The organism is Qipengyuania sphaerica (assembly GCF_019711595.1).
Lineage (GTDB): Bacteria > Pseudomonadota > Alphaproteobacteria > Sphingomonadales > Sphingomonadaceae > Qipengyuania > Qipengyuania sphaerica.
In genome coordinates this window covers 57,672-113,773 of the sequence record NZ_JAIGNR010000005.1, presented here as the reverse complement: position 1 = coordinate 113,773, position 56,102 = coordinate 57,672, and the positions used below count along the sequence as shown (strand labels likewise).

Below are 56,102 nucleotides of genomic sequence, written 5' to 3'. Positions count from 1 at the left end.
CGCGTGTGGCTGGCCGGTTGATGCGCCGCGTGCGCGACTTCGCATCCGTTTTGGGCGAACCGGTCGTGACCACCAGGGTCGCCGACGAGGCGTTGACCCGGCTCGAGGTCGACAGCCTCGGCCTCGATGCGATGGACCGCCGCTATCTCACCATGATCGCGACCACCTACAAGGGCGGGCCGGTTGGCGTGGAAACGCTCGCAGCGGGCCTATCCGAACCGCGCGATACGGTGGAAGAGGTGATCGAGCCCTACCTCATCCAGCTCGGCCTGATCGCCCGCACGGCGCGTGGACGAATGCTCAACGATGGCGGATGGCAGCACCTCGGCATCGTCCCGCCGAGCAAGCCGCAAACGGATATGTTCGACAAGTAGGGTGCAAAGGAAAGGGCGACCCCTTGCGGAGCCGCCCTTCATATTTCGAGGAGTTGGAACTCAGGCCGCGGCCAGTTTGCGCAGCACGTAATGGAGGATGCCGCCGTTGCGGTAATATTCCATCTCGTTCGCGGTATCGATGCGGCAGAGCGCGGTGAAGCTGAAGGTCTCGCCGTTCTCGCGGACGACTTCGACTTCGATGTCCTGGCCCGGCGTCAGCTCGGCGAGGCCCTTGATAGTGAAGCTGTCCGAAGCGGTCAGGCCAAGCGACGAGCGGCTTTCGCCATCCTTGAACTGCAGCGGCAGCACACCCATGCCGACGAGGTTCGAACGGTGGATACGTTCGAAGCTTTCGACGATCACGGCGCGGACGCCGAGCAGGATGGTGCCCTTCGCTGCCCAGTCGCGGCTCGATCCGGTGCCGTATTCCTTGCCGGCCACGACCACCAGCGGCGTGCCGTCTGCCTTGTGACGCATTGCTGCGTCGTAGATCGGCATCTGCTCGCCCTTGTAGGTGGTGATGCCGCCTTCGACTCCCGGGACCATCTCGTTCTTGATGCGGATGTTGGCGAAGGTGCCGCGCATCATGACTTCGTGGTTGCCACGGCGCGAGCCGTAGGAGTTGAAGTCCTGCTTCGAGACCTGGTGGCTCTTGAGATACTCACCGGCAGGCGAATCTTCCTTGATCGAACCTGCGGGCGAAATGTGGTCGGTGGTCGTCGAATCGCCGAGGATGGCGAGCGGCTTCGCGCCATTGATGTCGGTCAGCGGCGCAGGCTCCATGCCCATGCCCTCGAAATAGGGCGGGCTGGCGACATAGGTGCTGGTCGGGTTCCAGGTGTAGGTGTCGGATGCCTCGACATTGATCGCCTGCCAGTGCTCGTCGCCCTTGTAGACGTCAGCATAGCGGGTCTCGAACATCTGGCGGTCGATGTTCTTCGTGCGGTGGTCGCGGATTTCCTCGTTGGTCGGCCAGACATCGGCGAGCATCACGTCGTTGCCGTCCTGGTCCTGACCCAGCGGGGTCTCGGTGATGTCCTGCGTCACCGTCCCGAGGATCGAATAGGCGACAACCAGCGGCGGCGAGGCGAGGAAGTTGGCGCGCACGTCGGGCGACACGCGGCCTTCGAAGTTGCGGTTGCCCGAGAGCACCGAAGCGGCGACGATGTCGTTACCGTTGATCGCCTTGCTGATCGGCGGGGCAAGCGGGCCCGAGTTGCCGATGCAAGTGGTGCAGCCATAGCCGACAAGGTCGAAGCCCATGGCGTCGAGATCGTCCTGCAGTCCAGACTTCACGAGGTAGTCGGTAACCACCTGCGATCCCGGCGCGAGGCTGGTCTTCACCCAGGGCTTGGGCGCAAGACCTTTCTCGCGCGCCTTCTGGGCGACGAGACCGGCAGCGATCAGCACGTCGGGGTTGGAAGTGTTGGTGCAGCTCGTGATGGCCGCAATGACGACGTCGCCGTCGCCGACATCGTGGTCCTTGCCTTCCACGTCGACGCGGACCGGCGCGTCCTTCTTGTAGAGCGACTTGAGGTCGGTGTTGAACAGCTCGTCCACCTGCGGCAGCGCAACGCGGTCCTGCGGGCGCTTGGGACCGGCGAGGCTGGGCACAACCTTGCTAATGTCGAGGTCGAGCGTCTTGGTGAATACCGGCTCGTTCTCGGGCGTGAACCACATGCCCTGTTCTTTCGAATAGGCTTCGACCAGCGCGATTGTCTGCTCGTCGCGGCCGGTCAGGCGCATGTATTCGAGCGTCTTGTCATCGATGCCGAAAAAGCCACATGTTGCGCCATATTCGGGCGCCATGTTGGCGATGGTCGCGCGGTCGGCGAGGGTGAGGTTTGCAACGCCTTCGCCGTAGAATTCGACGAAGCGGCCGACCACGCCCACTTCGCGCAGCATCTGCACGCAGGTCAGCACGAGGTCGGTTGCGGTCACGCCTTCGGCCATCGCACCGGTCAGCTTGAAGCCGACCACTTCGGGGATCAGCATCGAGATCGGCTGGCCGAGCATCGCAGCTTCGGCCTCGATCCCGCCGACGCCCCAGCCCAGCACGCCGAGGCCGTTGATCATGGTCGTGTGGCTGTCGGTGCCGACGCAGGTGTCGGGATAGGCGACAAGGTGGCCATCTTCACCTTCGGAAGACCACACGCCCTTGCCGAGGTATTCGAGATTCACCTGGTGGCAGATGCCAGTGCCCGGGGGCACGGCGGTGAAGTTCTTGAAACTTTTCGAGCCCCATTTGAGGAAGTCGTAACGCTCGGCATTGCGGGCGTATTCGAGTTCGACGTTCTTCTCGAAAGCCTTGGGGTGGCCGAACTCGTCGACCATGACCGAGTGGTCGATCACGAGGTTAACCGGAACCTGCGGGTTGATCTTTGCGGTATCGCCGCCGAGCTTCGAAATCGCATCGCGCATGGCGGCAAGGTCGACCACGCAGGGCACGCCGGTGAAGTCCTGCAACAGCACGCGGGCCGGGCGGTACTGGATTTCCTTGCCGGTCGCAGGATTCTTCTGCCAGTCGGCGATTGCCTGCACGTCGTCGGTCGAGACGGTGAACCCGCCGTCCTCAAAGCGCAGCATGTTCTCGAGCAGGACTTTCAGGCTGAACGGAAGTTTCGAAACGTCTCCGATTTTCTCTGCCGCCTTGGCGAAGGAGTAATAGGCGTAATCCTTGCCGTTCACGGTGAGGGTGGAGCGCGTTCCGAACGTGTCCTGGCCGACCTGGGTCATGCGTGCGAAGTCCTTTCTGATTGGAGCCGTCACCAGACCAATGGGCCGGGCGGCGAAATGTGCCGCGCCTGTGCGCTGTAGCGGCCAAAAAATCAAGGGTCGCCGCCTAGGCAAAACGTCTCATCGGGAACCGGCATCAGCCTTCATGGGTTATTAAGGCAAAATCTGGGCAATCGCGCCGCACGGCCAGAACCGCCGAAGCGCGCGGCCCAATGAGGAGTTGTAACCATGAGTGCCTTGCTCGAGGCGACGAACAAGTCGCACCGAACCCTGCGTGTTGCCGTTATTGCCGCTGCCCTTGGCGTGGCAGGTATGTTTACCGCCGCTGCCACTTTCGCCGGAAGCGAAGCGCAGGCCAGCGAAACGGCCCCCGTCGTAGCGTCCGCTGAATAAGCCGGATAACTAGATAGCGCTTTGCACGGGCCGTCGCCTGCGCGTCGCGATCCAAGACCCCAGTACGATAAGCGCTGCGCCGAAGATGGTCGCCGCGCTTACACCTTCACCGAAATAGAACCAGCCGAACAGCGAGGCCCAGAGGAAACCGGTATATTCTATCGGAACCAGCCTTTGCGCCTCTGCTCGCGCATATGCCCATGAAAGGAACAGCGCGGCGCTTACCGCCAGCGCCGCTCCCGCCGTAATTTCGAGCCATGCGCGGCTTTCGGGAATCACAAGCAGAAATGGCGCACCCGCCAGCAGGGTCAGTGCGGCGATGCCGTTCTGGAATGTCGCGACCTCTTGCGGGCTGGCGATCAGCGCCTGCTGGCGCTGGAGGACGAGATTCCAGGCATAGAGGATGGCGGACAGGGTAATCATCACGAGGCCCCAGGCGGCATCTTCGTCCATCTCCTCGCTACCCATCTTGCCGCCGACGATCACCACCACCCCGACAAGGCCTAGAAGGGCTGCGTAGACTGCGCGGCGCTCGATCTTCTCGCCGAGCAGGATGGCTGCGAGGTAGAGCGCAAACAGCGGTGCGATGAAGCTGATGGCGATCGCTTCGGCCAACGGCAGCCGGACGAGCGAGGCGAAGAAAGTCCAACCCATGAAGGCGACCACCACTCCGCGAAGGACATGCACTCGCATCACAGCGCGTGTCGGCAGCCTACCTTGGTGAAACCACCAGATCGGTGCAATCATCGCGAAACCTATCGCGCATCTCAGCAGGTAAGCGCTGTAGGCGCCGACCGCGATGCTGGCGCTTTTCATCACCGCGTCCATCGCCGAAAAGAGGCAGATGCCTATCAGAGTCGCCAAAACCGGCTTGAAGCTGTGATCGCTCGCGCTCATTATCGCTGGCATAGTGCGCCCTGTCGCGGGCGCAACTCGGTTCAGCCATGGTCAAGCCGGGATCGCCGAATATCTGCGAGAGTTAAAGAATAAATGCGCCTCTTAAATGCGGCTGTTTCGACCGCTGGCGAAAATATTGGTGGGCCAAATGACACGTTTTCAGACTTCGACCGGCATCGCGCTTGCTGCGACGCTCCTCGCATCTTCGGCGAGCGCTCAGCAAGCTGCGCCCGAAAGCATTCTGCCGCAGCCAAAGGGGGAAGCAGCCCCGACTGCACAAACGGCGCAGCCAAACCCCGCCCGCACTGTCGACGAAGCCTTTGGCGACATCCAGATGGCCAGCGGCGAGGTGGTGCAGGAAATCCCGTCGCTCGAAGGAGTGTGGACGCTGGCGCAAGCGCAGCAATTGCTCGATTTCATACCCGGAGTGGCGGCCGAGGGTCTTAATCCTTCGGATTACCAGTCCGAAGCGCTCACAGCTGCAATTGCAGCGGGTGAGGGCGAGGAACTGAACGTTCTCGCCAGCAAGGTCTTCGTCTGGCTGGTCGAGGACCTGCGCGATGGCCGTACGCCGATGGAATCGCGCCGCCAGTGGTTCGTTGTCGATCCCGATGCGGACCGTTTGCCGACCTGGAAGCTGCTCGAGGATGCGCTGGCGTCCGGCGAGATTGCCGCCACGCTCACCTCTCTCAACCCGGTTCATCCCGACTATGCCGCGCTCAAGGCCGAACTCGCGACGGCGAGCGATCCGGCCCGCATCAAGCTGATCCGCGCCAACATGGACCGCTGGCGCTGGCTGCCGCAGGATCTCGGCCGGCAGTATCTCGTCACCAATGTGCCCGAGTACATGCTGCGCCTGACGGTCAACAACAAGATCATCGACAAGTATCGCGTCGTGGTCGGGAAGCCCGGCCGCACGGCGACCCCGCAGCTTGCCGAAATGGTCGAGGCGGTTATCTACAACCCGACATGGACCGTCCCGCAGTCGATCGTGGTGGGCGAAGGGCTCGGCAACAAGGTTCTCAATAACCCGACCTGGGCGCGGAATGCGGGATACAAGGCGACCAAGGGCGCGAATGGATGGATTACGGTCGTCCAGCAGCCCGGGCCGCAAAATTCGCTCGGCCTGATGAAGCTCGACATGCCGAACGAGCACGCGATCTTTCTCCACGACACGCCCAGCCGCCACCTGTTCAACCAGGACAATCGCGCGCTCAGCCACGGCTGCATTCGCGTGCAGGGCGCGCGCGAGCTGGCGATGACCATGTCGATGCTCGGCAATGCGAAGAGCAAGGAAGATATTCCCGCGATCCGCGAGGAAGTGTCCGAGATCACCCAGAGCGGGGAATACACGCGATATGCGATGGAGCGGCAGTGGCCGGTCTACATTACCTACTTCACCATGGCGACCGACGTCGACGGGAAGCTGCGCAAGTTCAACGACATCTATGAACGCGATGCGCCGGTGCTGGCCGCTCTCGATGCCCCGCGCGTTTCCGACCGAGCCCGCGAGACGAGCGAGGAAGCCGTCGAGATCGTCGACGACATGCAGACCTGATTTATGGCTAGCCCCGGCTCAATAGACGCCGGGGTTGGTCCGCTCGAAAGTGCCGCCGCCTTCTCGCAGCAGCAGTTCGGTCTGTGTGACTGGCGGCGGTACGCGGCGCCCGTCCTCGTGCAGGCCCAGGCTTTCTGCATAGAGCAGCCGCCCACCGCTCAGGTCCAGAAGAACCTTGTCGAATTGCTCGGGGCCAAGCACGAAGCAGCCGTTCGATCGGCCCAGCCGACCCCATTTCTCCACATGTTCAGGCCTCGCATAGTCGGCCTTGTGCATCACGATCGCGCGGGGCATCGCCATGTCGTTGGTCGGGTCCAGCCCGTCGAGCCGGATTGAGGTGCCGTAGCGGCCGGTATACCAGCTCCGTGTCAAATAGGCGCCGCGACTTGTCGCTTCGCTGCCTTCGATATTCGAAAAGCGCTTGAGCCAGCCGTCATGCTCGCCGTCCGAACCTGTGCCATGCGCGACATGGAAGCTTTCCACATGCTCGTTCACCAAGTCGACGAAGTGGAAGCGCTTCTGCGAGGAATGCAGGCCGAAATCGGCAATCCCGACGATATCCTTTTTCCAAATTACATCGCCGACCCTTTCGAGCTGCTCGCGGGCAATGGCGAACAGTTGCTCCTTGCGGGAGGCAGCAGGCTGGACCTGCGCAAGGGCACGAGTGGCCAGCATCGAGCTGGCACCGAGGGCAATCGTGCCCTTGAGAAGATCGCGCCGTTTCATATCCTGACTAACATATAGGATGAATCTATCGTTCCAGTGAACGGATTTCACCTGGCGTCGTGAATTGCCTTCGCCTGCATGCCCAAGCGCACGATATCGGGCATGTGTTTGCGAGCTGCCTTTTGGAACTTCGCGAAAATGGCGAGCCTCGGGCTGTTTTCGGCGGCGAGCTTGGCAACCGTGGGGCCGGTGAAGTCGAGGCGGGAAGTCGCAAACCAGCGACCAATCGCTTCGTTTTGCGACCACGCGCCCCGGTTCATCATCGTCACCAGATGGGCGTAGGGAAATGTGGAAGGCGTATCGGTGAGTGGCCCCGGCCTTGCCAGCGCGTTGCGCTCGTCATCGTTATCGAAATTGACTTCGAGGAAGGCGGCGAGCGCGGCGCTGAAAACCACAGCCGGAACGTGGAGCGGCTGGAGGAGGATCGTGTCTCCGTCGAATACGGGGCGGTCATCTCGCCCCGCCGTGATCGGAACCGCCCTCGCCGTGCAATCGATGAAGAGGGCCCCTTCGGGCACATCCACTTCGTTGTCCGCGAAGACCAGTTTACCAGGCTCGATCGCGGTCACGCGGCCGTTACGGATGACGTTCTCGATACGGCGGAGGATATCGACTTCGCCCTGCGAAATGGTGGCGAAGTGATACATTTCGGGTTCGACGCTCTCGTCAATGCGCAGGTAATAGCCCTGCTGCCCGAGCATTCCCATCAGTTCGGCACCGTCCTGCGCCTCGCCCGCCGCTTCGAGGATTGCGATCTGCATGCCGACGATCTTTTCGAGGTTCTCCTCGCCCGGCTGGGTATATTCGCGGTTCCAGATCCAGCTCTCGCGCGGGCGAACCCAGCTGATGGCGGCAGGATCGATACCCTGCTGGATGAGCCACACGCCGGTATCCATCGCGGTCTTGCCCGCACCGAGAATGACGTAATGTTTCGGCTGGTCGGTGCCGCGCTGCCAGAGACGGGGCAAATCTCCGGGCGGTACGACCTCTACACCGTCGGCGACGTCGAACTGGCGCTTGTGGGTCGAAGGCACCGAAGTCTGGTAGAATGTCGCATCGACGAGCTTCCGCCGAACCTTGATCCGCGATTCCTTGCCGGAGAACAACGCCCGGACCGTGGCGATGCGGTCACCGTCCATGCCTTCGAATGCCGTCGACGGCAGGTAGGAAACGCGGCCCGTCGGCAACAGCTGCGAATTCATCACGGTTTCGAAATAGGCCAGGACCTCAGCACCGCTGGCCAATGCGCGCAGTCCCTTGTTCGGACCATGGGTGTCGATGTGCTCGTGCGGGAAGGGCAGCGAGTTGACGCCATAGGTCGCGCTCGGCTGGTGTAGCGCGACGAAGCCATAGGCGTCGTTCCAGTGCCCGCCGGGCTTGGCATGCTTGTCTACGAAGGTGATGTGGCAATCGGGGTCCTGCTCGATCAGCGTATCGGCGAAGGACAGTCCAACCGCCCCCGCGCCAACGATGAGATAGTCCGTCTCCATGGCAGTCAAATTCGCCTCCAGATGTCTCGTCCTAGGCGCGACCGATGGATACAGGATAACAGGTCGAAGCCGGATTTACAGGCGCTGTTTCCTGCGCATTTGCCTTGGCGCAGGCGATCATCGAGCGCGCGTGCCGGTCGGCCACTTCGCGCGGGTCCTGTCCGTAACCGCCGCCGAGCGCGCTGGCCACGGGCAGGCCGCGCTTGCGGGCCTCGGCGATCAAGAAGGCATCGCGCCGGTCCAGACCTTCATCGGTGAGTGCTAGCCGACCCAGGCGGTCGTCCGCATGTCCGTCTACCCCTGCCTGGTAGAGGACGAGGTCAGGCGAGAAGAGGTCGAATACTTCGGGCAAATGCCGTTCGAGCGCCTCGAGATAGCCATCGTCGTCGGTGCCGTCGGCGAGCGGGACATCGAGGCTCGAGCGTGCCTTGCGGACCGGGAAATTCTTTTCGGCGTGTATCGAAAGGGTGAAGATATCGTCGCGACCCGCGGTCAGGCTGGCCGTCCCGTCGCCCTGATGGACGTCGAGGTCGACGATCAGGACGCGGCTTGCGTCACCCTCGGTGATCAGGCGGTTGGCGCAGACCGCCAAGTCGTTGAAGACGCAATAACCAGCCCCTGTATCGTGAAGGGCATGGTGGCTGCCCGCAGCCGAATTGGCCGCATATCCATGGCGCTTGGCCAATTGGGCGGCGAGCCACGTGCCCCCGTTTGTATGGGCGACACGCTGGGCAATATGCGGCGTGACGGGAAAGCCGATCCGGCGTTCCTTTTCTCTCGGCACCTCGGCGGAGAAGACTTGCTCGACATAATCCGGGCAGTGAACTGCCTCGAGCCATCGCTGCGGCATGGGCGGGGGGGCGTGCTCGGTGATCGGGTAAGCGCTCTCGCGCAGTGCGACCATCACCGCCATGTACTTATCGAACCGGAAACTACCGCGCGTCGGCGCGGGCGCCATGTAATCCTCGTGATGGACGACGTGGAGCATCTTATCGCCCGTCGAGCGGTCGCCCGTTGAGAGTGGCGCCGGTTGTCTCAGATGCCCTGATTTCAGCTTGGGGTTCGGCACTTGGCCCACGGAGGGCAGCGGTAAGCACACAGACAAGGACCTGCTTGAGCCTCACCGCGACGAAAACGCCGAGCAGGGGCGCGATGATAAACAGTAAGATAGCCTCGACCTCCCTGTGCTGCCGCATCAGGTGAAGGGCCGCGACCAGGGCGGAAAGTGGCGGCAACCCCATAACGGCGAGCGTGGGGAATGTGCCGAGCAGTTTTGCGAATTGCCCCGGCTTGTTGCGCCCCATCCACAGCAGCGTCGCTTCGATTAGCGCGATGATGAAAATTGCCGCAAGCCATACCAGGATGGCTTCCCGCCAATAGACTTCCAGCCCGCGAAGAGTGACCTCGAACAGAGTCTACTCCGCCGCTTCCGCATGCGGGTCGAAGGCCACAGTTTCGCCTGCCTCGATGGCTGCCGCCTTCTCCTCGACCAGCTTGACGATGTGATCGAGCATGTCGTCGCTCTCGATATGGTGGTTCTTCACGCCCGAGAGATAGACCATGTGCTTGCCATTGCCGCCGCCGGTCAGCCCGATATCGGTCTCGCGCGCCTCGCCGGGGCCGTTGACCACACAGCCCAGCACGGAAAGGCTCATCGGGGTCTTGATGTGCTCGAGCCGCTTTTCGAGCGTCTCCACGGTGCGGATCACGTCGAAGCCCTGCCGCGAGCAACTCGGGCAGGAGACCACGCGCACGCCACGGGTGCGCAGGCCGAGTGCCTTGAGCATCTCGAAGCCGACCTTCACCTCCTGCTCGGGCTCGGCCGAAAGCGAAACGCGAATGGTGTCGCCGATACCCGCCCACAGCAGGCTGCCGATGCCGATCGAGGATTTGACCGTCCCGCCGATCAGCCCGCCGGCCTCGGTAATGCCGAGATGCAGCGGGCAGTCCACCGCCTCTGCCAGCCCGTGATAGGCGGCGACCGCGAGGAAGACGTCGCTGGCCTTCACCGCGACCTTGTATTCGTGAAAGTCGTGATCCTGCAGCAGCTTGATATGGTCCAACGCGCTTTCGATCAGCGCTTCGGGGCAGGGCTCGCCGTATTTTTCGAGCAGGTCCTTTTCAAGACTGCCCGCATTGACGCCGATGCGGATCGCGCAGCCATTTGCCTTCGCAGCACGGACAACCTCGGCGACACGCTCGCTCGACCCGATATTTCCCGGATTGATGCGCAGGCAGGCCGCGCCCTTGTCGGCGGCTTCGAGGGCGCGCTTGTAGTGGAAATGGATGTCGGCAACGATCGGGACGTTCGCGGCCCTCGTGATCTTGTCGAAATCGCGCGTCGCTTCCTCGGTCGGGCAGGAGACGCGGATGATGTCGGCGCCCACCTCCTCGCAGCGGCGGATCTGGTCGATCGTCGCCGCCACATCCTCGGTCGGCGTGTTGGTCATGGTCTGGACGCTGATCGGAGCATTGCCCCCGACGGGAACGCTGCCGACCATGATCTGGCGGGACTGACGGCGCTCGATATCGCGCCAGGGACGTGTGGAAGACATGGGCCGCGATATAGGGGAGCGTTGATGAAGGGGCAATGACAGGCGTGGAGGTTTGATGCATGAAGCTTGCATGAGTGAACCGACCGACCACGCCGAAACCCGGACCCCCTTGCTGTTCGGGCGGGTGCTCGACGGGCAGGGCGGCGCGCGCGAGATAGGCTGGGAAGAGGCGCAGGACTGGCAGCCGGGCGCGCCGGGCGAGGTCCTGTGGCTCCACATCTGCCGGACACGCGCCGGTGTGCGGGACTGGCTGGAAGAGCAGTTGCATATTCCCGAGCCGACAGCGGAATTGCTCACCAGCGACCAGACCCGCCCGCGCGCCTTTGCCGAGGGCGAGACCCTGGTAGGCACGCTTCGCGGCATCAACTTCAACCCGGGCGCGGAACCCGAAGACATGATCTCGATGCAGCTGTGGTGCGACGGGCGGCGGCTCATCACCCTGCGGCGCTATCCGCTGCAAACCCCGCGCGAGGTGGTTGCCATGCTCGACCGGGGCGATGGACCGCCCGATGCGGGCGCGACCATTACAATGCTGGCGGAATTGCTGATCGCACGGATGAGCCAGTCGATCGTCGACATGAACCACGTGCTCGACGAGCTCGAAGATATGGACTCCGAGGAACATGCCGAGGACATGCTCAAGCGGATCTCGACCATTCGCCGCAACTGCCTCGGCCTCAAACGGCATATGGCTCCGCAGCACGAGGCGCTGGAGCAGATCAGCAAGGACGCGCCCTACTGGTTCGAAGAGCACGACCGCCGCGAGATCGCCGAGAGTATTGCGCGCCTGCGCCGCTATCTCGACGATATAGACATCAGCAAGGAGAGCGCGCTGGTGCTGCAGGACGAACTGCGCGCCCGCAGCCTCGCCAGCAGCGAGCATGCGACCTACATGCTCACTATCGTGGCCGGTATCTTCCTGCCGCTAAGCTTTCTGACCGGCCTGCTCGGGATCAATGTCGGCGGCATGCCGGGCATGGACGACCCCGATGCCTTCTGGGCCGTGGTCGCCCTTTGCGGCCTGCTGTTCATCGCGCTGATCGTGGTATTCAGGCGCCTGCGCTGGCTTTAGCCGTCATCCCCCGCTTCGCTGCGAGGGGATAAACTCCTCGCGGACCGCCTTTGCGATCAGGTCGAGCGGAATGATGCCCTGGCTCAGCAGGAAGTCGTTGAACGCCTTCTCGTTGAAGTCTGCACCCAGCGCGAGTTCGGTTTCCACGCGCAGGTCGATCAGCTTGCGATAGCCGTAGTAATAGGCGCCTGCCTGGCCGGGAGCGCGGAACTGGTAGCGGTCGAGCTCCTGCTTGGTCATGCCGGGCGAGAACAGCGCTTCCTCGCGCAGGACGCGTTGGGCTTCCTCTCGCGTCATCAGCCCGAGGTTGAGGCTCGGGTCGAGAAAGGCGCGGGCCGCGCGCAGCAGGCGGAACTGCTGGGCGATGAATTGCCCTTCGATCGGCTCGTGCGGCAGCATTTCGGCTTCGGCGTAAAGCGCCCAGCCTTCGACATTCACGCTGTTGAAGGCATAGAGCATGCGCGCAAGGCTCACGCCCTGTTCGACCAGCGCGGCAAACTGCATTTCGTGACCGGGCCGCGCCTCGTGCGCGCTCAGTGTCCAGCTTGCGGCGGGGAAGTTGAAATCGTCATAGACGTCGTCCGCGCTGGCCGTCGGGTTGCCGACGGTCAGGACGAATGTTCCCTGTTCACCCGTGTTGCCGATGAGGCGCGGCGGCCGCATGTGCGGCGCGGGCTGGGCAGCGCTTTCGGCGGCCGAGGCGACACGCATCAGGAGCTCGCTGGTCGGCAGCGAAACGATCTCGTTCTCGCGGATTTTCGCCTCGAGCTGGCGGTTCACATCGCGGTAGAAATCCTCGATCTCCGAATTGTCGATCTTCTGCTGCTTGAGCCGCGTCATGACCGAAGTCATGTCGGTTTCCTCCCAGCCATATTTGGCCGCGATCTGCGGGGCGAGCGCTTCCATCTGCGCGCGGATTTCATAGAAGCCGCGGCGCGCCTGGCTCATCGCCTCGCGCGGGTCCATGTCGATGCCGACATTGCGCAGGTTGAGCGCGTAGAGTTCTTCCGGAAGGCGTGCATCATCGCGCGCAGCGGGCAGCACGACTCTCTCGGTCCATTCGCCATAATCGGCGAATTGCGCGTCCATCGCATCGAGCGCCTCGTCTGCGCCATCGATGTCGTATTTCTCGAACAGCTCGCGAATGCCGGCGGCGAAGGTGGGAAGCTTGCCGACCGATTCCGCGACCTCGACCTTGTAGGGGCCGATCTTGCCATCTCCACGGCTCGCTTCGAAACGCGCCTTGGCTAGCTCGGTATAGGGCTCGTAGCCCGCTTCGACCCCGGTATAGCGGCGGAGAAGCTCGACTGCCGAAGCGCGGCGATTTTCCGCGGTCTGGTCGGAGAGGATGGCGCCGATCGAGTAGAAGATACTCTGCGGCAATTCGGACCATTCGAGCATCATGCGCTCGTTCAATTCGGTCGAAAGAATCGAGCGGTCGAGATTGTCGATCAGGATCGCGAGATCCTGTTTGACCTGCGTGTTCTGCTCGCGCTGCATCGCGGCGGCAAACTCGGCACGCAGTGCCTTGGCGCCTTCGACATAGCGCTCGTTCGTATCGTCGGAGTAATCGAAGGTCAGGCCGTCGTACTGTTCGTAGCCCGCCTGGCTCGCGCCTTCGGGGAAGAAGCCCGCCTGGAAGTCGATCAGCCTCTGCGTGTAGGCGTTGCTGGTCTCGATCCAGTCGGCGGACTGGGTTTCGGCATTCTCCTGGGCATAGGCCGTTGCGGGCAGGATTGACGCAGTGGCAAGCGCAATGGCGGCGGCGAATGACTTCATGAAAATCTCTCCCTCTCTTGGGAAGGAGCGATGCACCTTCACCGCCCGATTGGCAACGGCTTCCCCGACAAAGGGCGATTACCAGCGGACGAGCGGCGGGATGGCAAGCCGCCCGGCAATGCCACCGACCAGCACTGGCGCGACATGCCAGATCCCAAGATGACCGATCGTTTCAATGGGGCAGGTCAGGCCATAGGCGAAGCTACCGATCGCTCCGGCGGCTACCCCGGCATAGGTGCCCGCAGAGGTCAGAGAAACCGGGGCGCCGCGCCTTAGCCAGAAGACCAGCGCTATGGCCGTAACCAGGCCTGCCGTGATGCTCGCGAGGAGGCACGGCACGCCATGCGAATCTTCCATGATCGCGGCGAGGAAATGCGTTGCGCCGAGCATGATAAGGGCCGTTACGGGCAAGAGCGCGACCATTCCGGCGGACCAGCGCGCGCCTTCATGGCCGCTGCCGACCTGGGGCGTCGCCATACGCACGACGGCCAGCGATGAAGCGGCTCCGAGCAGCGCGAGCATGCCGTTTGTCACGAAGAACATCGGCGTGGCCTGCCCTGCAATCATGTGCGTCTGCAGTTCGCCGAATAATGCGACCAGCACGATGGTGACGATCGCTGCGACGGCTACCAGCGCGATGCCTCGGGAACGCCGAATGGGGCGGACCGGCGCGAGGTCGCCGGCGAGCTGGTCGAAGAAGTGATTGGAGACCCGGTTCATTTCAATCGGCCTTTTCTACGAGAGCGGACAGCTTCTTGAGCCCGCGATGGATATTCACTTTGACCAGGCTTTCGCTTTGGCCGGTACGCGCCGAGGCCTCGGCAATGCTGAGCCCTTCGATCTTCACGAGTTCTATGGCTTCGACCTGCTTCTCCGGCAGGTGCACGAAGAGCCGCTCGAGGCTCATGCGTGCCATGACGACCTCTTCCTCGCTGTCCTGCGCAGCATCGTGGTCGCCCAGCTCGTCTTCTGCCGAACGGTAGACCTTGCGCAGATGATCGACCCAGCGGTAGCGAGCAATGGCAGCAAGCCACGGGAAGAATGGGCGTGAAGGGTCCCAGCTGGCGCGCTTGTTATGGACTGCGAGCAGGACTTCCTGCACCAGGTCATCGCGCTGGGCAGGGGGCACGCGCTTGGCGAAGAAACGCTCGAGCCAGAGCTGCGCCTCGGCCAGCAACACGCGATAAACCGCGCGGTCGCCATTTTGCGCCGCGGCCATCATTCGCGCCATGCTGGCTTCATCTGCAATCAAGGCATAGCTCCCGCAACAGCTTCTGCGGGCGAGTTCGCCGATAGGCCCCTTTCAGTTACAGGCCGGGAATTACCCGTAGTCAAATTGCTGGCCGACCATCTCCTCGCTCATCGCCCACAGCCGGTCGGCATTGTCCTTGTCGACCGCATAACTGCGAACACCGCCTCCGGTGTCGTGATCGTCCTGGTTGGCAACATGGCAGTCCTCGCAATAGAGGCCGCCCGCTCCTTCGAGCTCGTCCGCGGTGGCTACCCAGCAAGTGGTCGCCGCACCCTGCGGGATGGTCTTGAAGGGTTGTGGCTGCTCGCCCCGTTCCTCGGCAGCTTTCTCGATCCGCGCCATCAGGTTCTGGACGTCTTCCTCGCTCATATGGCGACCGAGGTTGGTGTGAATACCGCCCGGATGCAGCGCGTAGGCGTGGATGCCCTTGTCGGCGAGGCGCTGTTCGAGGCCGACCGCAAACAGCACATTGGCCGTCTTCGACTGGCCGTAGCTGGTCCATTTCTCGTAATCCCGGCGTTCGAAATTCGGATCGTCGAAATCGACCGGCGCGATGTGATGACCGCGGCTGGATAGGTTGACGATGCGCGGGTGATCACCCTTCTCGACCAGCGGCATCAGCAGGTTCGTCAGCAGGAAATGCCCGAGGTGGTTGGTGCCGAACTGCATCTCGAAACCGTCTGCGGTCTTCGCCTCGTCGCAGGCCATGACGCCCGCATTGTTGATGAGCAGGTCCATCTTGTCGAACCGTTCGTTCGCTTCTGCCCCGGCCTTTCGGATGCTGTCCAGCGAGGCGAGATCGCACACAAGGGTATCGACTTTGGCGCCCGTCTCCTCGGCAATTGCATCGGCGGCGGCCGAGAGTTTGGTGGCGTCGCGTCCGGACAGGATGATGTGCGCGCCCTTGGCCGCCATGGCGCGAGCGGTTTCCTGTCCGAGCCCGGAATAGCCGCCGGTCACCAGCGCGGTTCGGCCCGACAGATCCTTGTCCGCAAGAACCTCGTCCGCCGTGCTCGAAAATCCGAAATCGCTCATGTCTCGCCTCTCTCTCAGTTCCTTGGGAAAGGCGTAGCACAAAGAAAAAGGGGTGCGAGACCTTTCGTCCCGCACCCCCGCCAGACACCTCTCTCCCCGGTGTCCCCTTATGCCTCGATCACGCGCCGGGCGGCAGCGGATCGTCGCTCTTGGGTGCTGCAGCCCTGCGTGCGCGCGGCGTGGGCGCAGCCGGAGCCGAGCCACCCGACAGGTCGCTATCCATCTGGTCGAGCTTGCGCGCCGCCCAGTCGCGGCCGCCAAGACCAAAGGCCAGCGCGCCGGCCACCGCTACGCCGCCGATGAGGATCGTCAGCGCATTTGCAGGGATCATCCCGCCGATGCCGGTGAACTGCAGGCCCATGAAGACGAACAGTATGATCGTCGCCCAACGCACGATGGTCCCTGCCGTCGAACTGCCCGCATCGCCCGAAATCAGGCGGGCCAGCAGGTTCGCGATGAGGAAGCCGAAGGCAATGACGACGGCCCCGAAGATCACGCGTCCGCCCAGCTCGAGCAGCTGGTCGAGGATTGCGGTCAGTTCGGGGAAGCCGAGAATACGCGTGGCGGCAATCGCGAAGAACAGGATGATTGCCACTTGCGCGATACGGGCGATGATGCCGCTCGCTGTCGTCCCTTCGGCGACCAGTCCGCTTTCAGCCAAGGCCCGGTCGACGCCGAGGCCCGGCAGGATCTCCTTGGCGATTTGCACCACGAACTTGCTGATCAGGTAACCGATGCCGAGCAGGATCGCCGCCGCGATGATGTTCGGTATGGCCGCAAAGATCATCCGCAACATGTCGGAGGCCGGTTCGCTGATCGACTGGATCTCCAGCTGCTCCAGCGCGGCGATGGCAACCGGAATAGCGATCAGGACATAGGCGATCGTGCCGATCGTCTTGCTGATCGCGGTATTGCCGGTGACGTTGTCGACACCCCCGCGATTGGCCCATTTGTCGAAATCGACCGTCTGCAGGAAGGTGACAACCAGATCGCGCACGATCCGCGCCACCATCATGCCGATGAAGAAGATCAGGCCGGCCCACAGCAGGTTGGGCAGGAAGTCGACGACATTCTCGAGCAGGCTGTCGATGGGGCCGGCGACCCCGCCCAATTCGAGGATGTTGAGGATGATGAGCAGGCCGAACAGCCAGATCAGCAAGCTGACGATCTTGCCGAGCGATTCACCCAGCGTCGAACCGCTGCCTGTCCCACGACGGAAAAAATCTATGTTGTTCACGATATTGGCGAAGGCCCATTTCGCGGCCCTTGCTGCAAGCCAAGTCACAATCAATGCGCCGAGCGCGTAAAGAAGCTTCTCGCCCAGTTCCAAGGCAAGCTGCTCGTCGAAGCGATATCTGTCGAAAATCATGAAACCTCTCTCCCAATGGTTTCCGTAGCGTCAGGGCTATCATCGGTGTCGGATATCTCCAAAAGGGGTGTCGGGGATTGAGTGGATAACTTTTGTTGCTATCCCGTCGTAATGAGAGGATTTTTCGCAAAGATCGCATGTGGCCAGGCCGCAATTCTGGCTCTTTGGGGAAGCCCGCTGGCGGCGCAGGAAGAGGGGAAGTGGGCCATCGCGATCCATGGCGGGGCAGGGACCATCGCCCGCGAAAATCTCACCCTTGAGCAGGAGGCGGAGTTGCGCGAGTCGCTGCAAGCCGCGCTCGATGCGGGGGCGAAAGTGCTGGCGAATGGCGGAGAGGCCCTCGACGCGGTAGAGGCGGCGATCCTGCTGCTCGAGGACGATCCGCGCTTCAACGCGGGACGCGGCGCGGTCTTCACCTGGGACGAAACGCATGAACTCGACGCCTCGATCATGGACGGGCGCGACCGCAATGCGGGGGCAGTGGCCGGGGTCACAAACGTCCGTAATCCGATACTGGCCGCCCGTGCAGTCATGACCGAAAGCCCGCATGTGATGCTGGCGGGTGAGGGCGCCGAGATCTTCGCCGCCGAGCAGGGCCTGGAAATCGTGCCCAACGAGTATTTCGATACCGATTTCCGGCGCGAGGCGCTTGAACGGCTCAAAGCGGAGCAAGTTTCGGCGCTCGATGTCGACATCAAGTTCGGGACTGTGGGTGCGGTGGTGCTCGACCGGCACGGCAACCTTGCGGCCGGTACCTCGACCGGCGGGATGACCGGCAAGCGCTGGAACCGCATTGGCGACAGTCCGGTAATCGGCGCAGGTACCTATGCCGACAACCGCAGCTGCGCGGTCTCGGCCACCGGCTGGGGCGAGTATTTCATCCGTGTCGGCGTGGCGCATGAAATATGCACGCGCCTAAGGGGCCAGAAAGAGCTGTCGGCATCGTTTCGCGAGATGCAGAAAATGCCGCAGGCAGTCGCCGAAGCGCTTTTCGACGGGGAACGCGCGCTGCAAAAGACCGCCGATGACGTCATGGCCGAGGTGAAACAGCTCGGCGGAGATGGGGGCGTAATCCTCGTTACCCCGGACGGCCACGCGCTTTTCAGTTTCAACACCTCCGGAATGTATCGCGGACGCGCAAGCAGCGAAGGCATGAGCGAAGTCGCGATCTACGGCGACGAATAATCCGTCTTAATTCGCCGGGCCCTCACCAGCTATATTCCAACCGCCCCCAAGCAGCGAAGCGATAGGGCAAACAAAAAGGGGACCGGATTTCTCCGGCCCCCTCTCGGTGTTCCAGCCCGGGGGCTGAACCCTGATTACATGCCCGAACCCGGGCCGTAGGTAACTTCCACGCGGCGGTTTTGCAGTTCGCGAACACCGTCTGCGGTCGGAACGCGAAGCTGCGTTTCGCCGAAGGCTTCGCTTGCGATGCGGCCCCCCGGGACACCGCGAGCGGTGAGGTAGTCGCGGACCGAGTCGTTACGACGCTGGGCGAGGCCCATGTTGTACTGTGCCGAACCCGAGGTGTCGGTGTGGCCAGCGAGCATGACCGAAGCCGTGCCGCAGTTGGCGTAAGCCGAAACCGCGTTGTCGAGGATCGTTGCCGCTTCCGGAGTGATCGTCGATTCGTCCCAGTTGAAGAAGACGATGTACGGGCCCTGCTGGCAAACCGGAGCCGGCGGAGGCGGCGGCGGAGGCGGCGGGGGCGGAGGAGGAGGCGGCGGGGGCGGCGGCGGCGGCGGCGGCGGAGGTGTCACACCACCGAAGTTGAATGCCAGAGTGCCCATGATCGAATGCGAAGCCCATTTCGTCTCGATGCCGACACCGCCGTCGTTGACGAGCTGGTATTTCGGAACGTTGAAATAACGATACCGCAGGCCGACATCGATCGTATCGGTCAACGGAGCGCGCACACCCGCGAGGGCCTGCCAGGAGAATTCCCATTCGCTTTCGTCGAAAACCGAGTTGTCGAGCAGCCGCACGTCGTGCTTGACCCGGCTGGGCCCGGCACCACCGCCGACATAACCGGAAATGCCATCATCCGGGCCGAAGTCCAGCAAGGCGTTGCCCATTACGCTGAGTGCGCTTGAAGTACCCGAACCGAAGCTGGTTACCGAGTCGACCAGACCAAAGGTGGTCGCGTCGTGGCCGAATTCGCGGTAGCTGCCCTCGATCTCGATACGAAACGCACCAAAGTCGTGACCGGCAAGAGCGAAGCCGTCAAAACCTTCGTCGGGATCGATGAAGATTTCGCTGACGTCCGGATCACCCGTTTCGACATCGAAATTTTCGGCCAGAGCCGGACCGAAGCCGAGCTCTACATAGGTCTGGCCGTCCCGCGCGAACGCCGGAGTTGCGATTGCGGTCGAGCAGAGCGCCAAACCGATAATTGTCTTTTTCATAATATCCCTCACTTGTGGCGATTGGGCCTGAAAGGTCATCCGTCGGGCAGGGCGAGCGGGTCGCGCCTGTCCCCAACAGAACCTTAATGCCCTTTATGCAGGAAGCTGCCAGCGGTTCCCTGAATTTCGAAAAAAACGGTTCAGGGCAAATCATTAGCGACATTTTGGCAACATCTGCTCCCGCCCGTATGGCCTTTCCTCCGACCACCACAGAGGTGACGCAGCTTTCGAATTCGGCTGTAACTCAGCCGCGTTTTCGCGCCTGGCCGTAGCTTCCGAGCAGCCGCACCGAATTCGTCTGGAACTCGAGTTCTTCAAGTGCGGCATCGACCCGCGCGTTTCCGGGGGCACCCTCGATATCGGCATAGAAACCGGTTGCCGCGAAACTCGCGCCTTTCTGGTAACTTTCGAGCTTGGTCATGTTGACGCCATTGGTCGCAAAGCAACCGAGCGCCTTGTACAGGGCGGCAGGCACGTTCTTCACCTCGAAGATCAGGGTGCTCATGGCCGTCTCGGCTTCGATCGATGCAGGCTCACGCGGTTCCCTGGCCAGCACAACGAAGCGGGTCGTGTTGTCATGCGCATCCTCGACCGCTTCCTCGATGATGTCGAGGCCGTAGAGATCGGCCGCCATTGCCGGTGCAATTGCGCAAAATGTGGGGTCCTTCAGCTCGGCGACATAGGCTGCAGCCCCTGCCGTATCCGCATGGGCGAGGGCGACGATCCCGCGTTCCTGCAGGTAGTGCCGCGATTGGCCGAGCGCCTGCGGATGGCTGTAAGCGGCCTGGAACGGCCCGGGGCCGGTCGCCATCAAAGCATGCGAAATACGCATAAAGTGTTCGGCCACGATATGAAGGCCGCTTTCTGGCAGCAGGAAGTGGATATCGGAGACACGGCCATGCTGGCTGTTCTCGATCGGGATCATCGCACAGCCCGCACGCCCCTGGCTCACCGCGTCAAGCGCATCCTCAAACCCGATGAAGGGCAAGGGGAGGCCATCGGGATCGAACTGCATGGCCGCCTGGTGCGAATTCGAACCGGGCGCGCCGCCGAAAGCGATGGCACGAGCGGGATCGGCGGCGGCGGCCTGCCGCATCGTGTCGACCATTTCGATCGCTGGTTTGGCGAATGTGCGCATAGGTTCGCCCTGTTAGCGGCCATTTCCCCCGCTGCAAGCGCAATGGGTCTTGCGAGACCCTTGCGCGAGCGCCCGCTCGGCACTAGAGCGGCGCCCAACCACCAGACCACCACGGATTCTCGCAGGCTTTCACGCAATGGACGATCGTTTCAATACCGCTTCCGGCTGGGTTCTTTTCTCCGGCATCGTCGCGCTCGGCGCATCGATTGCATCGGGCATGTATTTTCACGCCGACAGTAACGAGGCGCTGCCCGAGGGCGAGGCCGGCTACTGGGTCAAGGGCGAGGAAACTGCATCCGGAGACACCGGTCCCGATCTCGGCACCCTGCTTGCCAGCGCCGATGTGGCGGCTGGCGAGAAGGTCTTCGCCAAGTGTCAGGCCTGCCACACGATCAACCAGGGCGGCGCAAACGGCATCGGCCCGAACCTTTACGGCATCATGGGTAAGCCGATCGGAAAGCATGTCGCAGGCTTCGCCTATTCGAGCGCGCTCTCCGACCATGGCGGCGACTGGTCCTGGGAAAACATGGATGCCTGGCTCGCAAGCCCCAAGGGTTTCGCCAGCGGTACGAAGATGAGCTTCGCCGGCCTTTCGAAGCCGGAAGACCGCGCGAATATCATGGAGTATCTCGCTGCCAACGGCGGTGCGCCCGCGAAACCTGCACCTGCGGCTCCCGAGGCGGAAGAGGCTGAAGAAGGTGTCAGCGTCGAAGGCGAAGAGCCGACCGAAGCCGAAGCCGCTGGTGCCTTGGGTGCCGACGAGCCGGTCGCTTCGGCCAATGCTGCAAGCGATAACGAGGGCGCGACCAAGGTCGACTGACCCCTCTGCCCATTGGTACCGAAAGACCCCGCCCTCGTGCGGGGTTTTTTGTGCCCGGTGTCAGCCTTTGAAGCCTTGAGCGATCACATACCACTCGCTCGATCCCTTGCGGCTTGCGGGGGGCTTGGCATGTTTGACCGTCTTGAAATGCTTCTTGAGCAAGTCGAGCAGGTCCTTGTCGGTTCCTCCTGCCAGCACCTTGGCGAGGAAGGTCCCGCCCTTCTCGAGGTTCTCGACCGCAAACCATGCGCCTGCCTCGACAAGGCCCATCGTGCGCAGGTGGTCGGTCTGCTTATGACCGACTGTGTTGGCGGCCATGTCGCTCATCACCAGGTCGGCCTTCCCGCCCAGCGCCTCTTCTAGCACGCGCGGCGCTTCCTCATCCATGAAATCCATCTGGAAGATCTCGACACCCTCGATCGGTTCGACCTCGAGCAGGTCGATGCCGACGACATGCGCCTTGGGTACGAGCTTGCGCGCCACCTGCGCCCAGCCACCCGGCGCGATGCCGAGATCGACGATGCGTTTCGAGCCTTTCAGGATCCCGAATTTCTCGTCCATTTCGATAAGCTTGTAGGCGGCCCGGCTGCGATACCCCTCGGCCTTGGCCTGCTTCACGTAAGGATCGTTGAGCTGGCGCTGCAGCCAGCGCGTCGAGGATTCCGAGCGCTTCCTTGCAGTGCGGACGCGCGTGTCCTTGTCCTTGCCCGACCGGCTCATACGTCCTGCTCCCTCATTCTCTGTAGCGCGGCGCGACTGCGCTCGCCGTCGGCATCGGCCGCCATCAGGCTGCGCAGTATTCCCTCGCGGATGCCGCGGTCTGCCACGCCGAGCGTTTCGGAGGGCCAGATATCGAGAATGCTTTCGAGGATCGCGCAGCCCGCCACGACGAGGTTGGCGCGGTCGTCGCCGATGCAGGGCAGCTGGCGCCGCTCGGGACCGCTCATATGGGAGAGCTTGACCGAGATGTCGCGCATCGCCTTGGATGGCAGGATCAGTCCGTCGACCGCCTGCCGATCGTATTGCGGCAATTCGAGGTGCAGGCTGGCGAGCGTCGTCACTGTGCCGCTGGTGCCCAAAAGGCGGATCGGATGCGGACCCTTCGTGAATTCGCGCACACGCTCTGCAAAAGGCTTGAAGCTGTCGACCACGGTCTTTCGCATGCGGCGATAACGGTCGAGCCGCAATTCCTCGCTGTCGTCCGACCCGGTGACCGTGTCGGTCAGGGAGACCACGCCCCAGGGAACGCTCATCCAGTCGAGGATGCGCGGAACGGCTCCGCTCGGTTCCACAAGGACCAGTTCCGTAGACCCCCCGCCGATATCGAAGATGACCGCGGGCCCTTCGCCGTCCTCGAGCAGGATGTGGCAACCAAGCACGGCAAGGCGCGCTTCTTCCTGCGCGGAGATGATATCGAGCACGATGCCGGTCTCTTCGCGCACACGTTCGATGAATTTCGGCCCGTTGGCGGCGCGGCGGCACGCCTCGGTGGCGACCGAACGGGCGAGATGGACATGCCGGCGGCGCAATTTTTCGGCGCAAACGTGCAGCGCGGCAAGGGTTCGTTCCATCGCCTCGTCGGAGAGCCGACCGCTTGCGGCAAGACCTTCGCCAAGGCGCACGACGCGGCTGAAGGCATCGATTACGGTGAAGTTCTCGCCAGATGGCCGTGCGATGAGCAACCGGCAATTGTTCGTGCCGAGATCCAGCGCGGCGTAGGCCTGCCGTTTTCCGCGCACGAAATGTGGCGACGCTTTCGCCTGTGCTTCGGAGGGTTTTGCCATGCGCGGCTCCGCATCGCGCGCATGCGTCCCGTTCTTCTTCGGGCGCTTGTCGGGCCGGGAGGGGCGCTTGTAGCGGAAATCGGCTACCTTGCCGGACGTGCCGCCCCGTTTCTTCCCATGCCCCCGTCTCATGTCCGGCGGATTACGTTCCGCCATGGGGAAATCTTTCGTTATTCCTCCCGCGCAAAACCACCTCGCGCGGGGACCTGGCAGCGATGCTAGCGATTGGGGCGCAATCGGGCAAGCAGATGGTGGCGCACAAGGGTTGACCAAAGCGATGCACGAAACTAGATGCGCGGCCTCTCTTGCGGCTGCGAGGCGATTCTGCCCGGCGCGCGATGAGCGATGATGCCCCGTCGTCTAATGGTAAGACTACGGACTCTGACTCCGTCAATTGAGGTTCGAATCCTCACGGGGCATCCACTTTTTCCCACAATTTTCGTCGCTTAGTGTCCGAAAAGCAGCTTTCTCACTGTCGAAATGCGTGCGCTTTGCAGTGACAAGGCAGCATCGTGGTGTAATATCGCGGTTAATGGTTCAGGACAGAAGTCGCAAAACGCGTGACAAGGTGTTGCAGGCCGCACGCGAACTCATCATCGAACATGGGCACGAGCAGGTCACGCTGAAGGACATCTGCGAGCGCTCCGGTGTGTCCAACGGTAGCGTGTTCCACCATTTCGGTTCGAAAGAGGGGATCATCCGCGAATTGTTCGCGGAAGAACGCGGTGCCTACCTGCATGCTGTCCAGCAGGCCATCATGGCCTATGAAGGCGATCCCTGCGAGGCATTCGGAGCCGGAACGAAGGCGGCGATGCATTACCAGGCCAAGCATCCTGTACGTTACGAGCGCCTGATTGCCGAATTTTCCGACAGCGAATGGCTGCGCCAGAATGTCGACGTGTGGCTTTCGGTTGCATCGGAAGAAGAACAGCCGGTGATCGAATGGGCCGCCAAGCATTTCGCCAGCGGCGAATTGCCGATCATGCCGCCCGCCTTCTACCAGGCTGCCTCCATGGGGCCGACCGAACTGCTGTCGCGCGCGCATCGCCAGGGCAGGCTCGCGGTCGAGATCGAGGCGCTGGGCGACGAGCTGGCCGAGTTCGTCAGCTCAGGTCTTAAGGGCCTGCGCGAAAAGCAGCGCAAGAAGTAGACTTCCGTCGCGAGGAACAGCTTGGGAGTTGCATCGAGCGGCTCTAGCGGCGATCATTTACTGGCCCGCCAAGCCAGCATGGAGCCTGCAATCCGACCCTGCCTGTCCATTTTTGCACGGCTTCCTGTGCCAGGCAGGGTCAAGACGCGGCTGATTCCGGCGCTCGGTGAAGAAGGAGCGGCTCGCCTATATGCACGCTTGCTGGCACAAACGATCGACGTGGCGCGAGAAAGCGGGCTGGACTTCGAACTGCGCGTGACCGGCGGGGAAATCGCCGCATTCCACGACCTTTTCGGTGACGACATCAAGGTGGTCGACCAGGGCGAAGGCGACCTTGGCGATAAGATGGCCCGTGTCCCGCCGCCCGCTCTCCTGATCGGCAGTGATTGCCCCGGCGTCACGGCGCCTTTGCTGCGGGCTGCGGCGGGTGCTCTGGATGACCGCCGCGTCGTGCTCGGTCCCGCCAATGATGGGGGTTATTACCTGATCGGGTTCCGCGAGCCCGTGCCCTTCCTGTTCGAGGACATGGAATGGAGTACGCCCAAGGTCCTGCCGGAAACGCTTGCCCGGCTGGCGCAGCGCGGGTGGGGTCCGGCGATCCTGCCCGAACTGGCCGATATCGACACGCCCGAAGACCTCGCGCAGTGGCCCGAATTCGAATGAGCGTTACGCTGCTCGTGCCGACGCTGGACGAGGAGAAGGCGCTGCCCCATCTCGTCAGGGCTTTCGAGAAGCTCGATCCGCGGCCGCTTGAAATCCTTTTGGTCGACGGCGGCAGCTGTGATCAAACTACGAGGATCGCACGCGATGCCGGGTGGCGGGTCCTCGACGGCGAGAAGGGCAGGGCACTCCAGATCAATCTCGGGGTTAAGGAAGCATCCGGCGATCTCGTCTGCGTGGTGCACGCCGATACCGTGCCTCCCGCCGACATGGTGCAGGTCATTGAGGACACGCTGGCAGATCCGTCGGTGGCGCTTGCCAGCTTCACGCCCGTCATCCGCGGTCCTGAAAAGACGCGCTGGGGCACGACGCTGCATAACTGGGCGAAGACCTGGTACGCGCCGCTGATTACCCGGCCGCACCTGTTCCTTCGCGGAGTGCGGTTGCTGTTTGGCGATCATGCCATGTTCTTCCGCCGAGAAGATTTCCTCGCCGTCGGCGGATGCACACCGGGCGATGCAGTGATGGAGGAGGCCGATCTGTGCGTAAAATTCGCGCGGCTCGGCCGGGTCAGGATGGTCGCGCGGCGGGTCTATACATCGGACCGGCGGATCGCGGCCTGGGGCCCGCTCAAGGCGAACTGGATCTATTTCAAGGTCGGCATCTTGTGGGCAGTCGGTTTGAGACACCGGATGGCGCGGAATTATCCCGACGTGCGCTAGGCTTCCGGCAGAAAACCGGATGCGATGCAATAATCGATGAGCCGCCGGATGTAACTCTGCCCGGTTGGCGGACAGCCGCGCCCCGAGATCGCGCGGAACTCGGCGTCGGAAAAATGCGGATCGCGCTGGAAGTAGCTCGCATAGAGGCCTGCCACGCGCTTGTAGAGGCGGCGTTCCAGTGGGGGCAGCGCCGCAGGGTCGAAGTCTTCGGGTGCGACCAGTTCGGGGCGGTGGAACTGCGGATAGGCGCCGATCGCGTCGGCGAATTGCTCGACCGGCAGCGGCTGGCCCGAGACGAGGTGGAAGGTCCCTCCCGCCGCATCCTCCATCCGCTCGACCAGCGTGACGAGGCCCTGCACCACATGATCCAGCGGAACGAAATCCAACGTCCCGTCGGCGCGCGCGGGCATATGGCGCACGCGTCCCTCGGCGATCAGCTTGAACGCGGCATAGGTCGTGTCGAACTGACGGATCGCGCCCCTTTCATATTCTCCGACCACGATAGAGGGTCGCGCGATCGCCCAGCGTAGGGAACTGGCGCGCACCAATCCTTCGCCTGTCGCCTTGCTGGCTTCGTAGCCATTGGCGAAGCCTGCCTGGGGCGGCGGCTTGTTTTCGCGGATGATGCCGTCGGTGTCGCCGCAGACATAGGCGGTGGAGACGTGGAGGAAATCCATCCCGCCCGCCTCGGCGAGGGCTAACGCGTTGGATACGCCGCCTACGTTCACAGCACGATAGTCTTCTTCGGCGAGATCGAAGCGGACGGTTGCGGCGCAGTGGATCAGGGCATCGTGGCTCGCTGCGACCTGTGCAAACCGGTCCTCGCTCCAGCCGAACATTTCTAGCGAAACGTCGCCCACAATTGGTTCAACCGCCACGCGGCTGCCATCATTGGCGAGAACATCGGGGTTGCGATGGACGAGCGCAGTGACCTCGTGCCCAGCTGCCACCAGTTTGGCGCAGGTCTCGCCGCCCAGCAGGCCGGCCGCTCCGGTGACCAGAATTCTCAAAGCGATGCGGCCAGTGCCATGTAACCGGGAGGTCCGTTCGGGCGAAGGGGGAGGCGGTGTTTGCGAGTTTCTTCGCATCTTCCGCAAATTCGGTTACGGAGCAAGCGATGAAATTCACCCATGACGTAATCGTGATCGGCGGGGGCGCTGCCGGGCTCACCGCTGCCGGAGGCTGCGCGCTGTTCGGGCTGGACGTGGCGCTGGTCGAGGCGCGCAAGATGGGAGGCGAGTGTCTCAACGACGGGTGCGTGCCATCGAAGGCGCTCATCGCTGCCGCAAAGCGCGCGGCGGAGGCGAACGAGACGGAGCGCTTCGGCATCACGCTTTCGCCGCCGCAGGTCGAGTGGGCGGGCGTTCACAAGCACATCCACGATGCCATTGCCGCCATCGCCCCCCACGATAGCGAAGAGCGCTTCGAGGAGATGGGCTGCGAGGTCTTTCGCGACTGGGCGCAGGTGACCGGCCCGCAATCGGTCGAGGTGGGCTGGCGCACGCTGACAGCGCCGCGCATCGTGATCGCGACAGGTTCGAAAGCCGCTGTGCCGCCGATCGATGGGTTGGCCGACACGCCCTATCTCACCAACGAGAACCTGTTCGATCTCGACGTGCTGCCCGATCACCTCGTGATCGTCGGCGGCGGCGTGATCGGGATGGAAATGGCGCAGGCCTTCCGCCGTCTTGGCAGCGCGGTCACCGTGGTCGAGCCGGGCGAGCTGATGGGGCGCGACGATCCCGATAGCGTCGCGGTCGTGCGCGAGGTGCTCGAAGGCGAGGGCGTGCGCTTCGTGAAGGGTCTGGCCAGGAAGGTCGAGGGCTCGGCGGGTGCCATCACTCTGCACACCGATGATGAGGCCATTTCAGGCTCGCACCTTCTCATCGCGACCGGCCGCAAGGCGAATTGCACCGGCTTCGGGCTGGAAGAAGTGGGCGTCGAGATGGGCAGGAACGGCATCGTAGTCGACGATCGCCGCCGCACGTCGGTCAAGGGCATCTACGCCATCGGCGACTGCCGCGACGGGCCACGCCTCACGCACGTCTCGGGCTATGAAGGCTCGAACGTGGCGCTCGAAATCACGCTCGGCCTGCCTGCCAAGGTCGACTGGTCGGCGCTGCCCTGGTGCACTTATACCGACCCCGAGGTCGCGCAGATCGGCATGACCGAGGCCGAAGCGCGGGAGAAGCATGGCGACAAGGTCACCGTGGTCAAGGAGACCTTCCACGACAACGAACGCTCGCTCGCGGAAAGCGCCGACAAGGGCCACATGAAGCTGGTTCTCAAAGGCAAGAAGGTCCTGGGCGCCAGCATCGTCGGCAAGAATGCGGGCGAACTGCTGCTGCCCTTCGCGCAGTCGATAACCGGGAAGAGCAGCACCTTCGCACTGGGGTCGGCGATCATTGCCTATCCCACCCGCAGCGAGATCTCGAAAGCCGTTGCCTTCAAGGCGTGGGAGCCGACAGTCTTTGGCAAGGTCCCCAAATGGTGGGCGCAGACACTCGCAAAACTGCGCCGGAAGCTGTCTTGAGCGAAGCGCGCATTAAATCGCGCAACGCGCCTGCCGGACCTTCGCCATTCGCGGTCGAGGCGGCGCCTCTGCCGCGCGAGAAGTTCAGCGATCCGCTGGTCACCGCCAAAGGCGAGGAGCGCGCTAGCGTTCCGCTGACCAAGCTCGACACGCTGTGGCTCAACACCGGCACGCTCTGCAATCTCGCCTGTGCGACCTGCTACATCGAGAGCAGCCCGACCAATGATGCGCTGGTCTATCTCTCGGCCAAGGACGCTGCGCGCTTCCTCGACGAGGCGAAGCGGCTCGACACGCGCGAGATCGGCTTTACCGGCGGCGAGCCCTTCATGAACCCTGACTTCATGATGATGCTCGGCGACACGCTTTCGCGCGGGTTCGAGGCGCTGGTGCTGACCAATGCGATGAAACCCATGCGGCGGCACGAGGCAGGCCTGCTTGCGCTTCGCGAAGCGCATGGCGACCGCCTGACCCTGCGCGTCAGCCTCGATCACCATACACAAGAGGTCCACGAGGCCGAGCGGGGCCCGAGAAGCTGGGAGCCCGCAATGGAAGGGCTGCGCTGGCTATCGGAGAATGGCTTCTCGATCGCGGTTGCGGGCCGGTTGCTTCCCGATGAAGGAGAGCAGGCCGCGCGAAGCTGCTATGCCGAGTTGTTCGCGAACGAAGGCATTGCCATCGACGCGCATGACCCTGCGCGGCTGGTGCTCTTCCCCGAAATGGACGCGGACAAGGACATCGCCGAAATCACGACCGACTGCTGGGGCATCCTCGGCAAGTCGCCCAGCGATGTGATGTGCGCCACCAGCCGCATGGTCGTTCACCGCAAGGGCGAGCCAGCCCCGCGCGTGGTCGCCTGCACGCTCATCCCTTATGATGAGGGCTTCGATCTGGGCGAGACGCTGACCGAAGCCGCTGGCGACGTTCCGCTCAACCACCCGCATTGCGCGCGCTTCTGCGTGCTGGGCGGGGCGAGTTGCTCGGCCTAGGACCGATTGCGCCGGGAGCCCGTTGGAAGGGCATGTTCGTCGATAACACGCTGCTCGATCTCGCTATTCGCGGGCTGGTCCTTTCGCTCATCGGGCTCGCCTGGGTGACGCTGCTTATCCGCGTGGTCGGCCTGCGGTCGCTCTCGAAGATGACCAATTTCGATTTCGTGATGACCGTCGCGCTCGGCTCGGTGCTGGCGGCTGCCGTGACGGCGGACAAGTGGACCGTCTTCGGCCAATGCCTGTTCGCGATGACCGGGCTGTTCGTGGTCCAGTGGCTGGTCGCCCGCGTGCGCAAGGATTCGGATGCCTTCGAGCATGCGATCCAGAACGAGCCCGTCTTCCTCATGCGTGACGGCGAATTTTGCGACGACGCGCTAAAGTCCACCCGCGTTGCGCGCAGCGACGTGATCGCAAAGCTGCGCGAGGCCAATGTGCTTTCGCTATCCGAAGTGCGCGCGGTGGTGCTGGAGACGACCGGCGATGTCTCTGTGCTTCACGGCGACAGACTCGACGAGAAGATCGTCGACAATGTACGACAGGATTAGCCCTTCCGGCCGTCGAGCCATTTCGCAAAAGCCACGCCGCCGGTGATCAGGAACGGCACCAGCACAATGCTCAGCATCACCTTCGCCAGCACTTGGCCGATCAGCAAATTGCCGATCGGGAACTGGCCATAGAAGGCAAGCGTGATGAAGATGACCGAATCGATTGCCTGGCTGAGGGCCGAGGCAATGGCCCCGCGCATCATCAGCGAAAGCGTACCGGTGTTCTCATCGCTTCCGCGCAGGCGCGAGAAAATCCATACATTTAGCAGCAGCGAGACGATATAGGCCGCCGGACCTGCGGCCCAGACGCGCCAGATCGTCGCATGGACCTGTTCGAATGCGGCCAGATCTGCCGGGCGGCCCTCGACCATTTCGGGCGAGGCGGGCAGGTTGAGGACGAGTTGCATCAACAAGGCGGAGATCAGCAGCGGCAGGAAGCCCCACCACACGATGCGATTGGCCAGTTTCTCTCCGTAAAGCTGCGCGATCGTGCTCGAGATGACCACCAGCAACAGGAAGGCAAAAATGCCCGCCTCGACCGCGAGGTCGGTCGGGTAAAGCTGCACCTGCTTGAACGCGAGCACGCCGGCCAGCACCGTCATCCCGCCATAGACCAGCGTGTAGACGAACAGGCCCAGAGGCGTGGAGGCTGCCTTGATGCGGATATCGCCGGTGGTTTCGGTCATGCTGGGGCAGGTACTCTCTTAACGGGTGACAGCCGAAGCTGGAATTGCGACGCTCAATTGACTATGCGGGCGCGCCGCGCAAGACGTGAGCCTGTTTTCATCCGCAACTAGTCGCTTCGCCAAAGGGGTCGGCATGCCGCCAGTAGTGATCAATATCCTCGGGATCGTCGTGATCCTTGCCATCGCCTTCCTGCTGTCGACCGGCAAGAAGCGGATCAAGCTGCGCGTTGTGGGCGCGGCCTTCGCGCTCCAGGCCGTGATGGCGCTCATCGTGCTGCGGACCCCGTGGGGCGTGCAGCTAATCCAGGGCATGTCCAACGGCGTCATTGCGTTGCTCGACTTCTCGAAGGTCGGGATCGAGGCCGTGTTCGGACCCATGGGCTCCAACCCCTTCACCAATACTTTCGTGATCGCGGCGCTGCCGGTGATCGTCTTCTTCGCCGCTATCGTTTCCATCCTCTATCACTGGGGTATCATGCAGCGGCTGGTGCGCTGGGTCGGCGGCGCGATCGGCTGGATTACCGGTATCTCCAAGGTCGAGGCGCTCGGCAGTGCGGCCAATATCTTCGTCGGCCAGTCGGAAAGCCCGCTGGTGGTGCGCCCCTACCTCGCCGCGCTGACGCCGAGCCGGTTGTTCACGCTGATGGCTGTGGGCATGGCGGGTGTCGCGGGCACGATCCTTGCCGCCTACGCCAGCTTCATCGGTTCGGAAGCCGTCCCCTTCCTGCTTGCGGCAGCCTTCATGTCTGCGCCCGGCGGGATCCTGATGGCCAAGATCATCATGCCCGACGACGAAAGCGACCTTGCCCGCGATGCTGCCGAACTTGCAGGGACCGAGGAAGAAATCACGCTCCCCGATGCGCGGATCAGCGCAGAAGGTCCTGCCGCCCTGACCGAAAGCGGGAAGCCGCACGAAGTCGAAGTCGCCGAAACCTTCGAGGAAGGTCACAAGCCCGCCAATGTCATCGAGGCAGCCGCGCAAGGTACGCAGACCGGCGTCAAGCTGGCCGTGGCCGTAGGTGCCATGGTGATGGTCTTCGTCGCCCTGGTCGCGCTCGCCAACGGTATCCTTGGCGGGGTTGGCGGATTGCTCGGCTATCCCGATGTCACCTTCCAGCAGCTGCTCGGCTATGTCTTTGCGCCGGTGATGTTCCTGATCGGCATTCCGTGGGAACAGGCCCAGTTCGCGGGCGGCCTGTTCGGCACCAAGATCGTGCTCAACGAATTCGTCGCCTTCATCGACCTCGGCGCGATGGAGCCCGGCACGCTTTCCGATCGCAGCCGCGCGATCGCCACATTCGCGCTGTGCGGCTTTGCCAATTTCAGCTCCATCGCGATCCAGATGGCCGTGACGGGCGGCCTTGCGCCAAATCAAAGACCGGTGATTGCAAAGCTGGGTATACGCGCGCTTGCCGCCGGTAGCCTCGCCAACCTGATGAGCGCAGCGCTGGCGGGACTCTTCCTTCCGTATTAAAGGGCGCACCCATTATGACCGATTCGAACACCGATATCGCGGTTGTGTCGCTGGCACAGCCGCTCGAAAGCATTGCCGAAGACCTTGGCCGCAGTTTCCAGGAATACGGCTTTGCCGTAATCCGCGATCACGGGATCCCGCAGGATCTGATCGACCGCGCGGAAGCCTTGTCGAAGGAATTCTTTGCGCTGCCCGACGAGGTGAAGAAGGCCTATCACATCCCCGGCGGCGGCGGTGCGCGCGGCTATACGCCATTCGGAACCGAGAAGGCCAAGGACGCCAATGTCCATGACCTCAAGGAATTCTGGCACGTCGGTCGTGAACTGCCCGAAGGCCATCCGCTTGCCGAATATATGGCCGACAACGTCTGGCCCGATGAAGTTGGCGACTTCCGCGAGACCTTCACCGAGCTTTATGCTGCCTTCGAAGAGGCCGGAGCCCGCGTGCTGGAGGCGATTGCCATCCATCTCGGCCTGCCGCGCGAATTCTTTGCCGCCACGGTCGAGGACGGCAATTCGGTCATGCGCCTGCTGCGCTATCCGCCGCTCGAAGGCGCGGAAGCCGAAGGCGCGATCCGTGCCGCCGCGCATGGGGACATCAACACCATCACCCTGCTGCTCGGCGCGGAGGAGGCTGGCCTCGAACTGCTCACCAAGCAGGATAAATGGAAGGCAGTCGATGTGCCCGAAGGCGCGCTCGTCATCAATGTCGGCGACATGCTCGACCGGTTGACCAACGGGAAGCTGCGCTCGACCACGCACCGCGTGGTCAATCCGCGCGGCGAAGCGGCATACCGGGCGCGCTATTCGATGCCCTTCTTCCTGCACTTCCGCCCGGACTACGTGATCGAGACGCTTCCGAGCTGCATCGACCCGGAAAACCCGGCCGACCACCCCGAGCCGATCTCGAGCCACGACTTCCTGATGCAGCGCCTGCGCGAGATCAATCTCGCGTAAGGCACGGCTCGTCTGACCGCATTTGCACGGCGGAGAGAATCTTTTTCCGCCGTGTGTGGTTTTTGCAACATCGCTAAGTCCGCGGAAACCCGTGGTTTTTCAGTCTCAAGTGACTCGCCGTCCACACCGAGCGGGTGCGTGTCTTGACTCTGTCACAAAAGGATAGCTTTGCCGAAACATCGCCAGCCTAGCGGGGCGGCGCATTTCCAGTGCTATCCATATTTCCAATCTGATGAGACGAAGGGGTCTTCTCCGATGAAGTTCAAGTATCTCCTGGCTGCCAGCGCAGTCAGCCTTACCGCCGGCGCCGCCATGGTCGCCGCTCCGGCAGCCGCGCAGCAGATCACTTCGGCGATCCAGGGCACCGTGCAGGACGAAAACGGCACCGCGCTTGCCGGCGCAGAAGTGGTTGTCACCGACACCCGCACCGGCGCTTCGCGCACCGTGACGACCGGCGCCGATGGTGGCTTCAACGCAACCAACCTCACGGTTGGCGGCCCCTACACCGTTGCCGTGAACGCCCCCGGCTTCGAAGGCCAGACGCTCAATGACGTCAACACGAGCCTTCAGGGTGCGACCGACCTGACCTTCACCCTCACCAGCGGTACCGGCGTGATCGTCGTCACCGGTGCGCGCGTGCAGACCTCGCAGATCGCCACGGGTCCGGGCCAGAGCTTCGGTCTCGAAGTTCTCGAATCGGCACCGACCTTCGATCGCGACATCCGCGACATCATCCGTATCGACCCGCGCGTCAGCCTCGACCGCGACGACACCGGTGCCGGCGTCGACCGCATTTCGTGCCTTGGCGGTAACGATCGTTCGAACGCCTTCACCATCGACGGCATCAACCAGGGCGACGTTTACGGTCTCAACGACACCGGCTTCGCCTCGCGTAGCTCGGCTCCGGTCCCCTATGACGCCATCCGCGAAACGCAGGTAGCCTTCGCACCCTTCGACGTCGATTACGGCAACTTCACCGGCTGCGCGATCAACGCGGTTACCAAGTCGGGTTCGAACGAATACCACTTCGGCGGCTTCTTCGAATATTCGAACCAGGACCTTCGCGGCGACAAGGCTGGCGGCGTTATCGCCGGCGACATCGAGCCGCTCAAGCGCTGGGGCGGCTATGTCAGCGGCCCGATCATCAAGGATCGCCTGTTCCTGTTCGGTGCCTACGAGCACCAGGAAGCCGGCTTCCCGCAGGAATACGGCCCCCTGAACGGTGGTTTCGGTGACGAAATCGGCGCCGTCTCGGTCGAGCAGTTCAACGAGATTTCGCAGGTCCTGAGCTCGGTCTACGGCATCGAAACCGGTCCGATCGTTTATGTCCGCCCGTATGAAAACGATCGCTACTTCGTTCGTGCCGATCTCCAGATCAACGACGACCACCGCCTCGAAGCAACGTACCAGCGTCTGGAAGAATCGACGCTGCAGTCGGACGACTTCAGCCAGTTCGGCAGCTTCCGCGGCGCAGTTGTGGGTGCCAATACCTTCAACGAAAGCGGCACGATCTCCGACTACTACTCGGCACGCCTCTATTCGCAGTGGAACGACCGCTTCTCGACCGAACTGCGCTACTCGCGTTCGCAGATCCAGGACCTCCAGGGTCCGCTCGGCGGCGGTGAAGCCCAGGATGCCAACCCGATCCCGCGCATTGTCGTCGGTATCGACAACGGTGCAGATGCGGGCTCGAACCGTTACGGCGCTGTCCAGGCCGGCCCCGGCTTCTCGCGTTCGGCCAACGACCTCAAGACGGACATCGACCAGTTCCGTGCAGCCGCGATCCTTGATGCGGGTGCTCACCGCTTCAAGGCCGGTGTCGAGTGGAACCACGCCAACCTGTTCAACCTGTTCGTCCAGAACGCGACCGGTCAGCTGGTTTTCACCAACATCGACGATCTGCGTGAAGGCATCCTTTCGGACGGCTTCAGCACCTTCACCGCTCCGTTCAACGTCGCGGCCGGCAATGCTGTTGGCGCCTATGGCAACTTCTCGGCCACCGGCGACGTCAACGACGCAGCCGCAGCCTTCTCGCGCGACATCTACTCGGCCTTTATCCAGGACGAATGGATGGTCAGCGATCGGTTCGACGTTACGCTTGGCCTGCGCATCGACTTCTACGATGGCGACGAGCCGGCACATAACCCGAACTTCTTCGATCGTTACGGCTTCAGCAACGCAGTCGGCTTCAGTGCACTCGATCCGATCGTGATGCCGCGTGCTTCGTTCGCCTACGATCTCGGCGACCTCGCCGTGTTCTCGCGTGCGGAACTGCGTGGCGGCGTCGGCATCTTCTCGGGCGGCGACCCGCTGGTCTGGTTCGGCAATGCCTTCCAGAACGACGGTCGTGGCTTTGCCGAAGGCAACACCAACTCCGACGCATGTCCGGCGGGTCCGATCGACGTCGTCGAAGGTGGCGTTTTCACCGGCGTTCCGGACTGCTTCCGCCAGGATGGCATCGCGCGCGCTGCTGCAGGCCTTGGCGACACCCAGTCGATCGATCCGAACATCGAAGTGCCCAGCGTGCTGCGTGCCAACCTCGGCTTCTCGAGCGGCCTCGATTTCGCCCCCTCGGGCTTCTTCAGCAACTGGTCGATCAACCTCGATTACATCTATTCGAAGTACAGCAATCCCTACACGATCGTCGATCTTTCGCAGATCCCCGATATCGATGAGGGCCTGAACGGCTTCGCTATCGACGGTCGACCGATCTACGCTGCCATCGATCCGACCCAGGATGGATGCGACGCAAGGCTCGTGGGCGTATACCCGCCGACCTACACGGGCGTGACGGGCGATTGTTTCGGCACCCGCCGCGACAACGAGCTGATGCTGACCAACTCGGCAGGTTACGAGAGCCAGATCGCCTCTGCGATCCTCGCGAAGAACTTCGACGGTGGCCTGTTCACCGAAGGCGGTTCGGTCAACTTCAGCCTCGGCTATGCCTTCACGGACGCCAACGACCGTCGTAACATGTTCAACTCCACCGCGGGTTCGAACTACGACCGTACGGCGGCTTTCGACCGGCAGGCTCCGGCAGAATCGCGCGGCTTCTTTGCAAGCCGTCACAACATCACGGCACGTACCTCGTTCCGTGAAGAGTTCTTCGAAGACCTGACCACCCGTCTCGGCGTGACCTTCGTCGCCCGTTCGGGTCGTCCGTACTCGATCACCTTCTCCGAAGACGGCGTGTTCAACGACTCGACCTCGGGCGAAGACAACGTTCTGGCCTACATCCCGAACGGCTTCGACGATCCGAACATTTCGCCCCTGTCCGACGAGGATGCGGTCGAAGCGTTCACCAGCTGGGCAGCGTCGCAGGATTGTGTGCGCGACTACATCGGCAGCTCGATCAAGCGTAACACCTGCGAAGTCGAATGGTATTACGACATGGACGTTTCGTTCAGCCAGGAACTGCCCGGACCGGGCCGTTTCTTCGGCCGCTCGGACGATCGCCTGACGCTGTTCGCTTCGATGGACAACTTCCTGAACTTCCTCGACAGCGACTGGAACGTCCAGCGCCGCCGTGACTTCTCGGGTCTCCAGAACGTGGCTTACAGCGATGGTGTCGACGATCAGGGTCGTTACATCATCGAGAGCTTCCGCGGTGCCGACGAGATTGCCGGCGACTCCTTCGTCAATGTGAGCTCCTCGCTCTGGCGTCTGAAGGTCGGTATCAGCTACGACTTCTAAGTCGGGGCTCGATCAACCAAACAGGAAAGGGCGGTCCTTCGGGGCCGCCCTTTTCGTTTGCGCTTGGCCCGCGCGCCAGGCGCAGCGCTCACGCGGCTTCGAGCAATTCCTTAGCAAGCTTCCTGCGCACGTCGCTCTCTACCCCGGCGCGCAAGGCCCGCTCCAGCGCGGCCGCCTTCCTGCCGAGCTCATCTTCACCGAATATGCCTGCGGTGCCGGCCAGCTTGTGCACGGTGCGCGCCAGCTTTTCGATCCGCACGCCTTCGAAAGCGTCTTCGCGAACGGCTTTGGAGACGGCGTCGATCGCCTCGCTCCGCCGCGTGCTCCAGCGCTCGAGCATTTCGGGGGAGTGGCACTGCGAACGAGGCGGAGCCGTTTCGGCTGCCACCATCTCTTCATCGACGATCTCGACCGGCAGCCAGCGCGCCAGTGCCTCGGCCAGTTCCTCGAACACCAGCGGCTTGGCGAGATGCGCCTGCATGCCGGCATCGAAAGCCGCGGCGATATCTTCGGGATAGGCATTGGCCGTCAGCGCGACAATCGGCAGCGCGGACTGGTCTACGCCCGCACCGCGGATCATCCGCGTCGCCGAATAGCCATCGCAGCCGGGCATCTGCACATCCATCAGCACGAGGTCGAAGGGCGTATCGGTATCCGCCGCATCGAGCGCCGAGGAGACGGCCTCGAGACCGTCGCGCGCAATCGTGACCTGCTGGCCGAGCTGTTCAAGCATGGCTACGACCAGCATGCGATTGACATCGTGATCTTCGGCCAGAAGCACGCGCGCCTTGCTTCGCAGGACCGGAGCCGGAGTGGCGGGGCCCTTGGCGGTCCCCGGCGCTGCGTTCGTCTCGGGAATGTCCAGCGGGATACGCAAGGTAAAGCGTGAACCCACGCCGGGCATCGAATCGACGACCAGGGTGCCGCCGAGCAGCTCGGCAAGCTGGCGCGATATGCTGAGGCCCAGTCCGGTGCCGCCGAACCGGCGCGTCGTACTGGCTTCTTCCTGGATGAAGGGATCGAAGATCTGCTCGATGCGCGAGGGCGCAATGCCGATCCCGCTGTCCTCTACGGCAATCGCGAGCGTTTCGCCTTCGCGCTGTACCGTGACCTCCACCTGCCCGCGTTCGGTGAACTTCACCGCATTGGCGATCAGGTTGAGCAGGATCTGACGCAGCCGGAGCGGGTCGCTGATGGCGCGCTGCGGCAGGCCTTGCTCGCAAGACAGTTTGAGCCTGATCCCCTTGCGTTCGGCGTTGGTCAGATGGAGGCTGACGCAATCTTCCGCCAGCTCGCGCAGGTCGAACTCCTCCATCGAAAGGACCAGTTGGCCCGATTCGATCTTGGAGATGTCGAGGATGTCGTTGAGGAGCATCATCATCGAGCGGCCCGAACGCACGATGAGTTCGGCATAGCGCGAGGATTCCTCGTCCAGTTCCCGCTGGCGGAGCAGGTCGGCAAATCCGAGCACGCCGTTCATCGGGGTGCGGATCTCATGGCTCATATTGGCAAGGAACTGCGCCTTGGCGCGCGCGGCATTCTCGGCATGGCGCATGGCGCGCTTGAGCTGCCGTTCGAGCTCGACGCGGAGCGTGATGTCGCGCGCCGAGACGACAATGCCTTCGCGCTGTCCGCCGTCCGCCGCATAGGCGATGGCGCAATCGGCCTCGATATAGACGGGCTTGCCTTCTCCGTCGTCCAGCAGGCGTCGGTAGGTGAAACGCTCCGTCTCCGTCCTACCCGAAAGGAGCCGTTCCTGTACCGCAGCGATCTCTTCGCGCGAGTCGGGGTGGGAGCGCTGTGCGGTGGTCGAGCCGACGAAGGTCGAGGGCGGCGCGCCGAGGACCTTTCCGACCGAGGGCGAGGCATAGGTGCAGCGCCCCTCGAGATCATAGCGCAGGATCGCATCGGTGATGTTGTGCGTCAGCAGGTCGAGCTGTTCCTTGCTGTGCGCGATCTCGTCGAGATACCGTTGGCGTGTCGACAGCATGGCGGCGACGGGCATTCCAACCACCATCGCAGATGCCAGGAATGCCTCGAGTATCAGCAGTTCGGCATCCGTCTGGAGCGACGCGAGTATGATCGGTCCGGATCCCATGCGCGTGCAGATCAGGGCAATCACCGCTACTTTCAGAACAGAGAAGGCGGTGCCGAGGGTTCCCAAGCGGAAGGCGTGGGCGACCACGATCGGGGGGATGAGGAACAGGAGCGGATAGGAATTCTGCGTGAAGATGAGCAGGGTCAGCGTCGTGCCGCCGAAAGTGAGGAGGACCCACTCGAAAGCCTCGCGCGTCGTCGGCCAGCGGGCATTGGCGACCGCGTCCCAGAACACCAGCGCGCTGGGGGCAATGATCAGCATCGCAAGCCCGTCGGAAATGGCCCAGCGAACAATACTCTGCGTCGGTACGGGCGTAATCGATGCGAGCGAAGCCGTGGCGACCAGCGACGAGGCGACCGGTGCCACGAGCCCTGCTGCCAGCATGAAGCGCGTGAGGTCATGCGTGTCCGCCATATCGGGCCGCGGGCCGCACCAGTGCCGCACGAGGCTCACGGCAATCCAGACCTCGACCAGATTCGCCAGCGAAAGGATTGCTGCGGTGACAGGCGTGTCGCCGATAACCAGATTGCTTGCAAAATTGCCGGCCAGGGCGGCGAGCAGGACCAGCCCCTCGTTGGGAATACGCAGGCGAAGGAGAGCGGCAACCATGAAGGCATTAGGCAACCAGACGACGGCCACCCGACCGTCTGCCCGGGTCAGATCGGCGCTCAGATAAGCCAGCGACCCGAAGCCGATCAACGCCCCCAGTGCGTAGAGCCAGGGCGCGACGAAAGCTCGCGCTCTTGCGATATTGCCTTCATCGTGGATCGGCACACTCGCCATACAACAGGTCTCCAGCCATCAGGCGTCCATGCGGTGTGCCCGGAACGCCGCTCCGCGTCCTCCGTTGGTCCCGATATGTCCGAACCTGCGACCAGCTTCAGCACGACCAAGCGGCGACCCAACCCCTGGCTTATCGCTGTCATACTGTTGATTCACTTGGGAATCTTCTACGTATTGGCACGTATGCTCGTGCCGAATGCGGTGAGCAGCGTAGAGCGCTCGGTTGTCTCCGCCTTTACGGTGACAGTGACTGCGCCGCCGGAAGAAGCACCGGTGGTCGAACCCGAGCCGGATGAAGGGGCACAGGGCGATCCCGGCAAGGAAGCGGTTCCGCAGCCGGTTACCGCTCCCACTCCCAAGCGGCAGGTGAAGCAGGACAAGCCGGTGCCGCGCGCGTCGTCGACCGGTGCGGCTACGACATCTGGTGCGACGCAGGCAGGCGACGGCACGGGTGCCGCGGGCAGCGGCACGGGCACAGGTGCGGGCAGGGCAGGCGGAGGCCAGGGCGGGGTAGCGGCGACCAAGCCCGTGCTCACCCAATCGATCACGGATTCGCGCTCCTTCCCGGTTCCCCCCGGCGGGCGCGAGGCGCGGATCGGCAAGTCGGTGATCGTGAAGCTGATGGTCTCGGCACAGGGCCGCGTGACCTCATGCAGCGTCTATCGCGCCAGCCCCTTCCCGGAAACCGATGCCAAGGTGTGCGAATTGTCCTACCAGCAGGTCCGCTTCGAACCGGCACGCGATGCGCAGGGCAACCCGGTTGCCGCGCCCTTCTATTACCAGCAGCGTTTCTTCAACTAGAAGGCGGGCAGCGGCCTATTCACTGCCGAGCTTGCCGAGAATGCCGACCAGTTCATCTTTGCCGTAAGGCTTGGTCAAAAGCCCGCTGGCACCGATTTCCTCCAGCCGGTCGGCCATTTCTCCATATCCGGTCGCAAGCCAGAAAGGCACGCCCATCTCGACAAGTTTCTCTGCTACGCGCTCGCTGCTTTCCTTGCCGAGATTGTAGTCGAGAATGGCAAGTTCGGGTGTCTGCTTGGAGAGCAGGTCGAGGGCGCCGGCCACCGAGCTTTCGACGAACACCTTGTTCACGCCCAGCTCGTGCAGGCAATCCTCCGTATCGAGCGCGATGATCATGCTGTCTTCGACCAGCAGGACCGTTTCGGGGAGACGGTCCAGTCCGTTGCTTGCCATCACCTCTTCCTTCGAGCTCTTCGATGCGGCGCCTGTGACCCCGGTCCATTCAATGAAGCGCGAGGGAATGCGGAACGACGCTTCAAGGCCTGCAAGTTTGTATTCGACCTTTGCTTCGCCGCCGAGTTCGAAAGGAACAGAGCGTTCGATAATGGTGGAGCCGAAACCGCGCCGGGTAGGAGGCTTCACAGGCGGACCGCCGCTTTCCTTCCAGTCGAGCTGGAGCGAGCCGTCGGCATTTTTCGTGACCTTGATATCGAGCTGGCCCGAATTGTCCGCCAGGGACCCGTATTTGGCGGAATTGGTGATCATCTCGTGGATGACCAGCGCCATGACGGTGTAGGCTTCCGGCGCAATCAGAGCTTCCGGACCGGTGAGATTCAGCCGTTCCTGACTGTCGGTCAGGTAGGCATGCGCTTCGGTCTCGACCAGATCCCGCAGCGGTGCGGCCGACCAGTTGCCCTTGGTGATATTGTCATGGGCCGCGGCGAGCGAGGCAATGCGTCCGCCGACGATATCGGAGAATTCCTCGATCGAGGACGCCTCGCGCTTCGACTGGCTGATCAAGCCGCGGATTAGGTTGAGGATATTGCGCACGCGGTGGTTCAGCTCGGCGATCAGCAGTTCCTGCTGCGCCTGCGCCTTCGCGCGTTCCTGCACGGCCTCGTCGGTCAGGCGCAGGATGATCTCGAGCAGGGTTACACGCAGCCCTTCGGCCACCTGCAATTCGCCCTGCGTCCAAGGGGCGGCCTTGCCTTCGACCGATTCCTGCCATGCTTCGAAGCTCTTGCGCGGGGTGAGCCGCGCGCCATTCGGGCCGTATTCGACCGGTTTTTCCGGATTGCCTGCCCACAGGACGGTCTGCGTCAGCCCTTTGCGCCACAGCACCAGATAATCACGCGGCGTGCGGGAAACGGGGATCACCATCGCGCCGACTGCGCGGTCTGTAAAGCGTTCGGCCTTGGGGACAAGCGTTGCCAGGGCGTCGGTCGCGAGGATCTTGCTGGTCGCAGCGCTGTTCAGGCTGGGGACGACGGCGCGGAATTCTTCCTCGTTCGGCGCAGACCCGCTTGAATCGTAGATGTCTTCGACGAAGACGCTTGCCCCGTCGTGCGGAATGACCTGCTGGATGACCGGCGTGATCGTTGGCAGGCTGTCCGAAAGCGAAGTGCCTGCTGCGATATCTCGCATCAGGCGGTTGTGCACTTGGCGGCCTGCTTCGCGCAGCTCGTCGCGTTCGCGGTAAAGCGCCCGCTCAAGCATCATCGAGAAGAGTTCGGAAAACAGCTCCGCCGATGTGCGCTGCGAATAGGGCAGGATTTTCGCGCTGTAATGGTGGCAGGCGAACAGGCCCCAGAGCTTGCCCTCGATGATGATCGAGATCGACAGCGAGGCGCCGACGCCCATGTTCTGCAGATATTCGATATGGATCGGCGAAACCGAACGGAGCGTGCTCATCGAAAGGTCGACCGGGTCGCCCTCGGTCGTCTGGCCGGGTTCGATCGGGACAGGCGTCGCATTGACATCACTGATGATGCGGAAGCGGTTGCGCTTGTAGAGTTCGCGAGCCTGCGCCGGGATGTCCGACTTGGGGTAACGCAGCGTGAGGAAGGCTTCGAGATCGTCGCGCTTCGCTTCCGCCACGACTTCACCCGACAGGTCTTCATGGAAGCGATAGACCATGACCCGGTCGATATCGAGAGAAGCACGCAACTGGCGCGCAGCCTCCTGCAGCAACCTGCCCGTATCGTCGATCTTTTCCAGCCTGGCCATGATCGGGCGTAGCAGGCCGATCTGGCGGCTGACGTCGCCTTCGACATGGGGTTCGAGTTCGATGATCGTATAGGCGCCGGTCGAATGCAGCGCGCAGTCGAACAGCTGCCCCTTGCCCATCAGGTCGAGCCCGAAGAGGCGCTCGACCTGGTCGGGATCGACCAGTGCGGCAACCGCGCTGCGCAGGCGTTCGAAGGCTTTGTCAGCGAAAACCTGCGAAAGGCGCGCGCCGACCTCCACCTGCTCTTCGATGCCGAGCATGTCTTCGAGATTGGCCGAGCGCTGGCCGACGAACCAGTCGGCATTCACCGCAATCAATGCGCCAAAGGCTTGGATATGACCGAGCTGGTGGATCGGCTCGCGATCGCAATTGGAAAGGTCGACCTGGGGATCCTGCCGATTCATGCCGCTTCCTCCAGTCCTTGAATTGCGAAGGCCTGCTCGAAGCGCGCGAAGGCGGCCCTGGCACCGCGTATCGCTGCCTCGACCTGCTCTTGCCCGTGAGGGCGCGACAGCACTTCGAGGAGCTTGCCGAAATAGCGGCCCAAACCCTTGTCTGCGAGGAAGGCTACCGGTCCGTCCAGATCGCGTTTGCGGCGCTGCGCGAGCATTGCGCGATTGCCGAGCGAAGAGCCCGCGAGCACCCAGGCTGCGCCAAGTGCTTCATCGGGGGAGTTGATCGCGAACTCGCCGGAAACTCGCGGTGGCTCGCAGCCCAGATCCTGCAGGTCCTGCGCGATAAGATGCGCTTGGCCGGGCAAGTCAGGGAGGTCCGCCGGGCGGACCTTGCCGAGCGCCGCTTCTATTTCGCGGCGTGCGACATACTGCGCCGAAAGAAACGCGCTGTAATCATCGTCGGAGGCCATCGGCAGATGACCAACGCAGCGGTCGAGACGCGCGTGGATATCTCCCGTGGCCTGCCTCAGTTGCTCTCTCAATTCGCGGACCCCCGTCCTTGTTTTCCGTTTCGCAAAGGCCCGCGAGCATGTCCTCCCCAAGACACCACACGCTTTTGCTGCGTTCCTAAGCGCGCAGAATGGAGAAAAGTTCCAGCCAATATAAAGAATTGCCGGTGAAAAATCTGGCCGGGGGGAGACCTATTTTTGCTCGAGCAGCTTCTGGCCCTTCTTGCGGATGGCCCCGGCAACGATCGGCTCAACGAAGGACAGCGCCGGCGGCAGGTCGATTTCGAAGACCACCTGCGTATCCTCGATCAACACCTGGGCACGGGTGACGTTGCCCATCGCCTTGATATCCAAGGCCATGCAGTCCTCGTTCGGCCAGCTCGTGGTGACGTCTGCCATCCCGCCCGGGATCGCGTCGCCGATCTCGTGGCTGCGTGCATGAAGGCGGCGGCGCACCTCCTCCTTGCCGAGATTATGCTGGAGGGGAACGCGCATCAGTCCTTATGCTCCAATTGGGGGCTGGTTTCGGCCCCGCTGCCGAACTTGTAGTCGAGATAGCGATGCTTGATCGCGAGGTCGTCGAGCGAGCCTTCGGCCAGCTGGCGGGTAATGGAATCGATCTCGCCGCTGATCTTGCCGAGGCTCTCGGTAAGTTGCTGGTCGGGTGTCGACCCGGCGCGCTCTTCGCTCCGCATATGCGCTGGGATCCGGCGATAGCTTTCGATCATCTCGGGCAGCTGTTCGCCGACGAGGCTGCGCACTTCGCGCGCCTTGGGATGGTTCTGGTCGACCCCTTCGAGCTGCAGGCCGAGCGCGTCGAGCTGTACGCCCATGTCGTTGACGATGCGCGCGGCCGGAGGGGGCAGGGAAGGGGCCTGGCTTTCAAGCCACAGCTCGGTGCGGCCTACCATCTGCTGGACATTGCCCTTGTTGATGTCTGCCCGCGCGGGAACCTTGACCTTCTGCGAGAGCACGCCGCCGAACAGCAGGACCATCACGAGGAAGGTGATCATGACGCCCCAGAAACCGATGCCGTTGAGGATCGCCCCGGCAACACCTGCCGCGATCAGGATGCCGACGAAGCCGATCGCCAGCTGGACCAGCTTCTTCGTCAGATGCTTGGACTTGAGGCTGGCGGAGCCTGCACCGATCGATCCCGCGCGGCGATGACGCCCGCCGGAACGGTTGTCGTCACGCACGCGGCGTGCGTCCTCGATTATCCGGTCGCTATCGCGGGTGAGTTCGCCCAAGGTCCTAGCCCTCGATGCTCAACAGGCCGCTTTCGGCAACCTGCTTCTGCGCCTGTGCCTGCCCTTCGGCGCGGGCGATATAGCCTTTCGACTTCTCGACTTCGTCGGACAGGACCGTGACGGTCTGCTTCATGCTTTCGAGCGCGCGGACCTTGAAGTCGTCGACCTCGTCCATCGTATCGTAGATATTCTGGAAGGCCCGCTGCAGCGTTTCCAAGGGGATCGTGCTGGCGGCGGCCTGCTCGTGGATCTTGCCGGTCTGCTCGCGCAGCATGGTGCTGGTGGAATCGATGATGCCCGACGTCGTCTCGTTGAGCGCGGTGATCTGGCCGAGCACGAGGCGCTGGTTGGTCATGGCCTCGGCGACGGTTACCGCCGTACGCAGCGCACCGACAGTGGTGGTGCTGGCGCGGTCCACACCCTTTACCAGCTCGACATTGTTCTTCTTGACCAGGTCGAGCGCGAGGTAGCCCTGCACGCTCACTGCCATCTGGGTGAGCAGGTCCTGCGTGCGCTGGCGGACATAGAAAAGCGCCGTCTCGCGCACCGCCTTGGCCTTGGCCGGATCGGTCGCGTCGAGTTCGGCGGCCTTTTCCTCCAGCTTGGCGTCGAGCGTGTTGGAGATGTGGATCATCTGCTCGAGGTTGCCCATCGCTTCCCACAGCTTCTGCCGTTCGACGTCGATCGCGGCATTGTCCATGATCAGCTCGTCCTTGCCGCTCGACAGGTTGAGCAGGATCGACTGGATATGCGTCTGCGCGCTCTGGTAGCTGCGGAAATAATTCGTCAGCTTGTTGCCGAAGGGAATGATGCCGAGGAACTTGCGCGTGCCCGAAAGCTTGCCGCGCTTGCCCGGATCGAGATCTTCGACGACGCGGCGCAGTTCGGCAAGGTTCGCGCCCACGCCTTCGTCCTTGTCCATCGCGCGCACCGGACGGTCGAGGAAGCGGTTGGACATGCCGGCCGCCGCCATGATTTCCTTGCGGCCCATGTTGGTCAGCTGGTCGACCTTCTTGCCGAATTCCGGCGAATTCGCATCCTGCGCGATCAGGTCGGCGACGAAGCTGTCGACCTTTGTTTCGAGCTTGCTCTTGACCTCTTCGGAGACCGGAACGAGGCCCGCAGCCTTCTCTGCCGAGATTGCCGGAACGGGATCGGGCGGGGTGAGGTCGAACTCGGGCGGAGCCGCCGTCGTGGTGGGAGCCGTTTTGGGCGCGCTGGCGGTGTCTGCCTGCGGTTTTGCATCACTCATGACGGGCGAAATCCTCCGTGTGAATCCTGTATCTGTATTAGGTAGCTAAGACGCGATCTTCAAGGCTCTCCGGAAGCTTCGCTTAAATGATTCGGAAATAAAGGTTTTTTGTGTTAGCAGAGTCGCAACGCGATGGGTCGCGTCAACGCGGACGGGGAATTCTGGTGTCCAGCGGATTTATGACACAATTGGCGGATGAATCGCAGGTCGTCCTCGCGGCGATCCTCGATCAGTCGCAGGATTGTATCCAGCTGCTCAGCCCGACCAGCGAACTCGAATATATGAATGCCCATGCGCGAGAGGCGCTTGAGGTCGATGATTTCGAGACTGTCGCCGGCAAGCCCTGGGTCGAATTCTGGCCCGATGACGCGCACAAGAAAGTGAAAACGGCATTCGACAAAGCGGTTCGCGGACAGCGTAGCCGGTTCGAAGCCTTCTGTCCGACCACGTCGGGCCACTCGCATTGGTGGGACGTAAGCGTCGCACCGGTCATGGATTCGTCTGGCGAGTTGGCCCATGTCCTCGTCACCATGCGCGACGTGACGGATTACATGAACCGTCGGCTCAGCGACCAGTTGCGCCGCGAGGAAGCCGAACGTGATGCGGATCTCGCAGAAAGCGTTGCCCGCGAGATGCGGCACCGGCTCAAGAACCAGTTGGCGGTCGTTGGCTCGGTTGCGAAACTGCTGGCGCGCCACACCGATACGGCGAAGGAATTGGTCGGCAAGCTCGAACAGAAGCTGCTCGCACTTGCCCGCGCACAGGATTTGCTCACCGTCCACCGCGATGAGCCGGTCACTGCGTTCGAAGCTCTTCGGCAAGTGCTCGGCGCAAGCGGCGCGGGGGATGCGATCGAATTGCTATCCATACCCGACGTACGCCTGGGCGACGATGCTGTGCAGCAACTGGCGCTGATCCTCGGCGAGTTGCAAACCAATGCGCTCAAATATGGTGCGCTTAGCAACGACAAGGGCAAGATCACCCTTTCGGGCCTGATGAAGGGCCGTTCTCTGTGCCTTCACTGGCACGAAGACATTGGCAAACCGCTTCCGCAACCCGAAAAACTTGGTTCGGGAATGCTGCTGGTCGAGAGGATCGGCTCGACCGGCGATGCACCGGCGAGTGTCGAATGGCACAAGAACGGGCCGTCGATCCGTTTCTATCTGCGCACGCTGGACTGACGGGAACAAACTTTAGGCCGCGACGGCCTCCGCCAGACTCTCGAGAATAAGATCGTTGGTGGCCGGCTTTTCCAAACAAAGCAATTTCTTGAACTCCGGCGGGAAGTCTCGCAGCGTGCATTCGGCACTTATGAAAATGACCGGCACTCCGAGTTGGCGAAGCTCGCCCGCCAATGGCCAGACCATTTCGTTTCCGAGATTGATGTCGAGCAACGCCGCATCGAGCGGCCCCTCGCGTGCAAGTTTGAGTCCGGAAGCAAGGTCGAAAGCCGGGCCCACGCTGTGAACTCCGACATCGGCCAGCAAGTCTTTTAAGTCATAGGCGAGGAGAGGGTTGTCCTCCACGATCAGAACCCGTTTCCCAGGCAGTTTCTTCATCATGGCAATAACGCGAAATAATTGGGCGACCCGCGTAGCATGATGACCAAACGTCAAGAAAATCGCGGAGTTCCGCCATTCTCGGACGAATTGAGCGGATTCCCGCGACGAATGGCGAAGGCGCTGATTTTGCTAAATGTTATAGTTGCCCCGCAGAAACAGTCCGCGCGTCAGGCAGCCATCTCCAACTCGATCGGCTGGATTTCGCCCGACAGGTAAAGCCGCTTTGCCTTGGCGCGGCTGAGCTTGCCCGAGCTGGTGCGCGGCAAGGTGCGCGGCGGTACGAGTTCGACCACACAGCTCATTCCGGTCACCCCGCGGACCTTGTCGGCGATCTGTTCGCGTAGCTTGATCCGCTCTTCGGGCTCGGAAACGCGGCAGTGGACGAGTACGGCAGGAGCCTCCTCGCCATCGGGCGTGTCGATCGAGAAGGCGGCGATGTCGCCGTGATTGAAGCCGGGCAGCTGCTCGACCGCCCATTCGATATCCTGCGGCCAGAGGTTCTTGCCGTTGATGATGATCATGTCCTTCGCCCGGCCGACGATGAACAGGTAGCCATCGGCGAGATAGCCCATGTCGCCCGTATCGAGCCAGCCGTCTACCAGGCAATCGCTGGTGGCTTCCTCGTTACGGAAATAGGAGTGCATCACGCTCTTGCCGCGGCACCAGACCTTGCCGATCTGGTGGTCGCCGCGAATGTCGCCGTTCTCGCCGCGGATTTCCACTTCCATGCCCGGGAGCGCCTTGCCGCAGTTGACGATGGCGCGGTAGCGGGCAGGTTTCGACAGGTCGCGCGGACGGCCCGAAAGGCGCTCTTCCTCGACCAGTTCGACACGGATGCCTTCGCCCGGGGGCATGACGGTGACCGCCAGCGTCGCTTCGGCGAGGCCGTAGCTGGGGGTGAAGGCCGATGCCTTGAATCCCGCTTCGGCAAAGGCGTTGACGAAATTCTGCATCACGTCGGGGCGGATCATGTCCGCGCCATTGCCCGCAGTGCGCCAGCGCGAGAGGTCGAAGCGTTCCGACACATGGCTCTGGCTGGAAATGCGGCGTGCGCAAATATCGTAGCCGAAAGTCGGCGAATAGCTGAGCGTGTTGCCCTGGTTGCGGCTGATGAGGTCGAGCCATGCGAGTGGGCGACGCGCGAAATGTTCGGTCTTGATGTAATCGACCGAAGCCTGGTTCGCGATCGGCGAGAGGAAGCAGCCGACGAGGCCCATGTCATGGTACCACGGCAGCCAGCTGACCACGCGGTCGTTTTCACCGAGGTCCACGCCTGTGGAATGGCCGAAAAGGTTATGCAGCAGCGCCTCGTGGGTCACCGCGACGCCGGTCGGGAAGCGGGTCGAGCCGCTGGAATATTGCAGATAGCTGATATCGTCGGGGCTGGCTTCGGGAAGCTCGCACTGCGGCCCATCGCGCTGCGCAAAAACATCCCAGCTTTCGCCGTCGCAGCCCTGGTTGTCGGCCGCGGCCTTGGCCATCTCGGCGATGTCGGGCGGATAGATGAGGATCTTCGGATCGCTGCTGGCCAGCTGGACCTTGAGCTGGTCGATATAGCTGTCCTTGCCGCCGAAAGTGGTCGGCAGCGGCAGCGGCACGGGCCACGCGCCGGCATAGATGCAGGCGCAGAACAATGCGGCGAACTCGGGGCTGGTTTCGGCGACCAGCGCGACGCGGTCATCCTTCCCGATGCCATAGGCCTTCATGACATAGGCCAGCTTCAGCGCATCCTCGCGCATTTCGGAGAAAGGATAGGCGCGTTCGAGATTGCCGCGCATGTCGTGAAAATTGAGGCCCTTTTCGCTCTTGGCGGCGTAATCGATGGCCTCGTTGAAGGTCGCGAAATCGCTCCTGCGGCGTGGCAGGCTGCAATCATTCGGCGTCGGCGTCAAAACGGCGTCGGTCATATTTATCTTGTGAACCTTTTGAAAACAGTGCCTTGTAGGCGACCCTCAAGCGAATTTAGGCTGCCCTCCCAATGGCAGCTCGTCTTCAATCTTTCCCATTCGTCAAGGTTTGTGGCACGAATATGGCCGATGGCTGATGGTCATGCAACAGGAAGGCGCACTCGTCGCACGCCCAAACCGCTCGACCGCACGCGGCTGAACGACCTCGCGCTGCATTATGTCGCGCGGTTCGCGACCTCGTCCGGCAAGCTCGAATTCTACCTGAAACGCAAGCTGCGCGAACGCGGCTGGGATGGCGAAGGGGAGCCCGATATCGGCGGTCTGGTCCAGCGCTTTGCCGAGAAGAATTACGTCGATGACGAGGCTTATGCCCGCATGAAGACAGGCGGCCTGCTCGCGCGGGGCTATGGCGCGCGCCGGGTCGAGGAGAAGCTGCGCGCCGATGGGCTTGGGGAGGGCGTGCGTGCTGCCAATGCGCCGGACGAGGCGGAGGCGCGCGAGGCGCTGTTCGCCTACGTGAGGCGGCGGCGCTTCGGCCCCTTCAGGATTGCGCCCGTGGGCGAGGGTCCCGAAGCGGCACACAAGGCCCGCGAAAAGCAGCTTGCCGCAATCCTGCGCGCGGGCCATTCCTTCGATCACGCCCGCCGCGCGGTCGAGGCAAATAGCGAAAGGGAGCTGGAAGAATGGGTCGCAGAAGCTCTGGATTGATTGCGGCACTCGCCGCGCTGGCCTTGGCAGGCTGCGACGCCCAATCCGCTCCAACATCGGAATCCGGTCTTGAGACGACGCAGGTTACCGTGGTTTCGAAGAGCGGCTCGCACGTCCTCGATGCCGAAGTCGCCGATACGAAAGAGGCGCAGGCGAAGGGCCTCGAAGGTCGCGACGGCCTGGGGCCGAACGAGGCAATGCTGTTTCCCAATAGCGAGCAGACCGCACAGGTTTTCTGGACCAAGGATTCGACCTTTCCGGTCGACATCGTCTTCATCGGTGTCGATGGCCGGGTCTCCAACATCGTCGCCATGGCCGAGCCCAATTCGCCCAAGCAGTATTTCTCGGTCGGATCGAGCAGCGCCACGCTGGAGATGGCCGGCGGGCGCGCGGCCGAGCTCGGGATCGAGCCGGGCGACCAGGTGAGTTGGTAGGCGCGCAACAGGTGCTTGGCGCGCGCGCACGAATCCGCTAGGCGCGCCGCCATGAGTCTTCTCGGCAAAATCTTCACATGGTGGGACGGTGCGACCATCGGGACGCACCTCTGGAGCTGGCGCAACGGCGAACAGGTCGGCACCGATGCACAGGGCAATGCCTATTTCCGCTCCAAGCCCAAGAAAGGCCAGCGCGAACGCCGCTGGGTGATCTACGAAGGCGTCAACGATGCGAGCCGCGTGCCGAGCGAATGGCACGGCTGGCTGCACGGAGCCTTCGACGACGTGCCCGAGAGCAATCTTCCGCCCGCTCGCATCTGGGAAGCCGACTATACGCCCAACGCAACGGGCACCGGCACCGCCTACCGCCCTCAGGGTGCGCTGGAGCGGGGCGGCAAGCGCGCTGCTGCGGTGGGCGATTACGAAGCCTGGTCGCCGGACGCCTGACGATGAGCCGGGCGGTCGCGCTGCTGTTTCCACTGGCGATGCTGGCCGCCTGTTCGGACGATCCGCCCGCGCCCGAAGCGGTCGAGACCGAAATTCCCGAAGAGCTGCAGGATGTCGAACTGCCCGAGGTGGTTGCCGAAGACGCAGGGATCGGCACACCGATGGAAGAGCGCGTCGCCACGATCGGCCTTTTGAACAAGCGCAACAATCTCAGCCAGGACCTCGAGCTGAAGCCTGGCGAACAGCAACGCGTCGGCGATGTCATCGTCCGCCTGCGTGCCTGCGAGCGGACCGCACCGTGGGAATTTGAAAAGGACGAGGGCGCCTTCGTCCAGGTCCTCGTGCGCGAGCGCGGGAGCGAAAGCGATTTCCGCCGCGTTTTCTCGGGCTGGCTGTTCAAGAACAAGCCCTCGATCAACGTGGTCGAGCACCCGATCTACGACGTCTGGGTCAAATCCTGCGCGATGGAATTCCCGGGCGAAGAGTGAGCATTGGCTGCGGCCACTGCTTGCGGGATGGTCGCTGACGGCTGGCCTTGAGCCGCGAACAGTTTCTCCAGATAGGCCGCCTGCGGCATCGCCACCGCGCCCATGCTGGCGAGGTGTTCGGTCATGAACTGGCAGTCGAGCAGCACGTAGCCCGCATTGCGCATCGCGGCGACCAGCCATGCGAGCGCGACCTTGCTGGCATTGGTGGCGCGGCTGAACATGCTTTCGCCGCAGAAAACGCGGTCGAAGGCCACGCCGTAGAGCCCGCCGACCAGTTCCTCGCCGAGCCAGACCTCGATCGAATGCGCATGCCCTGCGCGATGCAGCGCGATGTAGCTCGCCTCGATCTGGTGGCTGATCCAGCTTTCGGCCAGTTCCTCGCGCGGCTGGGCGCAGGCGGCGATGACGCTCGCGAAATCTTCGTCGCAGCTGACGCGGAAGCGATCCTGCCTGATGACCTTCCGCAAGGATTTCGAGACGTGCAGCCCGCCCAGCGGGATGATCGCCCGCTCGCGCGGCTCCACCCAATAGACCTCGCGGTCGTTGCGGTGATCGGCCATGGGAAAGACCCCGCTGCGATAGGCGCGCAGCAGCAGCTCGACCGGGATCGTATCTGGCACGGGGGCATGCATGGCGCGCATCCTATCAGTTTGCGCAATCAGGCGCGATACGCCGCTTGCCATTCTGCCCCGCCCATACTAATGCGCCGCTTCCTAGCTGCAGGGGTGTAGCTCAGCTGGTAGAGCATCGGTCTCCAAAACCGAGGGCCACGGGTTCGAATCCTGTCACCCCTGCCATTTTCTCCTTACCGACTTGTCGCTGACGCATGGCCGCTCTATCGCGCGTGCCATGACAGAAGAAGAAAAGAAAAAGCGCGATCTCAAGGATCGCAAGTTCTACCCGGCCGAAAAAGAGGCCGAATTCGAAAAGAAGGGCCTTGAGGTCCACACGCCGCAAACGGCGCATCCTTCCTACAAGTTGGCGTTCCAGGACAAGGAATTCCTCCTGCGCGAGGAATTGCGTCCGGTGCGTTTCCAGCTCGAGCTGCTGAAGCCCGAAATGATCCTCGACGAGGCCGGGGTGGGTTCCACCATGGTGATGTACGGCAGCGCGCGAATTCCCCCGCCCGAAGCCGCCGAAGAGGCGCTGGCGGGTGCGAAGGACCTGCCTGACGAGGATCGCAAGGTCGTAGAAAGCCTTGTCGCCAAGAGCAAATATTACGGCGAGGCGCGCAAGCTGGCGCGCATGGTCACCGAGAAATCGATCATCGAGGATGGCAAGCGCCAGTTCGTGGTGTGCTCGGGCGGCGGCCCTTCGATCATGGAAGCGGCCAATCGCGGCGCGAGCGATGCGGGCGGCGAGAGCATCGGGCTCAACATCATCCTGCCGCACGAGCAGGCTCCCAACCAGTATGTGACGCCCTACCTCAGCCTCAACTTCCACTATTTCGCGCTGCGCAAGATGCACTTCCTGCTGCGCGCCAAGGCAGTGGCGGTGTTCCCCGGCGGTTTCGGTACGTTCGACGAATTCTTCGAGCTGCTCACGCTGATCCAGACGGGCAAGATGAAGCCCATGCCGATCCTGCTGTTCGGCAAGGACTTCTGGACCCGCGTGATCAACTTCGAGGCGATTGCCGAGGAAGGCACGATCTCGAAGAAGGATCTCGACCTGTTCCGCTGGGTCGAGACCGCCGACGAAGCCTGGGAAAAGATCGCCGGCTTCTACGACCTCGACCGCTAGTCTTCGAACAGCTTCCTGACGGCGTGATGGCCGAGCGGGCCGCTGCCTTCGCCAAAACCCGGTGCCTGCTCGATGGCGGCCCGGGTAAAGGCGCGGGCGATGCGGATCGCGTGGGTCAAAGGCTGGCCATGCGCGAGCATGGTGGCAAGCGCCGCGGATAGCGTGCAGCCGGTGCCATGCGTGTGGCGCGTTTCGATCCGCTGGTGGCCGAAACTGGCGATCTTGCCGCTGGAAGAGACCACGTAGTCGATTACCTGGTCGCCTTCGCCATGGCCGCCCTTGGCGAGCACGATGGTGTCCTGAGCATCGGCCAGCTCGGTCGCTGCATCGAAGACATCCTCTTCGGCGATTTCATCCCGCCCGGTGAGCGCGGCGAGTTCGGGCAGGTTCGGTGTGACGATCGTGGCGATCTGCATCAGCGCGGCGAAGGCTCCGATGGTGGCCTCGTCCGCCAGCACCGAGCCGCTGGTCGCGACCATGACCGGATCGAAGACGATTGCGCCTGGAAAGGTATCGAGCCGCTCGGCCAGTCGCATGGCGATCTCGGGCGAGCCGAGCATGCCGATCTTGATGGCGTCTGCCCCGATGTCGGTGAGGCAGCTTTCGACCTGGTCCATCACGAGATCGGGATGCATGGTTTCGATCCCCTGCACCCCGCACGTGTTCTGCGCGGTGACGGCAGTGATGGCAGTCATCGCATAGCCGCCGAGCATCGTGATGGTCTTTATGTCGGCCTGTATACCCGCGCCGCCCGACGAATCGGATCCGGCGACGGACAGTATGCGGGGGGCGGTCAAAGGCCTTCTCCGTCGGTCATATTGCGAATGCGCTGGTCGTAGGTATCGGGCTCCGGGCCTTTCAGCTTGCGGATCACGAGGGGCAGCCAGACCACGACAAACAGCACCATGAGATAAAGCGGGACAGCTGCCCGCGTGAATTCGCCGCTGCGCACGATCACGTCAGACGCCCCGCCCCGGCAATAGAGCGAACGGCCAGTCTCCGGATAAGGCGCAGCGTCCAGCACAAGACTGGCACCCTCCTCGCAGAGCCTCGGCTCGAGCGCGGGGAAGGTGAGCGGAAGGGCGAAGATCATGATGAGCGGCGCGATGACCGCCCCGAGGAATAAGGTCAGCACGGTGATGCCGAGAATGGATCGCAAGGCGCCTTGCATCGACCGCTCAGCCCTTGAACTTGCGCTCTGTACTCGGCGGGAATTTCTCCTGCAGCTTCTTCGCGCGGGTCGGGCGGTCCATCAGCTCGCCGCTGCAATTGGGGCAGAGATCGTCGAGATCGTCGGCGCAATCGGCGCAATAAGTGCATTCGAAGCTGCAGATGAAGGCGCCGGGGTTCTCGGCCGGAAGGTCCATGCCGCAGCGTTCGCAATCGGGGCGCATTTCGAGCATCAGGCAGCATCCCTTACGGCATCGCAAATCCGGTCGACCACGGCTTCGACCTGCGCGGCATCGTCGCCTTCGGCCATGACGCGGATCACCGGTTCGGTGCCCGAGGGACGGATGACGAGGCGGCCCTTGCCTTCGAGTTCTTTCTCCGCATCGGCGATGACCGATTTCACGCTGTCCGCTTCCAGCGGCTTGCCGCCCGAATAGCGCACGTTCTTGAGCAGCTGCGGCACGGGGTCGAAGACGTGGAGCAATTCGCTCGCCGGCTTGCCCGAGCGCACGAGGCTGGCGAGCACGCGCAGTGCGGCCACCGTGCCATCGCCCGTGGTGCCGTGGTCGGTCAGGATCATGTGGCCCGACTGCTCGCCGCCGACATTGAAGCCGCCTTCGCGCATGCGTTCGAGCACGTAGCGGTCACCGACCTTGGTGCGCTCGAGCGTCAGGCCGATGCCCTCAAGATAGCGTTCGAGGCCGAGATTGCTCATCACGGTCGCCACGACGCCGCCGCCAGTGAGGTCCCCGCGATCCTTCAGCCGCGAGGCGATAAGGCCCATGATCTGGTCGCCATCGACCGTCTCGCCCTTCTCGTCGATCACGATCAGCCGGTCGGCGTCGCCATCGAGCGCGATGCCGATATGCGCGCCTTCTTCCAGCACGCGCGCCTTGATCGCGGCGAGCGAGGTCGAGCCGACATCGCGGTTGATATTGGTGCCATTGGGTTCGACCCCCATGGCGATCACTTCCGCGCCCAGTTCCCAGATCGCCGAAGGCGCAACCTTGTAGGCCGCACCATTCGCGCAATCGACCACCACCTTGAGCCCGTCGAAGCGGATGTCGCTTGCCACCGACTGCTTGACCGCATGGATATAGCGCCCGCTGGCATCGTCGATCCGGCGCGCGCGGCCGATTCGCTCGGGGCTGACAAGCAGCGGCTCCTGCCCCATCAGCGTCTCGATGGCGAGTTCGGCATCGTCGGAAAGTTTGTAGCCATCGGGGCCGAACAGCTTGATGCCGTTATCCTCGAACGGATTGTGGCTCGCTGAAATCATCACGCCGAGATCGGCGCGCATCTCGCGCGTGAGGAGGGCGATGGCCGGGGTGGGCAGGGGACCTGTCATGGTCACATCCATGCCCACGCTGGTGAAGCCCGCCACCAGCGCGCTTTCGACCATATAGCCCGAAAGCCGCGTGTCCTTGCCAATCACCACGCGGTGCTTGTGTCCGCCGCGCAGGAAGTGCGTGCCCGCCGCCTGGCCGACTTTCATCGCGATTTCGGCCGTCATCACGCCCTCGTTGGTGCGTCCGCGAATGCCGTCGGTGCCGAAGAACTTGCGCGCCATCTATATCTTTCCCGTTATCCCTCCGCCCCC

Annotated in this window: 52 protein-coding genes and 2 tRNA genes (1 of these 54 only partly in view); 24 read left to right on the top strand and 30 right to left on the bottom strand. The window is 62.9% G+C overall.

All coding sequences use genetic code 11. The features are described 5' to 3' along the window. On the top strand, positions 1 to 374 hold the end of the coding sequence (ruvB, locus tag K3178_RS13875) for a Holliday junction branch migration DNA helicase RuvB (protein WP_221572009.1). The gene continues 652 nt to the left of window position 1, outside the view; the window shows 374 of its 1,026 coding nt (coding positions 653-1,026); its start codon lies beyond the left edge, outside the window; it ends in the stop codon at positions 372 to 374. Positions 375 to 434: 60 nt separating this feature from the next. On the opposite strand, the gene acnA is transcribed toward ruvB, so the two are convergent. Further along, positions 435 to 3,110, bottom strand: coding sequence for an aconitate hydratase AcnA (gene acnA / locus K3178_RS13870; protein ID WP_221572008.1), 2,676 nt, complete (start codon positions 3,108 to 3,110; stop codon positions 435 to 437). A 228-nt stretch (positions 3,111 to 3,338) separates the two neighbouring features. Here acnA and K3178_RS13865 point away from each other — a divergent pair, with 228 nt between their 5' ends. After that, complete coding sequence (locus K3178_RS13865; protein ID WP_221572007.1) at positions 3,339 to 3,503, top strand: hypothetical protein; 165 nt, start codon at positions 3,339 to 3,341, stop codon at positions 3,501 to 3,503. A gap of 9 nt (positions 3,504 to 3,512) precedes the next feature. Here K3178_RS13865 and K3178_RS13860 read toward each other — a convergent pair whose 3' ends face one another. Further along, on the bottom strand, positions 3,513 to 4,400 hold the full coding sequence (locus K3178_RS13860; RefSeq protein ID WP_247713817.1) for a DMT family transporter: 888 nt from the start codon (positions 4,398 to 4,400) through the stop codon (positions 3,513 to 3,515). Between the two features lie 148 nt (positions 4,401 to 4,548). On the opposite strand from K3178_RS13860, the gene K3178_RS13855 reads away from it, so the two are divergent. Then, the gene (locus K3178_RS13855; RefSeq protein WP_221572005.1) at positions 4,549 to 5,958 is read left to right on the top strand and encodes a L,D-transpeptidase family protein; all 1,410 of its coding nucleotides are present in this window, start codon (positions 4,549 to 4,551) and stop codon (positions 5,956 to 5,958) included. A gap of 18 nt (positions 5,959 to 5,976) precedes the next feature. On the opposite strand, the gene K3178_RS13850 is transcribed toward K3178_RS13855, so the two are convergent. The 4 genes from K3178_RS13850 to ispG all read right to left on the bottom strand — a co-directional run bounded on the left by K3178_RS13850 (position 5,977) and on the right by ispG (position 10,729). Then, a complete protein-coding gene (locus K3178_RS13850) occupies positions 5,977 to 6,684 on the bottom strand; it encodes a murein L,D-transpeptidase catalytic domain family protein (RefSeq protein ID WP_221572004.1) in 708 nt (235 codons plus the stop codon). Between the two features lie 47 nt (positions 6,685 to 6,731). Next, positions 6,732 to 8,174, bottom strand: a complete 1,443-nt coding sequence (locus tag K3178_RS13845; RefSeq protein WP_221572003.1) for an NAD(P)-binding protein — start codon at positions 8,172 to 8,174, stop codon at positions 6,732 to 6,734. 31 nt (positions 8,175 to 8,205) lie between these two features. After that, positions 8,206 to 9,162, bottom strand: coding sequence for a histone deacetylase family protein (locus K3178_RS13840; RefSeq protein ID WP_247713816.1), 957 nt, complete (start codon positions 9,160 to 9,162; stop codon positions 8,206 to 8,208). Positions 9,163 to 9,589: 427 nt separating this feature from the next. Further along, positions 9,590 to 10,729: a flavodoxin-dependent (E)-4-hydroxy-3-methylbut-2-enyl-diphosphate synthase gene (ispG, locus tag K3178_RS13835; RefSeq protein ID WP_221572002.1), complete on the bottom strand. Its 1,140-nt coding sequence runs from the start codon at positions 10,727 to 10,729 to the stop codon at positions 9,590 to 9,592. 70 nt (positions 10,730 to 10,799) lie between these two features. Here ispG and K3178_RS13830 point away from each other — a divergent pair, with 70 nt between their 5' ends. Then, a complete protein-coding gene (locus K3178_RS13830) occupies positions 10,800 to 11,801 on the top strand; it encodes a zinc transporter ZntB (RefSeq protein ID WP_221572001.1) in 1,002 nt (333 codons plus the stop codon). A 3-nt stretch (positions 11,802 to 11,804) separates the two neighbouring features. Here the strand turns inward: K3178_RS13830 and K3178_RS13825 are convergent, their stop codons facing one another. The 5 genes from K3178_RS13825 to K3178_RS13805 all read right to left on the bottom strand — a co-directional run bounded on the left by K3178_RS13825 (position 11,805) and on the right by K3178_RS13805 (position 17,236). Further along, the gene (locus K3178_RS13825; protein WP_221572000.1) at positions 11,805 to 13,580 is read right to left on the bottom strand and encodes a DUF885 domain-containing protein; all 1,776 of its coding nucleotides are present in this window, start codon (positions 13,578 to 13,580) and stop codon (positions 11,805 to 11,807) included. Positions 13,581 to 13,658: 78 nt separating this feature from the next. Next, a complete protein-coding gene (locus K3178_RS13820) occupies positions 13,659 to 14,300 on the bottom strand; it encodes a DUF1109 domain-containing protein (protein ID WP_221571999.1) in 642 nt (213 codons plus the stop codon). Position 14,301: 1 nt separating this feature from the next. Then, complete coding sequence (locus K3178_RS13815) at positions 14,302 to 14,832, bottom strand: sigma-70 family RNA polymerase sigma factor (protein ID WP_221571998.1); 531 nt, start codon at positions 14,830 to 14,832, stop codon at positions 14,302 to 14,304. Between the two features lie 69 nt (positions 14,833 to 14,901). Beyond that, positions 14,902 to 15,867 (bottom strand): SDR family NAD(P)-dependent oxidoreductase, encoded by a 966-nt coding sequence (locus tag K3178_RS13810; protein WP_221571997.1) that lies wholly within the window; start codon positions 15,865 to 15,867, stop codon positions 14,902 to 14,904. Positions 15,868 to 15,985: 118 nt separating this feature from the next. After that, positions 15,986 to 17,236: a mechanosensitive ion channel gene (locus K3178_RS13805; RefSeq protein ID WP_221571996.1), complete on the bottom strand. Its 1,251-nt coding sequence runs from the start codon at positions 17,234 to 17,236 to the stop codon at positions 15,986 to 15,988. A gap of 111 nt (positions 17,237 to 17,347) precedes the next feature. Between K3178_RS13805 and K3178_RS13800 the strand changes: the two genes are divergently transcribed. Beyond that, positions 17,348 to 18,421, top strand: a complete 1,074-nt coding sequence (locus K3178_RS13800; RefSeq protein WP_221571995.1) for an isoaspartyl peptidase/L-asparaginase family protein — start codon at positions 17,348 to 17,350, stop codon at positions 18,419 to 18,421. Between the two features lie 134 nt (positions 18,422 to 18,555). On the opposite strand, the gene K3178_RS13795 is transcribed toward K3178_RS13800, so the two are convergent. Further along, on the bottom strand, positions 18,556 to 19,641 hold the full coding sequence (locus K3178_RS13795) for an OmpA family protein (protein WP_221571994.1): 1,086 nt from the start codon (positions 19,639 to 19,641) through the stop codon (positions 18,556 to 18,558). A 244-nt stretch (positions 19,642 to 19,885) separates the two neighbouring features. After that, positions 19,886 to 20,779, bottom strand: coding sequence for a prephenate dehydratase (locus K3178_RS13790; RefSeq protein WP_221571993.1), 894 nt, complete (start codon positions 20,777 to 20,779; stop codon positions 19,886 to 19,888). Positions 20,780 to 20,915: 136 nt separating this feature from the next. Here K3178_RS13790 and K3178_RS13785 point away from each other — a divergent pair, with 136 nt between their 5' ends. Continuing rightward, positions 20,916 to 21,599, top strand: coding sequence for a c-type cytochrome (locus tag K3178_RS13785; protein WP_221571992.1), 684 nt, complete (start codon positions 20,916 to 20,918; stop codon positions 21,597 to 21,599). A gap of 60 nt (positions 21,600 to 21,659) precedes the next feature. Here K3178_RS13785 and K3178_RS13780 read toward each other — a convergent pair whose 3' ends face one another. Beyond that, positions 21,660 to 22,319, bottom strand: a complete 660-nt coding sequence (locus K3178_RS13780) for an RlmE family RNA methyltransferase (RefSeq protein ID WP_221571991.1) — start codon at positions 22,317 to 22,319, stop codon at positions 21,660 to 21,662. Next, on the bottom strand, positions 22,316 to 23,539 hold the full coding sequence (locus tag K3178_RS13775) for a Ppx/GppA phosphatase family protein (RefSeq protein WP_221571990.1): 1,224 nt from the start codon (positions 23,537 to 23,539) through the stop codon (positions 22,316 to 22,318). The genes K3178_RS13780 and K3178_RS13775 overlap by 4 nt, the downstream gene beginning before the upstream one ends. Positions 23,540 to 23,732: 193 nt before the next feature. On the opposite strand from K3178_RS13775, the gene K3178_RS13770 reads away from it, so the two are divergent. The 4 genes from K3178_RS13770 (at position 23,733) to K3178_RS13755 (ending at position 25,915) form a co-directional block, all read left to right on the top strand. After that, positions 23,733 to 23,806: transfer RNA gene (locus K3178_RS13770), tRNA-Gln, on the top strand. A gap of 145 nt (positions 23,807 to 23,951) precedes the next feature. Further along, on the top strand, positions 23,952 to 24,533 hold the full coding sequence (locus K3178_RS13765) for a TetR/AcrR family transcriptional regulator (protein ID WP_221571989.1): 582 nt from the start codon (positions 23,952 to 23,954) through the stop codon (positions 24,531 to 24,533). Between the two features lie 78 nt (positions 24,534 to 24,611). Further along, positions 24,612 to 25,196: a TIGR04282 family arsenosugar biosynthesis glycosyltransferase gene (locus K3178_RS13760; RefSeq protein WP_221571988.1), complete on the top strand. Its 585-nt coding sequence runs from the start codon at positions 24,612 to 24,614 to the stop codon at positions 25,194 to 25,196. Next, the gene (locus K3178_RS13755) at positions 25,193 to 25,915 is read left to right on the top strand and encodes a glycosyltransferase (protein ID WP_221571987.1); all 723 of its coding nucleotides are present in this window, start codon (positions 25,193 to 25,195) and stop codon (positions 25,913 to 25,915) included. Before K3178_RS13760 ends, K3178_RS13755 begins: the two co-directional genes overlap by 4 nt. Here K3178_RS13755 and K3178_RS13750 read toward each other — a convergent pair. Next, positions 25,912 to 26,925 carry an SDR family oxidoreductase gene (locus K3178_RS13750; protein WP_247713815.1) on the bottom strand — a complete coding sequence of 338 codons (1,014 nt, stop codon included), beginning with the start codon at positions 26,923 to 26,925 and terminating at the stop codon, positions 25,912 to 25,914. The genes K3178_RS13755 and K3178_RS13750 overlap by 4 nt on opposite strands. 107 nt (positions 26,926 to 27,032) lie before the next feature. Here K3178_RS13750 and K3178_RS13745 point away from each other — a divergent pair, with 107 nt between their 5' ends. Genes K3178_RS13745 through K3178_RS13735 form a run of 3 tightly spaced genes read left to right on the top strand, consistent with a single transcriptional unit; the run spans position 27,033 to position 29,982 of the window. Beyond that, positions 27,033 to 28,448, top strand: a complete 1,416-nt coding sequence (locus K3178_RS13745; RefSeq protein ID WP_221571985.1) for a dihydrolipoyl dehydrogenase family protein — start codon at positions 27,033 to 27,035, stop codon at positions 28,446 to 28,448. Continuing rightward, positions 28,445 to 29,434, top strand: coding sequence for a radical SAM protein (locus tag K3178_RS13740; RefSeq protein WP_247713814.1), 990 nt, complete (start codon positions 28,445 to 28,447; stop codon positions 29,432 to 29,434). Before K3178_RS13745 ends, K3178_RS13740 begins: the two co-directional genes overlap by 4 nt. A 32-nt stretch (positions 29,435 to 29,466) precedes the next feature. Beyond that, the gene (locus K3178_RS13735) at positions 29,467 to 29,982 is read left to right on the top strand and encodes a DUF421 domain-containing protein (protein WP_221571983.1); all 516 of its coding nucleotides are present in this window, start codon (positions 29,467 to 29,469) and stop codon (positions 29,980 to 29,982) included. Here K3178_RS13735 and K3178_RS13730 read toward each other — a convergent pair. Then, positions 29,979 to 30,668: a queuosine precursor transporter gene (locus K3178_RS13730; protein WP_221571982.1), complete on the bottom strand. Its 690-nt coding sequence runs from the start codon at positions 30,666 to 30,668 to the stop codon at positions 29,979 to 29,981. The two genes, K3178_RS13735 and K3178_RS13730, sit on opposite strands and share 4 nt — an antisense overlap. A gap of 133 nt (positions 30,669 to 30,801) precedes the next feature. Here K3178_RS13730 and K3178_RS13725 point away from each other — a divergent pair, with 133 nt between their 5' ends. From K3178_RS13725 to K3178_RS13715, 3 genes are all read left to right on the top strand, one after another. Next, positions 30,802 to 32,142, top strand: coding sequence for a NupC/NupG family nucleoside CNT transporter (locus K3178_RS13725; protein WP_221571981.1), 1,341 nt, complete (start codon positions 30,802 to 30,804; stop codon positions 32,140 to 32,142). Positions 32,143 to 32,156: 14 nt separating this feature from the next. Next, entirely contained in the window at positions 32,157 to 33,098 is a 942-nt protein-coding gene (locus K3178_RS13720) for an isopenicillin N synthase family dioxygenase (protein WP_221571980.1), read from the top strand. A gap of 255 nt (positions 33,099 to 33,353) precedes the next feature. Beyond that, positions 33,354 to 36,791, top strand: coding sequence for a TonB-dependent receptor (locus K3178_RS13715; RefSeq protein WP_221571979.1), 3,438 nt, complete (start codon positions 33,354 to 33,356; stop codon positions 36,789 to 36,791). Positions 36,792 to 36,879: 88 nt separating this feature from the next. Here K3178_RS13715 and K3178_RS13710 read toward each other — a convergent pair whose 3' ends face one another. Next, positions 36,880 to 39,672, bottom strand: coding sequence for an ATP-binding protein (locus K3178_RS13710; protein WP_221571978.1), 2,793 nt, complete (start codon positions 39,670 to 39,672; stop codon positions 36,880 to 36,882). 183 nt (positions 39,673 to 39,855) lie between these two features. On the opposite strand from K3178_RS13710, the gene K3178_RS13705 reads away from it, so the two are divergent. Beyond that, the gene (locus tag K3178_RS13705) at positions 39,856 to 40,473 is read left to right on the top strand and encodes a TonB family protein (protein WP_247713829.1); all 618 of its coding nucleotides are present in this window, start codon (positions 39,856 to 39,858) and stop codon (positions 40,471 to 40,473) included. Positions 40,474 to 40,488: 15 nt separating this feature from the next. Here K3178_RS13705 and K3178_RS13700 read toward each other — a convergent pair whose 3' ends face one another. The 5 genes from K3178_RS13700 to K3178_RS13680 all read right to left on the bottom strand — a co-directional run bounded on the left by K3178_RS13700 (position 40,489) and on the right by K3178_RS13680 (position 46,046). Beyond that, positions 40,489 to 43,044 carry an HWE histidine kinase domain-containing protein gene (locus K3178_RS13700; RefSeq protein ID WP_221571976.1) on the bottom strand — a complete coding sequence of 852 codons (2,556 nt, stop codon included), beginning with the start codon at positions 43,042 to 43,044 and terminating at the stop codon, positions 40,489 to 40,491. After that, entirely contained in the window at positions 43,041 to 43,577 is a 537-nt protein-coding gene (locus K3178_RS13695) for a biliverdin-producing heme oxygenase (protein WP_221571975.1), read from the bottom strand. Before K3178_RS13695 ends, K3178_RS13700 begins: the two co-directional genes overlap by 4 nt. 159 nt (positions 43,578 to 43,736) lie before the next feature. After that, entirely contained in the window at positions 43,737 to 44,039 is a 303-nt protein-coding gene (locus tag K3178_RS13690; RefSeq protein ID WP_221571974.1) for a polyhydroxyalkanoic acid system family protein, read from the bottom strand. Continuing rightward, positions 44,039 to 44,794, bottom strand: a complete 756-nt coding sequence (locus K3178_RS13685) for a hypothetical protein (RefSeq protein ID WP_221571973.1) — start codon at positions 44,792 to 44,794, stop codon at positions 44,039 to 44,041. The genes K3178_RS13690 and K3178_RS13685 overlap by 1 nt, the downstream gene beginning before the upstream one ends. A 4-nt stretch (positions 44,795 to 44,798) precedes the next feature. Next, on the bottom strand, positions 44,799 to 46,046 hold the full coding sequence (locus K3178_RS13680; protein WP_221571972.1) for a toxic anion resistance protein: 1,248 nt from the start codon (positions 46,044 to 46,046) through the stop codon (positions 44,799 to 44,801). A 179-nt stretch (positions 46,047 to 46,225) separates the two neighbouring features. Between K3178_RS13680 and K3178_RS13675 the strand changes: the two genes are divergently transcribed. After that, on the top strand, positions 46,226 to 47,227 hold the full coding sequence (locus K3178_RS13675) for a PAS domain-containing protein (protein ID WP_221571971.1): 1,002 nt from the start codon (positions 46,226 to 46,228) through the stop codon (positions 47,225 to 47,227). Between the two features lie 12 nt (positions 47,228 to 47,239). Here K3178_RS13675 and K3178_RS13670 read toward each other — a convergent pair whose 3' ends face one another. After that, a complete protein-coding gene (locus tag K3178_RS13670; protein ID WP_221571970.1) occupies positions 47,240 to 47,608 on the bottom strand; it encodes a response regulator in 369 nt (122 codons plus the stop codon). A 167-nt stretch (positions 47,609 to 47,775) separates the two neighbouring features. Continuing rightward, the gene (locus K3178_RS13665) at positions 47,776 to 49,515 is read right to left on the bottom strand and encodes a fatty acyl-AMP ligase (protein ID WP_221571969.1); all 1,740 of its coding nucleotides are present in this window, start codon (positions 49,513 to 49,515) and stop codon (positions 47,776 to 47,778) included. 129 nt (positions 49,516 to 49,644) lie between these two features. Here K3178_RS13665 and K3178_RS13660 point away from each other — a divergent pair, with 129 nt between their 5' ends. From K3178_RS13660 to K3178_RS13645, 4 genes are read left to right on the top strand one after another with little or no spacing between them, the layout of a single operon-like run. Further along, a complete protein-coding gene (locus tag K3178_RS13660) occupies positions 49,645 to 50,223 on the top strand; it encodes a regulatory protein RecX (RefSeq protein WP_221571968.1) in 579 nt (192 codons plus the stop codon). Beyond that, positions 50,199 to 50,657, top strand: a complete 459-nt coding sequence (locus K3178_RS13655) for a DUF192 domain-containing protein (protein ID WP_221571967.1) — start codon at positions 50,199 to 50,201, stop codon at positions 50,655 to 50,657. The genes K3178_RS13660 and K3178_RS13655 overlap by 25 nt, the downstream gene beginning before the upstream one ends. Before the next feature lie 51 nt (positions 50,658 to 50,708). Then, the gene (locus K3178_RS13650) at positions 50,709 to 51,104 is read left to right on the top strand and encodes an NADH:ubiquinone oxidoreductase subunit NDUFA12 (RefSeq protein WP_221571966.1); all 396 of its coding nucleotides are present in this window, start codon (positions 50,709 to 50,711) and stop codon (positions 51,102 to 51,104) included. A gap of 2 nt (positions 51,105 to 51,106) precedes the next feature. Next, entirely contained in the window at positions 51,107 to 51,592 is a 486-nt protein-coding gene (locus K3178_RS13645) for a DUF2155 domain-containing protein (RefSeq protein WP_247713813.1), read from the top strand. Here K3178_RS13645 and aat read toward each other — a convergent pair. After that, a complete protein-coding gene (gene aat, locus K3178_RS13640; protein ID WP_221571965.1) occupies positions 51,541 to 52,224 on the bottom strand; it encodes a leucyl/phenylalanyl-tRNA--protein transferase in 684 nt (227 codons plus the stop codon). The two genes, K3178_RS13645 and aat, sit on opposite strands and share 52 nt — an antisense overlap. Positions 52,225 to 52,313: 89 nt before the next feature. Between aat and K3178_RS13635 the strand changes: the two genes are divergently transcribed. Together K3178_RS13635 and K3178_RS13630 are read left to right on the top strand one after the other, a co-directional pair. After that, positions 52,314 to 52,389: transfer RNA gene (locus K3178_RS13635), tRNA-Trp, on the top strand. A 52-nt stretch (positions 52,390 to 52,441) separates the two neighbouring features. Further along, entirely contained in the window at positions 52,442 to 53,332 is an 891-nt protein-coding gene (locus tag K3178_RS13630) for an LOG family protein (RefSeq protein WP_221571964.1), read from the top strand. Here the strand turns inward: K3178_RS13630 and thiD are convergent. Genes thiD through glmM form a run of 4 tightly spaced genes read right to left on the bottom strand, consistent with a single transcriptional unit; the run spans position 53,329 to position 56,072 of the window. Further along, the gene (thiD, locus tag K3178_RS13625) at positions 53,329 to 54,129 is read right to left on the bottom strand and encodes a bifunctional hydroxymethylpyrimidine kinase/phosphomethylpyrimidine kinase (RefSeq protein WP_221571963.1); all 801 of its coding nucleotides are present in this window, start codon (positions 54,127 to 54,129) and stop codon (positions 53,329 to 53,331) included. The genes K3178_RS13630 and thiD overlap by 4 nt on opposite strands. Further along, positions 54,126 to 54,503 (bottom strand): hypothetical protein, encoded by a 378-nt coding sequence (locus K3178_RS13620; protein ID WP_221571962.1) that lies wholly within the window; start codon positions 54,501 to 54,503, stop codon positions 54,126 to 54,128. The genes thiD and K3178_RS13620 overlap by 4 nt, the downstream gene beginning before the upstream one ends. Before the next feature lie 7 nt (positions 54,504 to 54,510). Beyond that, on the bottom strand, positions 54,511 to 54,735 hold the full coding sequence (locus K3178_RS13615) for a DUF1272 domain-containing protein (RefSeq protein WP_221571961.1): 225 nt from the start codon (positions 54,733 to 54,735) through the stop codon (positions 54,511 to 54,513). Further along, entirely contained in the window at positions 54,735 to 56,072 is a 1,338-nt protein-coding gene (glmM, locus tag K3178_RS13610) for a phosphoglucosamine mutase (RefSeq protein ID WP_221571960.1), read from the bottom strand. Before glmM ends, K3178_RS13615 begins: the two co-directional genes overlap by 1 nt. Between the last annotated feature and the right edge of the window lie 30 nt (positions 56,073 to 56,102).

Coding starts and splice junctions, on each gene's coding strand:
- acnA (WP_221572008.1), bottom strand. CDS start 3,110: ATGACCCAGGTCGGCCAGGACACGTTCGGAACGCGCTCCACCCTCACC.
- K3178_RS13865 (WP_221572007.1), top strand. CDS start 3,339: ATGAGTGCCTTGCTCGAGGCGACGAACAAGTCGCACCGAACCCTGCGT.
- K3178_RS13860 (WP_247713817.1), bottom strand. CDS start 4,400: ATGAGCGCGAGCGATCACAGCTTCAAGCCGGTTTTGGCGACTCTGATA.
- K3178_RS13855 (WP_221572005.1), top strand. CDS start 4,549: ATGACACGTTTTCAGACTTCGACCGGCATCGCGCTTGCTGCGACGCTC.
- K3178_RS13850 (WP_221572004.1), bottom strand. CDS start 6,684: ATGAAACGGCGCGATCTTCTCAAGGGCACGATTGCCCTCGGTGCCAGC.
- K3178_RS13845 (WP_221572003.1), bottom strand. CDS start 8,174: ATGGAGACGGACTATCTCATCGTTGGCGCGGGGGCGGTTGGACTGTCC.
- K3178_RS13840 (WP_247713816.1), bottom strand. CDS start 9,162: ATGCTCCACGTCGTCCATCACGAGGATTACATGGCGCCCGCGCCGACG.
- ispG (WP_221572002.1), bottom strand. CDS start 10,729: ATGTCTTCCACACGTCCCTGGCGCGATATCGAGCGCCGTCAGTCCCGC.
- K3178_RS13830 (WP_221572001.1), top strand. CDS start 10,800: ATGAGTGAACCGACCGACCACGCCGAAACCCGGACCCCCTTGCTGTTC.
- K3178_RS13825 (WP_221572000.1), bottom strand. CDS start 13,580: ATGAAGTCATTCGCCGCCGCCATTGCGCTTGCCACTGCGTCAATCCTG.
- K3178_RS13820 (WP_221571999.1), bottom strand. CDS start 14,300: ATGAACCGGGTCTCCAATCACTTCTTCGACCAGCTCGCCGGCGACCTC.
- K3178_RS13810 (WP_221571997.1), bottom strand. CDS start 15,867: ATGAGCGATTTCGGATTTTCGAGCACGGCGGACGAGGTTCTTGCGGAC.
- K3178_RS13805 (WP_221571996.1), bottom strand. CDS start 17,236: ATGATTTTCGACAGATATCGCTTCGACGAGCAGCTTGCCTTGGAACTG.
- K3178_RS13800 (WP_221571995.1), top strand. CDS start 17,348: ATGAGAGGATTTTTCGCAAAGATCGCATGTGGCCAGGCCGCAATTCTG.
- K3178_RS13795 (WP_221571994.1), bottom strand. CDS start 19,641: ATGAAAAAGACAATTATCGGTTTGGCGCTCTGCTCGACCGCAATCGCA.
- K3178_RS13790 (WP_221571993.1), bottom strand. CDS start 20,779: ATGCGCACATTCGCCAAACCAGCGATCGAAATGGTCGACACGATGCGG.
- K3178_RS13785 (WP_221571992.1), top strand. CDS start 20,916: ATGGACGATCGTTTCAATACCGCTTCCGGCTGGGTTCTTTTCTCCGGC.
- K3178_RS13780 (WP_221571991.1), bottom strand. CDS start 22,319: ATGAGCCGGTCGGGCAAGGACAAGGACACGCGCGTCCGCACTGCAAGG.
- K3178_RS13775 (WP_221571990.1), bottom strand. CDS start 23,539: ATGGCGGAACGTAATCCGCCGGACATGAGACGGGGGCATGGGAAGAAA.
- K3178_RS13760 (WP_221571988.1), top strand. CDS start 24,612: ATGGAGCCTGCAATCCGACCCTGCCTGTCCATTTTTGCACGGCTTCCT.
- K3178_RS13755 (WP_221571987.1), top strand. CDS start 25,193: ATGAGCGTTACGCTGCTCGTGCCGACGCTGGACGAGGAGAAGGCGCTG.
- K3178_RS13745 (WP_221571985.1), top strand. CDS start 27,033: ATGAAATTCACCCATGACGTAATCGTGATCGGCGGGGGCGCTGCCGGG.
- K3178_RS13735 (WP_221571983.1), top strand. CDS start 29,467: ATGTTCGTCGATAACACGCTGCTCGATCTCGCTATTCGCGGGCTGGTC.
- K3178_RS13730 (WP_221571982.1), bottom strand. CDS start 30,668: ATGACCGAAACCACCGGCGATATCCGCATCAAGGCAGCCTCCACGCCT.
- K3178_RS13725 (WP_221571981.1), top strand. CDS start 30,802: ATGCCGCCAGTAGTGATCAATATCCTCGGGATCGTCGTGATCCTTGCC.
- K3178_RS13720 (WP_221571980.1), top strand. CDS start 32,157: ATGACCGATTCGAACACCGATATCGCGGTTGTGTCGCTGGCACAGCCG.
- K3178_RS13715 (WP_221571979.1), top strand. CDS start 33,354: ATGAAGTTCAAGTATCTCCTGGCTGCCAGCGCAGTCAGCCTTACCGCC.
- K3178_RS13710 (WP_221571978.1), bottom strand. CDS start 39,672: ATGGCGAGTGTGCCGATCCACGATGAAGGCAATATCGCAAGAGCGCGA.
- K3178_RS13705 (WP_247713829.1), top strand. CDS start 39,856: ATGCTCGTGCCGAATGCGGTGAGCAGCGTAGAGCGCTCGGTTGTCTCC.
- K3178_RS13700 (WP_221571976.1), bottom strand. CDS start 43,044: ATGAATCGGCAGGATCCCCAGGTCGACCTTTCCAATTGCGATCGCGAG.
- K3178_RS13690 (WP_221571974.1), bottom strand. CDS start 44,039: ATGCGCGTTCCCCTCCAGCATAATCTCGGCAAGGAGGAGGTGCGCCGC.
- K3178_RS13680 (WP_221571972.1), bottom strand. CDS start 46,046: ATGAGTGATGCAAAACCGCAGGCAGACACCGCCAGCGCGCCCAAAACG.
- K3178_RS13675 (WP_221571971.1), top strand. CDS start 46,226: ATGACACAATTGGCGGATGAATCGCAGGTCGTCCTCGCGGCGATCCTC.
- K3178_RS13670 (WP_221571970.1), bottom strand. CDS start 47,608: ATGATGAAGAAACTGCCTGGGAAACGGGTTCTGATCGTGGAGGACAAC.
- K3178_RS13665 (WP_221571969.1), bottom strand. CDS start 49,515: ATGACCGACGCCGTTTTGACGCCGACGCCGAATGATTGCAGCCTGCCA.
- K3178_RS13660 (WP_221571968.1), top strand. CDS start 49,645: ATGGCTGATGGTCATGCAACAGGAAGGCGCACTCGTCGCACGCCCAAA.
- K3178_RS13655 (WP_221571967.1), top strand. CDS start 50,199: ATGGGTCGCAGAAGCTCTGGATTGATTGCGGCACTCGCCGCGCTGGCC.
- K3178_RS13650 (WP_221571966.1), top strand. CDS start 50,709: ATGAGTCTTCTCGGCAAAATCTTCACATGGTGGGACGGTGCGACCATC.
- K3178_RS13645 (WP_247713813.1), top strand. CDS start 51,107: ATGAGCCGGGCGGTCGCGCTGCTGTTTCCACTGGCGATGCTGGCCGCC.
- aat (WP_221571965.1), bottom strand. CDS start 52,224: ATGCATGCCCCCGTGCCAGATACGATCCCGGTCGAGCTGCTGCTGCGC.
- K3178_RS13630 (WP_221571964.1), top strand. CDS start 52,442: ATGACAGAAGAAGAAAAGAAAAAGCGCGATCTCAAGGATCGCAAGTTC.
- K3178_RS13620 (WP_221571962.1), bottom strand. CDS start 54,503: ATGCAAGGCGCCTTGCGATCCATTCTCGGCATCACCGTGCTGACCTTA.
- K3178_RS13615 (WP_221571961.1), bottom strand. CDS start 54,735: ATGCTCGAAATGCGCCCCGATTGCGAACGCTGCGGCATGGACCTTCCG.
- glmM (WP_221571960.1), bottom strand. CDS start 56,072: ATGGCGCGCAAGTTCTTCGGCACCGACGGCATTCGCGGACGCACCAAC.